At 75.5% G+C, this 52,917-nt stretch carries 50 protein-coding genes and 1 pseudogene; 46 read left to right on the top strand and 5 right to left on the bottom strand.

Annotated features, from left to right (window positions below):
* Positions 1–170: 170 nt before the first annotated feature.
* The 20 genes from dhaK (at position 171) to AC3WUG_RS11815 (ending at position 21,997) form a co-directional block, all read left to right on the top strand.
* Positions 171–1,166, top strand: a complete 996-nt coding sequence (gene dhaK / locus AC3WUG_RS11910) for a dihydroxyacetone kinase subunit DhaK (protein WP_492327843.1) — start codon at positions 171–173, stop codon at positions 1,164–1,166.
* A 61-nt stretch (positions 1,167–1,227) separates the two neighbouring features.
* On the top strand, positions 1,228–1,875 hold the full coding sequence (gene dhaL, locus AC3WUG_RS11905; RefSeq protein ID WP_492327842.1) for a dihydroxyacetone kinase subunit DhaL: 648 nt from the start codon (positions 1,228–1,230) through the stop codon (positions 1,873–1,875).
* A complete protein-coding gene (gene dhaM / locus AC3WUG_RS11900) occupies positions 1,872–2,615 on the top strand; it encodes a dihydroxyacetone kinase phosphoryl donor subunit DhaM (protein WP_492327841.1) in 744 nt (247 codons plus the stop codon). Before dhaL ends, dhaM begins: the two co-directional genes overlap by 4 nt.
* Positions 2,616–2,671: 56 nt before the next feature.
* Positions 2,672–3,280 (top strand): TetR/AcrR family transcriptional regulator, encoded by a 609-nt coding sequence (locus AC3WUG_RS11895; protein WP_492327840.1) that lies wholly within the window; start codon positions 2,672–2,674, stop codon positions 3,278–3,280.
* 139 nt (positions 3,281–3,419) lie between these two features.
* Positions 3,420–5,120 (top strand): MDR family MFS transporter, encoded by a 1,701-nt coding sequence (locus tag AC3WUG_RS11890; RefSeq protein ID WP_492327839.1) that lies wholly within the window; start codon positions 3,420–3,422, stop codon positions 5,118–5,120.
* Between the two features lie 15 nt (positions 5,121–5,135).
* Positions 5,136–5,582 carry a DUF4233 domain-containing protein gene (locus AC3WUG_RS11885; protein WP_492327844.1) on the top strand — a complete coding sequence of 149 codons (447 nt, stop codon included), beginning with the start codon at positions 5,136–5,138 and terminating at the stop codon, positions 5,580–5,582.
* Between the two features lie 10 nt (positions 5,583–5,592).
* Positions 5,593–6,024: a nucleoside-diphosphate kinase gene (gene ndk / locus AC3WUG_RS11880; RefSeq protein WP_492327838.1), complete on the top strand. Its 432-nt coding sequence runs from the start codon at positions 5,593–5,595 to the stop codon at positions 6,022–6,024.
* Between the two features lie 149 nt (positions 6,025–6,173).
* On the top strand, positions 6,174–9,764 hold the full coding sequence (smc, locus tag AC3WUG_RS11875; RefSeq protein ID WP_492327837.1) for a chromosome segregation protein SMC: 3,591 nt from the start codon (positions 6,174–6,176) through the stop codon (positions 9,762–9,764).
* A gap of 83 nt (positions 9,765–9,847) precedes the next feature.
* A complete protein-coding gene (locus tag AC3WUG_RS11870; RefSeq protein ID WP_492327836.1) occupies positions 9,848–10,423 on the top strand; it encodes a hypothetical protein in 576 nt (191 codons plus the stop codon).
* A gap of 70 nt (positions 10,424–10,493) precedes the next feature.
* The gene (gene ftsY, locus AC3WUG_RS11865) at positions 10,494–11,693 is read left to right on the top strand and encodes a signal recognition particle-docking protein FtsY (RefSeq protein WP_492327835.1); all 1,200 of its coding nucleotides are present in this window, start codon (positions 10,494–10,496) and stop codon (positions 11,691–11,693) included.
* A gap of 107 nt (positions 11,694–11,800) precedes the next feature.
* Positions 11,801–12,160 carry a hypothetical protein gene (locus AC3WUG_RS11860; RefSeq protein ID WP_492327834.1) on the top strand — a complete coding sequence of 120 codons (360 nt, stop codon included), beginning with the start codon at positions 11,801–11,803 and terminating at the stop codon, positions 12,158–12,160.
* A 71-nt stretch (positions 12,161–12,231) separates the two neighbouring features.
* Positions 12,232–12,753 carry a hypothetical protein gene (locus tag AC3WUG_RS11855; protein WP_492327833.1) on the top strand — a complete coding sequence of 174 codons (522 nt, stop codon included), beginning with the start codon at positions 12,232–12,234 and terminating at the stop codon, positions 12,751–12,753.
* A 65-nt stretch (positions 12,754–12,818) separates the two neighbouring features.
* Positions 12,819–13,868, top strand: coding sequence for a peptidoglycan-binding domain-containing protein (locus AC3WUG_RS11850; RefSeq protein ID WP_492327832.1), 1,050 nt, complete (start codon positions 12,819–12,821; stop codon positions 13,866–13,868).
* On the top strand, positions 13,865–14,521 hold the full coding sequence (locus AC3WUG_RS11845; RefSeq protein ID WP_492327831.1) for an ABC transporter ATP-binding protein: 657 nt from the start codon (positions 13,865–13,867) through the stop codon (positions 14,519–14,521). The genes AC3WUG_RS11850 and AC3WUG_RS11845 overlap by 4 nt, the downstream gene beginning before the upstream one ends.
* Positions 14,522–14,595: 74 nt before the next feature.
* Positions 14,596–15,603 carry a hypothetical protein gene (locus AC3WUG_RS11840; RefSeq protein ID WP_492327830.1) on the top strand — a complete coding sequence of 336 codons (1,008 nt, stop codon included), beginning with the start codon at positions 14,596–14,598 and terminating at the stop codon, positions 15,601–15,603.
* A 174-nt stretch (positions 15,604–15,777) separates the two neighbouring features.
* Positions 15,778–17,085, top strand: a complete 1,308-nt coding sequence (locus tag AC3WUG_RS11835) for an ammonium transporter (protein ID WP_492327829.1) — start codon at positions 15,778–15,780, stop codon at positions 17,083–17,085.
* The gene (locus AC3WUG_RS11830) at positions 17,082–17,423 is read left to right on the top strand and encodes a P-II family nitrogen regulator (RefSeq protein ID WP_154729705.1); all 342 of its coding nucleotides are present in this window, start codon (positions 17,082–17,084) and stop codon (positions 17,421–17,423) included. The genes AC3WUG_RS11835 and AC3WUG_RS11830 overlap by 4 nt, the downstream gene beginning before the upstream one ends.
* A gap of 19 nt (positions 17,424–17,442) precedes the next feature.
* Positions 17,443–19,239 carry a [protein-PII] uridylyltransferase gene (locus AC3WUG_RS11825; RefSeq protein ID WP_492327828.1) on the top strand — a complete coding sequence of 599 codons (1,797 nt, stop codon included), beginning with the start codon at positions 17,443–17,445 and terminating at the stop codon, positions 19,237–19,239.
* Between the two features lie 27 nt (positions 19,240–19,266).
* Positions 19,267–20,874, top strand: a complete 1,608-nt coding sequence (gene ffh, locus AC3WUG_RS11820) for a signal recognition particle protein (protein ID WP_492327827.1) — start codon at positions 19,267–19,269, stop codon at positions 20,872–20,874.
* A gap of 34 nt (positions 20,875–20,908) precedes the next feature.
* Positions 20,909–21,997 carry an amidohydrolase family protein gene (locus tag AC3WUG_RS11815; protein ID WP_492327826.1) on the top strand — a complete coding sequence of 363 codons (1,089 nt, stop codon included), beginning with the start codon at positions 20,909–20,911 and terminating at the stop codon, positions 21,995–21,997.
* A 68-nt stretch (positions 21,998–22,065) separates the two neighbouring features.
* Here AC3WUG_RS11815 and AC3WUG_RS11810 read toward each other — a convergent pair whose 3' ends face one another.
* On the bottom strand, positions 22,066–22,899 hold the full coding sequence (locus AC3WUG_RS11810) for an alpha/beta fold hydrolase (protein WP_492327825.1): 834 nt from the start codon (positions 22,897–22,899) through the stop codon (positions 22,066–22,068).
* 361 nt (positions 22,900–23,260) lie between these two features.
* Here AC3WUG_RS11810 and rpsP point away from each other — a divergent pair, with 361 nt between their 5' ends.
* The 13 genes from rpsP to whiG all read left to right on the top strand — a co-directional run bounded on the left by rpsP (position 23,261) and on the right by whiG (position 33,955).
* Positions 23,261–23,692, top strand: a complete 432-nt coding sequence (gene rpsP, locus AC3WUG_RS11805) for a 30S ribosomal protein S16 (RefSeq protein WP_324844864.1) — start codon at positions 23,261–23,263, stop codon at positions 23,690–23,692.
* Entirely contained in the window at positions 23,692–23,931 is a 240-nt protein-coding gene (locus AC3WUG_RS11800; protein ID WP_147793876.1) for an RNA-binding protein, read from the top strand. Before rpsP ends, AC3WUG_RS11800 begins: the two co-directional genes overlap by 1 nt.
* 136 nt (positions 23,932–24,067) lie before the next feature.
* A complete protein-coding gene (rimM, locus tag AC3WUG_RS11795) occupies positions 24,068–24,643 on the top strand; it encodes a ribosome maturation factor RimM (RefSeq protein ID WP_492327824.1) in 576 nt (191 codons plus the stop codon).
* Position 24,644: 1 nt separating this feature from the next.
* On the top strand, positions 24,645–25,427 hold the full coding sequence (gene trmD, locus AC3WUG_RS11790; protein WP_492327823.1) for a tRNA (guanosine(37)-N1)-methyltransferase TrmD: 783 nt from the start codon (positions 24,645–24,647) through the stop codon (positions 25,425–25,427).
* 194 nt (positions 25,428–25,621) lie between these two features.
* Positions 25,622–25,990, top strand: coding sequence for a 50S ribosomal protein L19 (rplS, locus tag AC3WUG_RS11785; RefSeq protein ID WP_492327822.1), 369 nt, complete (start codon positions 25,622–25,624; stop codon positions 25,988–25,990).
* A 132-nt stretch (positions 25,991–26,122) separates the two neighbouring features.
* Positions 26,123–26,851 carry a signal peptidase I gene (lepB, locus tag AC3WUG_RS11780; RefSeq protein ID WP_492327821.1) on the top strand — a complete coding sequence of 243 codons (729 nt, stop codon included), beginning with the start codon at positions 26,123–26,125 and terminating at the stop codon, positions 26,849–26,851.
* Complete coding sequence (rnhB, locus tag AC3WUG_RS11775; protein WP_492327820.1) at positions 26,848–27,666, top strand: ribonuclease HII; 819 nt, start codon at positions 26,848–26,850, stop codon at positions 27,664–27,666. The genes lepB and rnhB overlap by 4 nt, the downstream gene beginning before the upstream one ends.
* 62 nt (positions 27,667–27,728) lie before the next feature.
* A complete protein-coding gene (locus AC3WUG_RS11770; RefSeq protein ID WP_147793871.1) occupies positions 27,729–28,052 on the top strand; it encodes a DUF2469 domain-containing protein in 324 nt (107 codons plus the stop codon).
* 161 nt (positions 28,053–28,213) lie between these two features.
* Complete coding sequence (locus AC3WUG_RS11765) at positions 28,214–28,576, top strand: YraN family protein (RefSeq protein WP_492327819.1); 363 nt, start codon at positions 28,214–28,216, stop codon at positions 28,574–28,576.
* The gene (locus tag AC3WUG_RS11760; protein ID WP_492327818.1) at positions 28,576–30,105 is read left to right on the top strand and encodes a YifB family Mg chelatase-like AAA ATPase; all 1,530 of its coding nucleotides are present in this window, start codon (positions 28,576–28,578) and stop codon (positions 30,103–30,105) included. Before AC3WUG_RS11765 ends, AC3WUG_RS11760 begins: the two co-directional genes overlap by 1 nt.
* 16 nt (positions 30,106–30,121) lie before the next feature.
* On the top strand, positions 30,122–31,435 hold the full coding sequence (gene dprA / locus AC3WUG_RS11755; protein WP_492327817.1) for a DNA-processing protein DprA: 1,314 nt from the start codon (positions 30,122–30,124) through the stop codon (positions 31,433–31,435).
* Positions 31,436–32,018: 583 nt separating this feature from the next.
* Positions 32,019–32,906: a tyrosine recombinase XerC gene (locus AC3WUG_RS11750; RefSeq protein WP_492327816.1), complete on the top strand. Its 888-nt coding sequence runs from the start codon at positions 32,019–32,021 to the stop codon at positions 32,904–32,906.
* A 20-nt stretch (positions 32,907–32,926) separates the two neighbouring features.
* Positions 32,927–33,955 carry an RNA polymerase sigma factor WhiG gene (gene whiG, locus AC3WUG_RS11745; RefSeq protein ID WP_492327815.1) on the top strand — a complete coding sequence of 343 codons (1,029 nt, stop codon included), beginning with the start codon at positions 32,927–32,929 and terminating at the stop codon, positions 33,953–33,955.
* A gap of 60 nt (positions 33,956–34,015) precedes the next feature.
* Here whiG and AC3WUG_RS11740 read toward each other — a convergent pair.
* A pseudogene (locus AC3WUG_RS11740) lies at positions 34,016–34,300 on the bottom strand (M23 family metallopeptidase); the annotation flags it as partial.
* A 663-nt stretch (positions 34,301–34,963) separates the two neighbouring features.
* On the opposite strand from AC3WUG_RS11740, the gene rpsB reads away from it, so the two are divergent.
* The 8 genes from rpsB (at position 34,964) to dxr (ending at position 42,077) form a co-directional block, all read left to right on the top strand.
* On the top strand, positions 34,964–35,917 hold the full coding sequence (gene rpsB, locus AC3WUG_RS11735; protein WP_492327814.1) for a 30S ribosomal protein S2: 954 nt from the start codon (positions 34,964–34,966) through the stop codon (positions 35,915–35,917).
* Between the two features lie 44 nt (positions 35,918–35,961).
* The gene (gene tsf / locus AC3WUG_RS11730) at positions 35,962–36,807 is read left to right on the top strand and encodes a translation elongation factor Ts (RefSeq protein ID WP_492327813.1); all 846 of its coding nucleotides are present in this window, start codon (positions 35,962–35,964) and stop codon (positions 36,805–36,807) included.
* Positions 36,808–36,898: 91 nt separating this feature from the next.
* Entirely contained in the window at positions 36,899–37,618 is a 720-nt protein-coding gene (pyrH, locus tag AC3WUG_RS11725) for a UMP kinase (protein ID WP_147793864.1), read from the top strand.
* 66 nt (positions 37,619–37,684) lie between these two features.
* Positions 37,685–38,242 carry a ribosome recycling factor gene (frr, locus tag AC3WUG_RS11720; RefSeq protein ID WP_492327812.1) on the top strand — a complete coding sequence of 186 codons (558 nt, stop codon included), beginning with the start codon at positions 37,685–37,687 and terminating at the stop codon, positions 38,240–38,242.
* Positions 38,242–39,099 carry a phosphatidate cytidylyltransferase gene (locus AC3WUG_RS11715; protein WP_218707464.1) on the top strand — a complete coding sequence of 286 codons (858 nt, stop codon included), beginning with the start codon at positions 38,242–38,244 and terminating at the stop codon, positions 39,097–39,099. Before frr ends, AC3WUG_RS11715 begins: the two co-directional genes overlap by 1 nt.
* Positions 39,100–39,185: 86 nt before the next feature.
* Positions 39,186–40,310: a 23S rRNA (adenine(2503)-C(2))-methyltransferase RlmN gene (gene rlmN, locus AC3WUG_RS11710; RefSeq protein WP_492327811.1), complete on the top strand. Its 1,125-nt coding sequence runs from the start codon at positions 39,186–39,188 to the stop codon at positions 40,308–40,310.
* Positions 40,310–40,867 (top strand): DivIVA domain-containing protein, encoded by a 558-nt coding sequence (locus tag AC3WUG_RS11705; RefSeq protein ID WP_492327810.1) that lies wholly within the window; start codon positions 40,310–40,312, stop codon positions 40,865–40,867. The genes rlmN and AC3WUG_RS11705 overlap by 1 nt, the downstream gene beginning before the upstream one ends.
* A gap of 25 nt (positions 40,868–40,892) precedes the next feature.
* Positions 40,893–42,077: a 1-deoxy-D-xylulose-5-phosphate reductoisomerase gene (gene dxr, locus AC3WUG_RS11700; RefSeq protein ID WP_492327809.1), complete on the top strand. Its 1,185-nt coding sequence runs from the start codon at positions 40,893–40,895 to the stop codon at positions 42,075–42,077.
* Positions 42,078–42,315: 238 nt separating this feature from the next.
* Here the strand turns inward: dxr and AC3WUG_RS11695 are convergent, their stop codons facing one another.
* Complete coding sequence (locus AC3WUG_RS11695; RefSeq protein WP_492327808.1) at positions 42,316–43,845, bottom strand: NAD(P)/FAD-dependent oxidoreductase; 1,530 nt, start codon at positions 43,843–43,845, stop codon at positions 42,316–42,318.
* 159 nt (positions 43,846–44,004) lie between these two features.
* Here AC3WUG_RS11695 and AC3WUG_RS11690 point away from each other — a divergent pair, with 159 nt between their 5' ends.
* The 4 genes from AC3WUG_RS11690 to AC3WUG_RS11675 are packed head-to-tail and all read left to right on the top strand — an operon-like array spanning position 44,005 to position 48,708.
* Positions 44,005–45,243: a GGDEF domain-containing protein gene (locus tag AC3WUG_RS11690; protein WP_492327807.1), complete on the top strand. Its 1,239-nt coding sequence runs from the start codon at positions 44,005–44,007 to the stop codon at positions 45,241–45,243.
* A gap of 14 nt (positions 45,244–45,257) precedes the next feature.
* On the top strand, positions 45,258–46,574 hold the full coding sequence (locus AC3WUG_RS11685; RefSeq protein WP_492327806.1) for a M50 family metallopeptidase: 1,317 nt from the start codon (positions 45,258–45,260) through the stop codon (positions 46,572–46,574).
* A gap of 59 nt (positions 46,575–46,633) precedes the next feature.
* Positions 46,634–47,794, top strand: a complete 1,161-nt coding sequence (gene ispG / locus AC3WUG_RS11680; protein ID WP_492327805.1) for a flavodoxin-dependent (E)-4-hydroxy-3-methylbut-2-enyl-diphosphate synthase — start codon at positions 46,634–46,636, stop codon at positions 47,792–47,794.
* A gap of 5 nt (positions 47,795–47,799) precedes the next feature.
* A complete protein-coding gene (locus AC3WUG_RS11675; protein ID WP_492327804.1) occupies positions 47,800–48,708 on the top strand; it encodes a GNAT family N-acetyltransferase in 909 nt (302 codons plus the stop codon).
* 28 nt (positions 48,709–48,736) lie between these two features.
* On the opposite strand, the gene AC3WUG_RS11670 is transcribed toward AC3WUG_RS11675, so the two are convergent.
* On the bottom strand, positions 48,737–49,909 hold the full coding sequence (locus tag AC3WUG_RS11670; RefSeq protein ID WP_492327803.1) for an LCP family protein: 1,173 nt from the start codon (positions 49,907–49,909) through the stop codon (positions 48,737–48,739).
* A 109-nt stretch (positions 49,910–50,018) separates the two neighbouring features.
* Positions 50,019–50,924, bottom strand: a complete 906-nt coding sequence (locus AC3WUG_RS11665) for an Fpg/Nei family DNA glycosylase (RefSeq protein WP_492327802.1) — start codon at positions 50,922–50,924, stop codon at positions 50,019–50,021.
* Positions 50,925–50,979: 55 nt separating this feature from the next.
* On the opposite strand from AC3WUG_RS11665, the gene AC3WUG_RS11660 reads away from it, so the two are divergent.
* A complete protein-coding gene (locus tag AC3WUG_RS11660) occupies positions 50,980–52,791 on the top strand; it encodes a proline--tRNA ligase (RefSeq protein ID WP_492327801.1) in 1,812 nt (603 codons plus the stop codon).
* Positions 52,792–52,917 lie beyond the last annotated feature (126 nt).

Raw genomic sequence — 52,917 nt, 5'->3', positions numbered from 1 at the left:
CCCCCCCCCCCCCCCCCCCCCCCCCCCCCCCCCCCCCCCCCCCCCCCCCCCCCCCCCCCCCCCCCCCCCCCCCCACACCGTGCCCTTGACGGCCCGCGACCAGCGCGGCGAGTGTGAGCACTGTCGCGGCGAGGGCGCCGCGGCCCGGGTGCCGGGAAGGAAGCATCGCCGTGAAGAAGCTCATCAACGACCCCCAGAACGTCGTCGCCGAGTCGGTCGAGGGCTTCGGCCTGGCGCACGCCGACGTCGTCGAGGTGCACACCGACCCGCTGTTCGTCGCCCGCGCCGGCGGCGCGGTCAGCGGCAAGGTCGGCCTCGTGTCCGGCGGCGGCTCCGGCCACGAGCCGCTGCACGCCGGGTTCGTCGGCGACGGCATGCTCGACGCCGCCGTGCCGGGCGCGATGTTCACCTCGCCCACCCCGGACCAGATCGCGCCCGCGTTCGCGGCGGCCGACGGCGGGGCGGGCGTGCTCGCGATCGTCAAGAACTACACGGGCGACGTGCTCAACTTCGAGACCGCCGCCGAGCTCGCCGACGCCGACGACCTCACGGTCCGCACCGTGGTCGTGAACGACGACGTCGCGGTCGAGGACTCGCTGTACACCGCCGGGCGCCGCGGCGTCGCGGGCACCGTCGCGGTCGAGAAGATCGCCGGCGCCGCCGCCACGCGGGGCGACGACCTGGACGCGGTCGTCGCGGTCGCGGAGAAGGTCGTGGCGAACGTGCGGTCGATGGGCGTGGCGCTGACCGCGTGCACCGTCCCGCACGCCGGCAAGCCGTCCTTCGACCTGCCGGACGACGAGCTCGAGATCGGCATCGGCATCCACGGCGAGCCGGGCCGGCGCCGCATCAAGGCCGCCCCCGCCGACGAGATCACCGAGATGCTGCTGACCCCGGTGGCCGACGACCTCGGCCTGGCGTCGGGGGAGCAGGTGCTGCTGTTCGTCAACGGCATGGGCGGCACGCCGCTGTCGGAGCTCTACGTCGTCTATCGTCAGGCACGCAAGCTGCTCGAGGGCCGCGGGGTCCAGGTGACCCGCTCGCTCGTGGGCAACTACGTGACATCACTGGAGATGCAGGGCGCCTCGGTCACTGTCCTCCGGTTGGACGACGAGCTCACCGCGCTCTGGGACGCGCCGGTGCGCACGGCCGCGCTGCACTGGTAGCCGGCCCGCCGCCCTCCCGGGGGCGGGGTCGCGGGTCCGACGGCGGAGGTGGGAACGGGACATGACGGGCTCTCTGGACGCGGGCTGGGCGGTCGCCTGGGTGCGGCGCACGGCGCAGGTGGTCGCCGAGCACCGGGAGGAGCTCATCGAGCTCGACCGGCAGATCGGCGACGGCGACCACGGGGAGAACCTCAACCGGGGGTTCACCGCCGTGACGGCGAAGCTGGACGCGCTGGAGGCCCCGCCGGGCGACGTCGGCGCCGTGCTCAAGCTCGTGGCCACGACGCTCATGTCCACGGTCGGCGGCGCCGCGGGCCCGCTCTACGGCACGGCCTACCTGCGCGCCGCCAAGGTCACCGGGCTGCCGGAGCTCGACAGCGCGGCGGTCGTGGCGCTGCTGGAGGCCGGCCTGGAGGGCATCGTCGTGCGCGGCAAGGCGACCACGGGCGAGAAGACGATGGTCGACGCCTGGACCCCGGCGGTCGAGGCCGCCGTGGCCGCGGCCGACGCGGGCGCCTCCCCGGCCGCGGTGCTGGCCGCCGCAGCCGAGGCGGCGCGCGCCGGGGCGGAGGCGACGGTCCCCCTGGTCGCGACCAAGGGGCGCGCGTCCTACCTGGGCGAGCGCTCGGCCGGGCACCAGGACCCGGGTGCCACGTCGACCGCCCTGATCCTCGAGGCGGCGGCTGCCACCGCGGAGGCCGCGGCATGACCGCCCCGGTCGCCCTCGTCCTGGTCTCCCACTCGGCGACGCTGGCCGAGGGCGTCCGGGAGCTGGCGGCGCAGATGGCGCCGGAGGTGCTGATCGTCGCGGCCGGCGGCGACGGCGCCGGCGGGCTCGGCACGAGCTTCGACCTGGTCGAGCAGGCGCTCGGCGAGGCGACGGCCGACGGCCGGTCCGCGGTCGTGCTCACCGACCTGGGGTCGGCGGTGCTCACCACCGAGTCCGTCCTGGAGCTCCTCGACGAGGACGTCGCGGCCCGGGTGCACCTGGCGGACGCGCCGTTCGTCGAGGCGGCGGTCGCCGCCGGGGTGACCGCCGCGGGCGGGGCGCCGGTGGGCGAGGTGCTCGGCGCCGCCGTGGCCGCGGGAGCGGGCTTCCCGCACGCCGCGGGCCCGGGGGAGGTGGTGCCCGAGGCGGGTGCGTCCGCCGAGCCCGAGGCACCCGCGCCGCCGCACGCCGGCGGCTCCGCGGTCCCCATCACGGCCCACGTCGTCGTGCGCAACCCGATGGGCCTGCACGCCCGCCCGGCGGCGGTGCTGGCCCGGATGATGGCCGGCTTCGACGCCGCCGTGCAGGTCGACGGTGTGAACGGCGCGAGCGTCCTCGAGCTGATGCAGCTCGCCGCGACCCAGGGCCGGACGCTCGAGGTGAGCGCCACCGGCCCGCAGGCGCGGGTCGCCGTGGACGCGTTCGTCGGCGCGGTCGAGGAGGGCTTCGGCGAGGTGTGACGGGGCTCGCGTCCGTTGCCCTGGACAACTCTGCACGTTCTGCAATAATGCATGACGTGCAAGAAGTCGTGGAGCCCGAGGGGCTGCGGGCGCGCAAGAAGCGCGCCCGCCTGGAGGCGTTCGTGGACGCCACCCACCGCCTCGCCGCGGAGCAGGGCCTGGACCGCGTGACGGTCGAGGCCATCTGCGCCGAGGTCGGCGTCTCCGTCCGCACGTTCTTCAACTACTTCGAGTCGAAGGACGACGCCGTGCTCGGCATGGAGCACTGGCGCCTCGACGAGGCCGCCGCGGAGGCGTTCGCGACCGGCGGCCCCACCGGCGACCTGCTCGCCGACATGCAGGCCCTCACCGCCAGCGCCCTCGACCACCCGCCGCTCGGCAAGGAGCGGATGGAGCGGGCCTTCGAGCTCGCGAAGGGCCACCCCGAGCTCATGCTCCGCGCCTACACCCACGTCCAGGGCCTGCACGACGAGATCGGCGCCCTGGTCCGGCGCCGGCTCGGCGACGCGGCCGACGAGTCGGCGGTCGCCCTCATCGGCACCCTGCTGCTCGGCCTCGCCCACGCGACCTTCGTCCGCTGGGACACCACCGGCGGCACCGGCGACGTGCAGGACCACCTGCCGTCGGTCGTCGCCGACCTCACCGCGATCTTCGCGCCCCGGTAGCACCCGTCGCGGTCCGGCCGCCCCCGCGGCCACCGCACCACCACCCGCCGCACCACCACCGCCGACGACGGCACCGCCGCCGGGCGACCCGTCCCGGGCGGCCCCGCCCCGGCCCCGCCCGCACGAGAACGAGGTATCCATGGCCACCGCCGCCCCCGCCCCCGACAAGCCCCTGGTGGAGCTGAACCAGCGCACCGTGTGGCTGATCTTCGGGGCCCTGCTCGCCAGCATGCTGCTGTCGTCCCTCGACCAGTCGATCGTCGGCACCGCGATGCCCACGATCGTCGGCGAGCTGAACGGCGTCGAGCACCAGGGCTGGGTCGTGACGATCTACATCCTGGCGATCGCGATCGTCATGCCCCTCTACGGCAAGTTTGGCGACCTGTGGGGGCGGCGCTGGCCGTTCCTCATCGCGATCGCGCTGTTCACCATCGCGTCCGCCGGCGCCGGCTTCGCGCAGTCGTTCGGCGAGCTCGTCGCCTGGCGCGGCGTGCAGGGCCTCGGCGGCGGCGGGCTGATCATCCTGTCGCAGGCGATCATCGCCGACATCGTGCCCGCCAAGGAGCGCGGCAAGTACATGGGCCCGATGGGTGCCATGTTCGGCGTCGCGGCCGTCGCCGGCCCGCTGCTCGGCGGCCTGTTCACCGACCACGCCGACTGGCGCTGGTGCTTCTGGATCAACATCCCGGTCGGCGTCGCCGCGTTCGTCACCGCGTGGATCACGCTGAAGCTGCCCAGCCACCGCTCCGGCCGCCGCCTCGATGTCGCGGGCATCGTGCTGCTCACGCTCGCCACCTCGGGCCTGGTGCTCGTCACCTCGTGGAGCTCCGTCAGCGGTGAGGCCGGTTACGACTGGTCCGACGGCCGGCTGATCGGCCTGCTGGTCGGCACCGTCGCCGCCGCCGTCGCGTTCGTCCTCGTCGAGCTGCGCGCCCAGGAGCCGATCCTGCCGCTGCGGCTGTTCAAGAACCCGACGTTCACGCTCGCCACCGGCGTCGGCCTGGTCATCGGCATGGGCATGTTCGCGTCCCTGGCGTTCCTGCCGACCTTCCTGCAGATGTCGACCGGCTCCGGCGTCACCGAGTCCGGCCTGCTCATGCTGCCGATGACCGTCGGCGTCATGCTCACGGCGATCGGCTCCGGCATCGCGATCACGAGGACCGGCCGGTACAAGGCGTTCCCGATCACCGGCATGGGCATCGCCACCCTCGGCCTGGCCTGGCTCACCACCATCACCGGCGACATGTCGATGGTGCTGTTCGGCGCGATGATCTTCGTGCTCGGCGCGGGCCTCGGCCTCGTGATGCAGACCATCGTCCTGGCCGTGCAGAACTCCGTCGACCCGCACGAGCTCGGCACCGCCACCTCCGCGAACAACTTCTTCCGCGAGATCGGCGCCGCGGTGGGCACGGCGCTGTTCAGCACGATCTTCACCACCCGGCTGTCCGAGCGGCTGGAGTCCGTGTTCGCGGGCGCCGGCTCCGCGGGGATCGACACCGGCGGGAACGCCGAGTCGCTCACCCCGGCCCTGGTGTCCCAGCTGCCCGAGCCGCTGCACGACGGCGTCGTCACCGCGTACACCGACGCGCTCGCCCCGGCGTTCTGGTACCTGGTGCCGCTGCTGGCGGTCGGCTTCGTGCTCACGCTGTTCCTGCGCGAGGTCAAGCTCTCCGACGTCGCCGGCATGGTGGCGCGCGGCGAGGCGACCGCGACGGCCCCGGCCGCGCCCGCGACCGTCTCGGCCGGCGTCGGCGCGACGGGCTCGACCCCGAGCGCGACCGCGTCCGCCCCGGGCGGGACCGCGGGGGCCGACCACGGCTCCGCCGACGACCGCAGGTAGCCTGCGCGGGTGAGCATGCACTCCTCCCGGCCCGTGCGCCAGAAGCGCCCCGCCAAGCCCCAGTTCACCTCGATGATCCTGGTCCTCGAGGGCGTGCTGGTGCTGTTCGCGGCGCTGACGGCGTACGGGCTGGCGCAGGCCGGCGTCGTCGCGGCGTCCCCGGCCGTGCTCTGGACCGTCGCGGGCGTGCTGTTCGTCGTCCTCGTGGTGCTGTCCCGGCTGGTGACCGCGCCGGGCGGCTACGTCGCCGGGTCGGTCGCCCAGGTGGTCGTGATCGCCTGCGGGTTCGTGATCCCGCTGATGTTCGCGCTCGGCCTGCTGTTCGCGGTGCTGTGGTTCGTGTCCCTGCGCCTCGGCGCCCGGATCGACCGGGAGCGGGCGGCGTTCGACGCCGAGTACCCCGACCAGACGCCGCAGGGCGGCCTCCCGCCCCGCGCCCAGGACCCGCCGCCCGCCGGTTAGGGTTCGGGGCATGAGCGACATCCAGCGCACCCTCGTCCTGGTCAAGCCCGACGGCGTCAGCCGCGGACTCTCGGGCGAGGTCCTCCGCCGCATCGAGGCCAAGGGCTACACCCTCGTGGCCGTCGAGCTCCGCACCGCCGACGACGCCCTCCTGGAGCAGCACTACGCCGAGCACCAGGGCAAGCCCTTCTTCCAGCCGCTCGTCGACTTCATGAAGTCCGGCCCGGTCCTGGCCGTCGTCGCCGAGGGGCACCGCGTCATCGAGGGCTTCCGGTCCCTGGCGGGCGCCACCGAGCCCACCACCGCCGCCCCGGGCACCATCCGCGGCGACCTCGGCCGCGACTGGGGCCTCAAGGTCACCCAGAACCTCGTGCACGGCTCGGACTCGGAGGAGTCGGCCGCCCGCGAGATCGCCCTCTGGTTCCCGGCCCTGTCGGCCTGACCCCCGGGGTTCACCCGCCCGGCCCGCGAGGTCGTCACATCGCGCCGAGGTCGTCACACACGAGTGACGAGCTCGCGAGCGAGTGACGACCTCGCGGTCCGCCCGGCGGTTCCGAGGCTGCGGGGGACCCGCGCACTAGGCTGCGGCCCGTGCACCTGAAGACGCTCACCCTGCGCGGGTTCAAGTCGTTCGCCTCGGCGACGACGCTGAACCTCGAGCCCGGGGTGACCTGCGTCGTCGGGCCGAACGGCTCGGGCAAGTCCAACGTCGTCGACGCGCTCGCCTGGGTCATGGGCGAGCAGGGCGCCAAGTCCCTGCGCGGCGGCAAGATGGAGGACGTCATCTTCGCCGGCACCTCCGGCCGCCCGCCGCTGGGCCGGGCCGAGGTCGCGCTGACCATCGACAACACCGACGGCGCCCTGCCGATCGAGTACACCGAGGTCACGATCTCGCGGACGCTGTTCCGCAACGGCGGCTCCGAGTACGCGATCAACGGCCGCGCGTGCCGGCTGCTCGACATCCAGGACCTGCTGTCCGACTCCGGCCTCGGTCGCGAGATGCACGTGATCGTCGGGCAGGGGCAGCTCGACGCCGTGCTGCGCGCGACCCCCGAGGAGCGCCGCGGGTTCATCGAGGAGGCCGCGGGCGTCCTCAAGCACCGCAAGCGCAAGGAGAAGGCGCTCCGCAAGCTCGACGCGATGCAGGCGAACCTCACCCGGCTGACCGACCTGACGGCCGAGCTGCGCCGCCAGCTCGGCCCGCTCGGGCGGCAGGCCGAGGTCGCCCGCCGCGCGCAGACCGTGCAGGCCGACCTGCGGGACGCCCGCGCCCGGCTGCTCGCCGACGACCTGGCGCAGCTCACGGCGCAGCTGGAGCAGGAGATCGCCGACGACACGGCCCTGCGGGCCCGCCGGGCGGAGGCCGAGGCGGCGCTGGACGCCGCCCGCACCAGGCTCGCGGCGCTGGAGCGCGAGGCCGCCGAGGCGGCGCCCGCGCTGGGCGAGGCGTCCGACGTCTGGTACCGGCTGTCGTCGCTGCGCGAGCGCCTGCGCGGGACGGCCTCGCTGGCCGCGGACCGCGCGCGGCTGCTGGGCGGGGCCGGTCCCGAGCCGACCCGCGGGCAGGACCCGGACGACCTGGAGCGCCAGGCGGAGCGCGTGCGCGCGGCCGAGGCCGAGCTCACCGCCGAGGTCGACGCCGCCCGCGCCGCGCTGGAGGCGGCGCAGGCCGCGCGCCAGGAGGCCGAGGGCGCCGCTGCGGCGGCCGAGAAGGCGCTCGCCACCGTGCTGCGCGGTGCGGCCGACCGCCGCGAGGGGCTCGCGCGCCTCGCCGGGCAGGTGGGCGCGCGACGCAGCCGGCTGGAGGCCACCGAGGCCGAGATCGGCCGGCTCCGCGAGACGCTGACCGCCGCCGAGCGCCGCGGGCACGAGGCGACCGTCGAGTTCACCGCCCTCGAGACCCGGGTCGCCGGCGTCGAGGAGGGCGAGGAGGACCTGGACGCCGCGCATGAGGCCGCGGCCGAGGCCGTCGAGACCGCGTCCGGACGGGTCGCGGAGCTGACGGCGCAGCTCACCGAGGCCGAGCGCGAGCGCGCCGCCCTGGAGTCCCGGATCGAGACGCTCGAGCTCAGCCTGACCCGCAAGGACGGCGCGGGCGCGCTGCTCGCCGCCGACGACCTGGCCGGCGTGGTCGGGTCGGTCGCCGCGCTCCTCGGGGTCGCGGCCGGGGACGAGGACGCGGTCGTGGCGGCGCTCGGCGCGTCCGCCGACGCGGTGGCGGTCGAGTCGGTCGAGGCGGCGGTGGACGCGATCCGCTGGCTCCGCGAGCAGGACGCCGGGCGGGCCGGGCTCGTGGTGGCGGCGGGGGACGCGGCGGACGCGGGCGACGAGGACCAGGGCGCGGCCCCCGGGGGCGCCGACTGGGCCCTCGACCTCGTCCAGGCGCCCCCGGCCGTCGTCCCCGCCGTGCGCCGGCTGCTGCGCGGCGTGGTCGTCGTCGACGACCTGGTGGCGGCGCGCGTCGTGCTGCGCGACCGCCCGGACCTGGTGGTGGCCACCCGGGCCGGCGACGTGCTCGCCGCGCACCGCGCCTCCGGCGGCTCCGCCACCGCGCCGAGCGCCCTGCACCTGCAGTCCGCCCTGGACGACGCGCGGCAGGGGTCCGAGGCCGCGGCGGCCCGCGCGGAGCAGGCGCGGTTCGCCCTGGTGGGCGCGCGCGAGGCCGAGGAGGCCGCCCGCGCCGAGTACCAGCGCACCCTCGACGAGCTCAACGAGTCCGACGCCGCGCTGGCCGCGGTCGCCGAGCAGCTCGGCCACCTCGGCGCGACCGCCCGGGCGGCGCGGAACGAGGCCGAGCGGGTGCAGGCCTCGCTGGCCACCGCCGAGCAGACCCTCGCCGAGGGCGCCGCGGAGCTGGCCGAGCTGACGGGGCGGCTGGCCGCCGCCGAGGCCGAGCCCGCCGACACCGACGCCGCGATCGAGGAGCGCACGGGGGAGCGGGACGCCGCCAACGCCGCGGCGACGGCGGCGCGCGGCAGGGAGACCGAGGCGCGGCTGAGCCTGCGCACCGCGGAGGAGCGGGCGCGGGCGCTGGCCGGCCGCGCCGAGTCGCTGGACCGCGCCGCCCGCACCGAGCGCGCCGCGCGCGAGCGGGCGGCCGAGCGGGAGCGCGCCCGCGCACGGCAGGCCGCCGTCGCCACCGCCGTCGCCCTCGGCGCGACCCAGGCCCTCGGCGCGATCGAGCACGCCCTCCAGCGGGCCGCCGACGAGCGGGACGCCGCCGAGGCCGCGCGCGCGGAGCGCGAGACCGCGCTGTCGGCGGTGCGGTCGCGGGTGGACGAGACCCAGCGCGAGGTCGCCCGGCTCACCGACGCCGCGCACCGGGACGAGGTGCTGCGCGCCGAGCAGCGGCTGCGCGTCGAGCAGCTGCAGGTCCGCGCCGTCGAGGACCTGGGCATCGACCCGGCGGTGCTGCTCGAGGAGTTCGGGCCGCACCGGTCGGTGCCGGTGCTGACGCCGCCCGCCGGGGCCGCGGGCGGGTCCGACGACGAGGACGACGCGCCCCGCGAGGTGCCCTACGTCCGCGCCGAGCAGGAGAAGCGGCTGCGGGCGGCCGAGCGCGCGCTGTCCCAGCTGGGCCGGGTCAACCCGCTGGCCCTGGAGGAGTTCGCCGCCCTCGAGGAGCGGCACAAGTTCCTGGTCGAGCAGCTCGCGGACCTCAAGAAGTCCCGGGCCGACCTGCTGGAGATCGTCAAGGAGATCGACGAGCGCGTCGAGCGGGTGTTCGCCGACGCCTACCGCGACACCGCCGAGCAGTTCGACCGGGTGTTCCCGCGGCTGTTCCCGGGCGGCGAGGGCCGGCTGGTGCTCACCGACCCGTCGGACATGCTGACGACGGGCATCGAGGTCGAGGCCCGGCCCGCCGGCAAGAAGGTCAAGCGGCTGTCCCTGCTGTCGGGCGGCGAGCGCTCGCTCACCGCGGTCGCGCTGCTGGTGTCGATCTTCAAGGCCCGGCCGAGCCCGTTCTACGTGATGGACGAGGTCGAGGCCGCCCTCGACGACGCCAACCTGGGCCGGCTGCTCGAGATCTTCCGGGAGCTCCAGGAGGACTCGCAGCTGATCGTCGTCACGCACCAGAAGCGGACGATGGAGATCGCCGACGCCCTGTACGGCGTCACGATGCGGGGCGACGGCGTGACCACGGTCATCTCCCAGCGGCTGCGCGACGAGGTCCCCGCCTGACGGTGTGAAGATCACGTGGGGGTTCGCCGCCGATGCGGGCGGCGTCCCGGCCGCGCGGGGGCCGACGGCGGACAATCGTCCCCATGGGCGGCTATCTCGTGGTGATCGGGCTGGCGCTCGTCGCAGCCATCGGCGTGATCGTCCTGGCGAACGCGGCGGGCGACGGCGGGACCGACCTGCGCACGTTCTGGGCGGACCTCCGCAGCGGGCTGCGCCGGCGCCGGGGCGGTGACGAGGAGGCCCCGGTCGCCGACGCGGCGGAGCCTGTGGACGTGCCGTTCGACCAGCTGTTCGCCGAGGCGTCGCAGCCCGACGACGGCTACCTGCAGCTCGACGAGCTGGCCGAGATGCTCGAGCGCACGGGGGAGCGCGCCGTCCGGCTGCGCGGGCACCTGCCCTACCCGCGCGCCGGGGCCGGGGGGCCGGCCGAGCGCCTCGTCGTCCAGGACGGGGTGCACGCGCCCGCCGCGGCCGCCGCGGACCCCGACCGCGCGCCGGTGCCGCCCGCCCACGCGCGCCGCCCGCCCCGCCGCAGCGGCCACGTCCCGGTCCGGCGGGTCGCCGCGACCCCGGCGCCCTCCCGGCCGGCCGCCGCCGCGACGGTCGCCGGTCCCGCGACGCCCCCGCCGTCGGTCCCGCCGCAGCGCGGCGACGCCTGACCCGGGCGCCGGCCCGCGTCGTGCGCCGGCCCGCGCCGCGCCCGGCCCGCCCGCCTGACAGACTGTCCCGGTGGACTCGAACGACCTCCTGAACCTGCTCCTCGTCGGCGTGCCGGCCCTGGCGATCCTCGGCGGCGGCGCCGCCGTCCTCCAGCGGCGCCGGAACGCGGGCGACCGCGACCGGACCGACGAGGGCCCCGCGGGGGGCTCCGGCACGGGCACCTCGACGCTCGAGCGGCCGGCCCCCGAAGCCGCGGCCCCCGAGGCGCCGACCGCGCCCGGCGCCCCGGCGCCCGAGGACGCCGCGGCCGCCCCCGCGCTCGAGGTCCCCGCCCCGACGGCCGGCCGGCTCACCCGGCTCCGGGACCGCCTGGCCCGCTCGGGCTCGCCGCTCGGCGCCCGCATGCTCCAGGTGCTGTCCCGGGACCACCTGACCGAGGACGACTGGGACGAGCTCGAGGAGACGCTGCTCCTCGCCGACGTCGGCGCCGGCCCGTCCGCCGACCTGGTCGAGTCGATCCGCACCCAGGCCCGCGTCCAGGGCCTGAAGGACCCGGCCCAGGTCCGCGCCCTGCTCCGCGAGCAGCTGCTGGCGCTGGTCGACCCGTCGCTCGACCGCACCCTGTCGACCGCCCCGCAGACCGGCGAGGACGGCGTGACCGTCCCGGCGGTCGTGCTCGTCGTCGGCGTCAACGGCACCGGCAAGACCACCACCGTGGGCAAGCTCTCCCGCGTGCTCGTCGCCGACGGCCGCACCGTGCTGCTCGGCGCGGCGGACACGTTCCGCGCCGCGGCGGCCGACCAGCTCGAGACCTGGGGCTCGCGCGTCGGCGTGCGCACGGTCCGCTCCGACCGCGACGGCGCCGACCCGGCGTCGGTGGCGTTCGAGGCCGTCCGCGAGGGCGCGGCCGAGGGCGTCGACGTGGTCCTGGTCGACACCGCCGGCCGCCTGCAGAACAAGGCCGGCCTCATGGACGAGCTCGGCAAGATCACCCGGGTCATCACGCGCACCGCGCCGCTGTCCGAGGTGCTGCTGGTCCTCGACGCCACCACCGGCCAGAACGGCATGAACCAGGCCCGCGTGTTCGCGGAGGTCGCGGGCGTGACCGGCATCGTGCTGACCAAGCTCGACGGCACGGCCAAGGGCGGCATCGTCGTCGCCGTGCAGCGCGAGCTGGGCGTGCCGGTGAAGCTCGTCGGGCTCGGCGAGGGGCCGGACGACCTGGCGCCGTTCGACCCGGAGGAGTTCGTGGACGGCATCCTGGGCTGACGCCCGGGGGCGCCGGTCCTGGTTCGAACTGGCGTTGTGGTCTCCGCGCGGGTATCGCTAGCGTTCAGGACGACATCAGCCGCAGTTCGAACGAACGGAGCGGCAGCATGCCCACCTTCCTCCGGCGACTCGTTGCCATCCTTCCCGTCACGGCCCTGGTCATCGGTGGGTCGGTGCTCGTCCACGCCGACTCGGCGGAGGCGTTCGGCTTCAACAGGGCCGTGAGCAGGTCGTGCGGCGACAACTGGGTCTCGAGCTCGGGCGATCTGACGAACGGCCAGGCGGTCACCAGTCACTACAGCGGCTCGTGCAACGACAAGCTGGTAGCGGGTCTCAACCACGGGGGCGCCGTCAAGTGGACGACGTCGACGAGCGTCCGGGGCACCGCCAGGCACGCGGCCTCGGGGCTCGGAGACACGACCGGACGCCACAAGGGCTGCCCGTCGTGCGCCGTCACGCTCTCCTGATCGGCGTCGCCCTCGGAGGCGGCGGGATGGTGCTCTCCGCGTGCGGACCTGGAGATGCCGAGAGTGAGGTGGTGCGGGAGCTCGTCTACCAATCCGTCGCCGAGGCGGAGGCCGAGGCTCGTGCGAACGGCTGGGACAGCCAGGTCCGGTTGCTGGAGGACGGCGTCGTCACAGCCGCCGAGTACGAGCAGGCGATCGACAACACCCGTGCCTGCGCCGAGCGTGGAGCCAACGGCATCACCGAACCCGTGCTGTCGCCGGTCGACAACTTGACCCTGGAGTTCGGCTTCCCCATCGGCGCGATGGCCGAGGAGGACGTCTGGGCCGTCAGCGACGACTGCTCGCAACAGCACCTGTGGACCGTCCAGGCTGCGTACGTCTCCACCCACGATGCCGTGATGGACGTCGACATCCGGGTCGACACCCTCGCCTGCATGGCTGATCACGGGCATCCGATAGCCGCGGACGTGCGTAACGCCCGGGAGATGGCGGCCCGGATCGGACGCGATGCGGAGAGCCAGCTCGCGGAGTGCATCTCGGACGTCACCCTCAGACTGCGTCCAGAGCTCGAGAGCATCGGAGTCTCGTGGTGAACGCCCCTGGTGTGGTGCGCCTGGCCCTCGCAGGCGTGGTCGTCCTCGTGTGGGTGGGAGCACCCGTGGCCGTCGTCGGAGCCTTGAGCCGCGAGGCGGGTGGTGTCCGGCTCGCGGGCGACGAGCCGGCGTGGGCGACCGTCCGTCCGCTGTCCGGGCAGGTCGAGCAACGGCTCGGTCTGGCCCTGTCATGGACGGCGGGTCCCGTCGTCGTGGCCCCGGCGTGGGACGGCATCGTCGAGGTGCTCCACGTGGGCGCGGGGGATGTCCTGCGCAGTGGTGATCAGGTGGCGGTCGTCGCCGGCGTGACCCGCATCGGGTTCGCTGGTGAACGGCCGTTCTCGCGCCATCTTCAGCGTGGTGACCGAGGGCCGGACGTCGGCGTGCTGCACGCTCTGCTCGAGCAGCGTGGACTCGCGCGCGGCCCGGGCGATCGGTTCGACCGGAAGACCGCCGCCGGCGTCCGTGCGCTCGCGGCTGAGCTGGGCGCGCCGCAGACCGAGGCGCTCGACCCCGCGTGGTTCGTGCACCTGAGCGCACCTGAGCTGGTCGTGACGGCCGTCGACCTCGTCGTCGGCGCACCTGCTCCGGCTGCCGGATCGCAGGTCCTGCGGAGCGCGGCCACCCTCGTTGCAGCCCGGGTCACGTCCGAGGACTGGGTGGCGCGCGCGGTGGTCACCGGCCAAGCCGCGGTGCCGGACGACGGTGACACGTTCATGCTCCCGGAGGGCGTCGACCTCGGAACGGACGAGCGGACTGTGCCCGCCGAGGCCGAGCTCCGGGTTCGCGGCTCCGCCATGGAGCTGACCGAGGACCGGCGCCGTGTCGACGACGCGAGTCTGCCCGTGCTCGCCGCCGCGATCGAACCGGGCGCCGCCGGTGTCGACGCCGTCGCCGTCTCAGAGCCGGTGGTCGGCAGCTGGGCCGTTCCCTCAGCAGCGGTGCGCGTGGATCCAGGAGGGGCGCCGAGCGTCCGGGTGCAACGGACCGGAGCTCAGATCCAGGTCGATGTGGAGATCATCGGGTCCGACGGGGTATCCACGACGGTCGTCGTCGGCGGGCTCGCGTCCTCGGACCTCGTGCAGGTTCCCGGTGGTTCGGCGGCGGAGAGATGAGCGACGCCCTTCGAGGTGTCGAGGGCGAGCACGCCGGAGGTCTCGCAGTGTCGGGCGTCCGGGTCGCGTTCGGTGATCGCCGCGTGCTCGACGGGGTTGAAGCCCGTGTGCCCAAGGCGTGCTCGGTGGCGTTGGTCGGGCCTTCGGGCTCGGGCAAGACGACGCTGCTCGCCGTGATCGGGGGTCTGCTCGTGGCCAGCGCTGGTGTGGTCCGCTACGCCAACTCGCGGGTGGACAGCCGTGACACAGCGTGGGTCATGCAGACCAGCGCGCTGCTCGGAGCTCGCTCGGCCCGGTCGAACGTCGCGCTCGGCCCCTTGCACAAGGGACTCACGAGAGCACGGTCGTGCGCGATCGCGGACGCGGTGCTCGCAGACCTCGGTATGGAGGAGTGGGCGCGGACTCCGGTGCGGCGGTTGTCGGGAGGAGAGCGGCAGAGGGTCGCGGTGGCTCGCGCTCTGGCACAGAGCGCGCCGATGGTCATCGCGGATGAGCCGACCGCGTCGCTCGACGCGCACTCGCGTGACCGTGTCATCGACGCCCTGCTGGCGGTCGAGGACGCCGGCCGGCTCGTCGTCATCGCGACGCACGACTACCGGGTGGCCAAGCGGTGCAGCACGGTGCTGGAGCTGGTCGACGGACGGGTGCGGTGACGCGCTCGCGCGCCCGTCTCCGCCATGTCGTGGGCGAGGCGGTCCGCGATCTCACAGCCCGGTGGATCCTCAGCGTGCTCGTCGCGGTGCTCTCGTGTGCGTGCGGGGCGTCGACTGTCGTGCTGACGTCACGCGACACGTCCCACATCCATGCGACCTGGGACGAGCACGTGCAGTCTGGCCGGTTCGTGCTCTCTCTCACGGGTCCGCGCGGCGCCGGGGTCGACGCGGCGACGTGTGCCGTCGTCGGGTCGTGGACGGGCGTCCGAGCGGCCGGGGGTCGGATCTCGACCGAGCCGGTGCGCCTCGTGTCCGCGCCCGGTGCGCGGTACGAGCTCGACCAGGTCACGTCCGGCTATCTCACGGTGCTCTGGCCGGGGACGGCCGCTCCCATCGCCGGGCAGGTGGTCGTCGGACCCTATCTCGCCGCGAGCGCTGGCGTGAGCACGGGCCACAGCCTCGCCTGGGTGGATTCCTCGGGAGCACAAGGCCGCGCGGAGGTGGCTTCGGTGCCCAGCACGGGGACAGCCCGCGATCCGGTCGCTGACCGGCACATCCTGGCCGTGGCTCCCGCCGTGGGCAGCGTGGACCGGTGCTTGGTCGACGTCGACCCCAGCCATCGAGACGCCGTGCTGGCCGCGCTCGTGACCTGGTCCTCCTCCACCGCGTCGGCACCAGTGCCGCTCGCCGACTTCACCAGAGCCGCCGATCCCGAGTCCCAGCTGGCCGGACGAGCGTCCGGCTGGTGGTGGGCCATCGCCGCAGGGGTGGTGCTGTCAGCGATCCTGGCAATGTGGAGCACCCGGCGGGCCGACTTCGCGCTGCACAGGTTGCTCGGCGCAGACACTGGCACGATCGCGTTGCTCCTGGCGGTCGACACCATGGTCCTCGTGCTCACACCCTTGCTCGTCGGCATCGCAGGGGCGGCGCTCGTGGTTGCGCCGGAACTCGCGCACGAGGTGGTCCGCGATCTCACCCTGCTCGATTGCGCTCGGTTGCTGGTCAGCATCGCGACCTTCCCGGTAGCAGGGCTGCTCGTGGTGGGGCGCGGTTCCGTCTTCCGAGCGTTGAAGGAGCGGTGAACCGCCCACCGTTCGTCCCGCCCGCTGAGACGCGGGCCGTCCCGTAACACGATGTTGACGCGGGCGGACCGCTCGTCACACCGGTGTAACACCGGTGGCGCCGTGGCGAAACGGCCGCGCACGACTCTGGTCCCCGATCCGGCAGACCGGCCGGCGAGGGGAGAGGCGTTCCACATGGATCTGGACACCGGAGCGACAGCCTGGATGCTGACGTCAGCGTCCCTGGTGCTGCTCATGACGCCGGGACTGGCGTTCTTCTACGGCGGCATGGTGCGCGGCAAGTCCGTGCTCAACATGATGATGATGTCGTTCATCAGCATCGCGGTCGTCGCCGTCGTGTACGTGTTCTGGGGCTGGTCGATGAGCTACGGCTCCGACGTCGCCGGGATCTTCGGCAACCCGTTCGACCAGTTCGGCCTGTCGGGCGCGATCTGGGACGAGAACGGCGAGTACCTGATCGACGGCTACGGCGTGCCGGTGATCGTCGGCGTGGCCTTCCAGGTGACGTTCGCGATCATCACCGTCGCGCTGGTCTCCGGCGCCATCGCCGACCGCGTCAAGTTCGGCACCTGGGTGGCGTTCACCGCGCTGTTCGCGACGCTCAGCTACTTCCCGCTGGCGCACATGGTCTGGGGCGGCGGCGCGCTGTCCGGCTCGGAGAACGGCATCGCGGCGATGCTGTTCGGCACCACCGACGGGGCGGCCACGGTCGCGCCGATCGACTTCGCCGGCGGCACGGTCGTGCACATCAACGCCGGTATCGCGGGCCTGGTGCTCGCCCTGGTGATCGGCAAGCGCAAGGGCTTCGGCCGCGAGCCGATGCGCCCGCACAACCTGCCGTTCGTGATGCTCGGCGCCGCCCTGCTGTGGTTCGGCTGGTTCGGCTTCAACGCGGGTTCCGCGTTCACCGCCGACGGCACCGCGGGTCTCGCGTGGGTCAACACCACCGCCGCCACCGCCGCCGCGATGATCGGCTGGCTCATCACGGAGAAGATCCGCGACGGCCACGCCACCTCGCTCGGCGCGGCGTCCGGCGTCGTCGCCGGCCTGGTCGCGATCACCCCGGCCGCGGGTGCCCTGCGCCCCGTGACCTCGATCATCCTGGGCGTCGTCGCCGGTGCGCTGTGCGCCCTGGCGGTCGGGCTGAAGTACCGGTTCGGCTTCGACGACTCGCTCGACGTGGTCGGCGTCCACCTGGTGGGCGGCCTCGTCGGCACCATCGGCATCGGCTTCCTCGCCGCGGACACCGGCCTGTTCTTCGGCGGTGGCGCGCAGCAGCTGGTCGTGCAGACGGTCATCGCGCTCCTCGCGCTGGTCTTCTCCGGCCTGGTGACGCTGGTCATCGCGGTCATCCTCAAGGCCACCATGGGCTGGCGGGTCAGCGAGGAGGCCGAGGTCGGCGGGATCGACCTCGCCGTGCACGGTGAGACGGGTTACGAGACGCTGGGCGGCGCCCGCGTGGTGACGGAGGTGAAGGCATGACGAAGCTCGTGACGGCGGTCATCCAGCCGCATCGGCTCGACGACGTGAAGTCCGCCCTCGAGGCGGCGGGGGTCCGCGGCCTGACGGTGAGCGAGGCGAGCGGCTACGGCCGCCAGCGCGGTCACACCGAGGTGTACCGCGGCGCGGAGTACACGGTGGACCTGGTCCCGAAGGTGAAGATCGACGTCCTGGTGACGGACGAGGACACCCCGGGCGTGGTCGAGGTCATCGTGAAGGCCGCGCAGACCGGCAAGATCGGCGACGGCAAGGTCTGGGTCGTCCCGGTCGAGGACGTGGCCCGGGTCCGCACCGGCGAGCACGGGCCCGAGGCCCTGTGACCGGGCGGTCCGCCCGAGCATGATCGACGACCGGTCGTCTGGGGGCACGGCCGGCCGCGAGACCCCGGAGGTCCCGCACCCCCAGCACGTGGGGGTGCGGGACCTCCGGGTCGAGCGGCTCGACCTCGCGGCGCGGCTGTCCGGCCCGGACAGCGACGGCGCCGCGCGCCGGCAGGCGGTCTCGGACCTCGTGCTCCGGCGCCTCGCCGAGCAGTGGGACGCGGCCACCGAGGGCCGGGAGACGCCGGGCATCGGGCTCGGGGCGGTCGGCAGCGTGGGCCGCGGCGACGCGAGCCCGGGCAGCGACCTCGACCTGCTGCTGGTGCACGACGGCCGGGGGCACTCGGCCGAGGAGCTCGCGGGGCTCGCGGACCGGCTCTGGTACCCGATCTGGGACGCGGGGCTGGACCTCGACCACTCGGTGCGGTCGCTGGCGCAGTGCCGGCAGGTCGCGTCGAAGGACCTGCCGGCCGCGGTCGGGCTGCTCGACCTGCGCCCCGTCGCGGGCGACCCCGGCATCATCCACCGCGCCCGGTCCGCCCTGCTCGCCGACTGGCGGTCCGCCGCCCGGCGCCGCCTGCCCGAGCTGCTGGCGTCCACCCGGCAGCGCGCGGAGCGGCACGGCGAGCTCGCGTACCTGATCGAGCCCGACCTCAAGGAGGCCCGCGGCGGCATCCGGGACGCCGTCGTGCTGTCCGCGCTCGCCGCCACCTGGCTCACCGACCGTCCGCACGGCGCCGTCGACCGCGCGCACGCGCACCTGCTCGACGTCCGCGACGCGGTGCAGACCGTCAGCCGGCGGCACACGAACCGGCTGCTGCTCGCCGACCAGGACGAGGTCGCCGAGCTGCTGGGCGTCGGCGACCGCGACGACCTGCTCGCGGGCCTGGCCGAGGCCGGCCGCGTCGTCTCGTACGCGCTGGACAGCACCGCCCGGAACGCGCGGCAGGCGCTGGCCCGCCCGGCGCGCAGGCCCGTGCTGGTCCGCGGCCGCCGCACGGCGCCGCGGCTGCGCACCGTCGGGGAGGGGCTCGTCGAGCACGACGGCGAGCTGGTGCTCGCCGCCGACGCCCAGCCGGCGGCCGACCCGCTGCTGTCCCTGCGCGCCGCCGCGACCGCGGCCCGCACCGGGCTGACGCTGTCGCCCATCACCGTCACGAGCCTGGAGCGCACGCCCCCGCTGCCGGAGCCGTGGCCGAAGGCCGCGCGGACGCTGCTGGTGCAGCTGCTCGCCACCGGGCCCGCGCAGGTGCCGGTCTGGGAGGCGCTCGACCTCGCCGGCGTGGTCACCACCTGGATCCCCGAATGGGCCGGCGTGCGGAACCGCCCCCAGCGCTCGCCCATCCACCGGCACACGGTCGACCGGCACCTGGTCGAGGCCGCCGCGCGGGCCGCCGGGCTCCGCCGCACCGTCGACCGGCCGGAGGTCCTGCTGGTCGCCGCGCTGCTGCACGACATCGGCAAGCGGGCGGGGGCGGGGGACCACTCGGTCGAGGGCGCCCGGCTCGCGGGTCCGGTCGTCGCCCGGATGGGGTTCGCGCCCGGCGACGCGGCGGACGTCGCGCGGCTCGTCCGGGAGCACCTGACGCTGTCCGAGCTCGCCACGGGCTCCGACCCGGACGACCCCGCGACGGTCGACGCCCTGCTGGCGGCCGTCGACCACCGCGCCGACCTGCTCGCGCTGCTGCGGGCGCTCACCGAGGCCGACGCGTCGTCTGCCGGGCCCACCGCGTGGACAGCGTGGCGCGCCCAGCTCGTCGACGACCTCGTGGCGCGGGCGACGGCCCGGCTGGCGGGTACCCTGGGACGTCCCTGACCGCCGAGAGAGCGTGAGGATCGCGCGGTGTTCGCCACCCTGTCCGACCGACTGACGTCGACCTTCAAGAACCTGCGCTCCAAGGGGCGGCTGTCCGAGGCGGACATCGACGCCACCGTGCGCGAGATCCGCCGCGCCCTGCTGGACGCCGACGTCGCCGTGCCCGTGGTGCGCCAGTTCACGGGTGCCGTGCGGGAGCGCGCGCTCTCCGCCGAGGTCTCCGGCGCGCTGAACCCGGCGCAGCAGGTCGTCAAGATTGTCAACGACGAGCTGGTGTCGATCCTCGGCGGCCAGAACCGGCCGCTGCACCTCGCGAAGAACCCGCCGAGCGTCATCCTGCTCGCGGGCCTCCAGGGCGCCGGCAAGACCACGCTCGCCGGCAAGCTCGCGCTGCACCTGAAGTCGCAGGGCCACACCCCGCTGCTCGTGGCCGCCGACCTGCAGCGCCCCAACGCCGTCACCCAGCTCCAGGTCGTCGGCGAGCGCGCCGGCGTGCCGGTGTTCGCGCCGCACCCGGGCAACCAGGGCTCCGAGCTCGACGTCGTCGCCGGCGCCGACCCGGTCGCCGTCGCCCGCGAGGGCCTCGCCACCGCGCAGGCCCGCCAGCACGACGTCCTCATCGTCGACACCGCCGGCCGCCTCGGCGTGGACGCCGAGCTCATGCGGCAGGCCGCGGACATCCGCGACGCGGTGGACCCGGACGAGATCCTGTTCGTCATCGACGCGATGATCGGCCAGGACGCCGTCGCGACCGCCACGGCCTTCCAGGAGGGCGTCGGCTTCACCGGCGTCGTGCTGTCGAAGCTCGACGGCGACGCCCGCGGCGGCGCCGCCCTGTCGGTCGCGTCCGTGACCGGCCGGCCGATCCTGTTCGCGTCGACCGGCGAGAAGCTCACCGACTTCGAGGTGTTCCACCCCGACCGGATGGCGTCCCGCATCCTCGACATGGGTGACGTGCTCACCCTCATCGAGCAGGCGGAGAAGGCGTTCGACGCCGAGCAGGCCGAGGAGATGGCGGGCAAGCTCGCCTCCGGCCAGGGCTTCACGCTCGCGGACTTCCTGCAGCAGATGCAGCAGCTCAAGAACATGGGCTCGATGAAGAAGATGCTCGGCATGCTCCCCGGCATGGGGCAGATGCGCGACGCCATCGAGAACTTCGACGAGCGCGAGGTCGACCGGGTCGAGGCGATCATCCGGTCGATGACCCCCGGCGAGCGGGACAACCCGAAGATCATCAACGGCTCCCGCCGGGCCCGCATCGCGCGCGGCTCGGGCGTCGAGGTCTCCGACGTCAACGGCCTGCTGGAGCGGTTCGCCGCGGCCCAGAAGATGATGCAGCAGATGGCCAAGGGCGGCGGCATGCCCATCCCCGGCATGGGCAACCTGCCGGGCACGGGCAAGAAGGGCCGCGGCCGCGTCGCCCCGTCCAAGAAGGCCAAGGGCAAGTCCGGCAACCCGGCCAAGCGCGCGCAGCAGGAGAAGGCCGCCGCCGACCGCGCCGCGGGCATCGCCCCGGCGGCCGCGCCGGCCGCGAAGGGCTCGGCGTTCGGCATCGGCGGCGGCGCCCCGCAGCAGCAGCCGGACCAGTTCGACCCGTCGAGCATCGAGGACCTGCAGAAGTTCCTCGGCCGCTGACGGCCGCGGGCCCGGATCGCGCGAGGGGGCGTGGATGGGGGACGTGCTGCACCTGACCGGCCCGGTCGTCCTGGACGACGACCGGGTCGTGGGTGAGGCCTGGGTCGTGGGCGGGCGGCTGACGTTCGACCGGCCCGGCGGCGACGCCACCCGGGTCGACGGCTGGGTCGTGCCCGGCCTGGTCGACGTGCACTGCCACATCGGGCTCGCCGCGGAGGGCGCCGTCGACCGCGCGACCGCGGAGGCGCAGGCCGTCGCCGACCGGGACTCCGGTGTGCTGCTGGTGCGGGACGCGGGCTCGCCCGCCGACACCCGGTGGGTGCACGCCCGCGAGGACCTGCCCCGGCTGATCCGCGCGGGTCGGCACCTCGCGCTGCCGAAGCGGTACGTGCGGCACTACGGGCGGGAGCTCGCGTCCGCCGACGCGCTGCCGGGCGCCGTGGCCGAGGAGGCTGCCCGCGGCGACGGCTGGGTGAAGCTCGTCGCGGACTGGATCGACCGGGACCTCGGGGCCGACGGCGACCTGCGGCCGCTGTGGCCGGACGACGTGCTGGCGTCCGCGGTGCGGGTCGCGCACGACGCGGGGGCCCGGGTCACGGCGCACACCTTCTCCAGCGAGGCGCTGGACGGGCTGCTCGACGCGGGCGTCGACTGCCTCGAGCACGCGACCGGCGCGGAGGACCGGCACATCGCGCGGATCGCCGCCGCGGGGATCCCGGTGACGGCCACGCTGCTGCAGGTGGCGCAGTTCGGGGAGATCGCCGGGCGCGCCGAGAAGTACCCGGTGTACGCGGCCCGGATGCGCCGCATGTACGCGCGCCGGTACGCCCACGTCCGCGACCTGCACGACGCCGGGGTGCCGATCCTGGTCGGGACCGACGCCGGGGGCACGATCGGGCACGGGCGGATCGCGGACGAGGCGGCGGAGCTGGTCGCGGCGGGGCTGCCGGCGCGCGAGGTCGTCGCCGCGGCGTCGTGGCGGACCCGGGCGTGGCTCGGGGTGCCGGGGCTCGCCGAGGGTCAGAGCGCGGACCTCGTGGTGTACGACGTGGACCCGCGTGCGGACGTCCGGGTGCTCGCGGCGCCGCGGGCCGTGGTGCTGCGCGGGGCGCGGGTGGCGTAGGGCGGTCGGCGCGGGCGCGGGGACCCGGTAGGGCACCGGAGGGGCCCGCGGCCCGCACCGGTCGCGGCTCAGGCGGGCGCGTCGCCCTGCGCCACCTGCAGCACCTGGGTCCGTGCGTGCGCCGAGGGGTCGTCCGTGATCGGCCGCCCGTCGAGCCAGCACCGGACGGCGTGCGCCAGCTCGTCGGGGTGGCTGTAGTTCATCGCGTGCGCCGCGCCCAGGATGACCACGACCGTGAGGCGGTCCGGCCCGAGGTGCGCGAGCTCCCGCACCCGGTGGGGCGGCGGCATCAGCGGGTCGCGCGACCCGACCACCGCGAGCGTCGGCACCGGCGTGCGCAGCAGTCGCACCAGGGAGGGGAACCGCACCATCTGCCGGAACGCCGTTAGCGCGGGCACCGCGCCGTAGTGCGCGTAGTCCGGCAGGGAGTACCGGCCCATCCGGACGTCCTCCCGCACCGAGTCCCGGAGCAGCTGGACCACCGCGCGCGCCAGCGGCTGGTTGTGCGCTCCGCCGGCGGGGGAGGCGAGCACGATCCCCGCGACCCGGTCCGGCGCCCGGTGCGCGGCCTCCAGGCTCACTGGCCCGCCCATCGAGTTGCCGACGAGCACCACCCGGTCCAGGCCCAGCGCGTCGAGGGTGCCGAGCAGGGCGTCCGCGAGGTGCGGGATGGACAGCGGCGGCTTCGGCCCCGGGCTCGCGCCGTGGCCGGGCAGGTCGGGGACGTACGTCGTGCCGCGGTCCGCCAGCGCGGCGGCGGTCGGCAGCAGGTACCGGCCCGACACCGCGAACCCGTGCACGTGCACTAGGGGCGTGGGCCCCGGGACCTCCGGGCCGACCCGCACCGTGACGGGGCGCCCGGCGACCTCCACCTCGCGCGTCTCCCAGTCCACGGCGGCCATGCCGCGATCGTGGCAGCGCGCGGCCGACGGCGACGCACCCGGCGAGGGTGACCCGCGGGCCGCGGGCCTCACGCTCGGGCAGCCGGGTCCCGTTCCCCTCCCGATCCTCGCCAGCCTGCCCGATCCGGCGGGTGGTTCCGTGAGAATCCGTGGGGGTCGCGGGGCGGGGAGCCGCGTGACCCGGGGCACGCGCGCGCAGGGTCGCCCGCACCGGCGCCGGTCTGGCACAATGGCCTGCTGTACTCGGCGCGCGCGGCCCCTCTACCCGCTCGATGCCGTGTCCTCCAGGCCGGACCGGACCGCATGCCCCACGTGCGAACCGCGACGGCCGCCTCGCAGACATCCAGGAGAAGACCACACCGTGGCCACCAAGATCCGCCTCAAGCGTCTCGGCAAGATCCGGGCGCCGTACTACCGCGTCGTCGTCGCGGACTCCCGCACCAAGCGTGACGGTCGCGTCATCGAGGAGATCGGCAAGTACCACCCGACCGAGGAGCCGTCGCTCATCGACATCTCCTCGGAGCGCGCGCAGTACTGGCTGTCCGTCGGCGCCCAGCCGACCGAGCAGGTCCTCGCCCTCCTCAAGGTCACCGGCGACTGGCAGAAGTTCAAGGGCCTCCCGGGCGCCGAGGGCACCCTGCGCACCAAGGCCGCCGCGGCCGACGTGAAGGCCGCGGTCGACGCCGTCGCCGCGGACGCCGAGAAGGCCAAGGCCAAGGCGTCCGAGAAGAAGGCGGCCGCCGCCGAGGCCCCGGCCGCCGACGAGGCGCCGGCCGAGGACGAGCAGGCCTGATGCTCGCCGACGCGCTGGAGCACCTGGTCCGGGGCATCGTCGACCACCCGGACGACGTGCGGGTCGACGCCCGCACGCTCCGCCGCGGCGACCTGCTCGAGGTCCGGGTGCACCCGGACGACCTCGGGCGGGTCATCGGCCGCGGCGGCCGGACCGCCCGCGCGCTGCGCACCGTCGTCGGCGCGCTGTCGTCCGAGGGTCCGGTCCGCGTGGACGTCGTGGACGTCGCCCGGCGGTGAGCCGCGCACCCGGTCGGCCTCGCGCCGGCCGGTGAGACACCGGCACAGGCCCGGTCCCTCGCAGGGGCCGGGCCTGCGTCGTGCCTGCACCCGTACGCTGGTCCGGCCCGGAGCCGGACCCCCCGAGAGGAACCCCATGCTGCTGACGGTCGCCCGGATCGGCCGCGCGCACGGCCTGCGCGGCGAGGTCGCGCTCGACGTGCGCACCGACGACCCCGCGGCACGCCTCGCGGCCGGCGCCGTGCTCGCGACCGAGCCCGCCGACCGCGGCCCGCTGACGGTCGCGCGCACCCGCGAGCAGCAGGGGCGCTGGTACGTCACGTTCGCGGAGGCCCCCGACCGCACCTCGGCCGAGTCCCTGCGGGGAGTCGACCTGGTCGTGGAGGTCGCGGACGACGCGAGCACCGCCGACGACGACGAGGACGCCTGGTACCCGCACGAGCTCGCCGGGCTGCGCGCCGAGCACGTCGACGGCCGGCCGCTCGGCGAGGTCGTCGGGCTGGAGCACCTGCCGGCGCAGGACGCCCTGGTGCTGCGGGAGCCCGACGGCACCCGCACGCTCGTGCCCTTCGTGCGCGCGATCGTGCCGGTGGTGGACGTCCCCGGCGGTCGGGTCGTGCTGGACCCGCCCGGCGGGCTGCTGGCGTCGGACGCGGCGAACCTCGTCGTGAGCGACGAGACGCGCGGCGACGCGGCGGGGGACGACGACTGACGTGCGCATCGACATCGTCTCGATCTTCCCCGACTACCTGAGCCCGCTCGGCCTGTCGCTGGTGGGCAAGGCCCGCACCAGCGGCCTCGTCGACCTGCGGGTGCACGACCTGCGCGACTGGACGACCGACCGGCACCGCACCGTCGACGACACCCCGTTCGGCGGCGGCGCCGGCATGGTGATGAAGCCCGACGTCTGGGGCGCGGCCCTGGACGAGCTGGTCGTCGAGGGCAGCCACCTGCTGCTGCCGACCCCGTCCGGCGCCCCGCTCACCCAGCGGCACGCGGAGGAGTGGGCCGCCGACGGGCACCTCGTCATCGCCTGCGGGCGGTACGAGGGCATCGACGCCCGCGTCGCGGCGCACTACGCGTCCCGGCCGGGCGTACGGGTCAGCGAGTACTCCATCGGCGACTACGTGCTCAACGGCGGCGAGGTCGCGGCCATGGTGCTCGTCGAGGCGGTCGTCCGGCTGCTGCCCGGCGTCGTCGGCAACCCGCACTCGCTCGTGGAGGAGTCGCACGGCGCCGCAGGGCTGCTCGAGTACCCCGTGTACACGAAGCCGCCGGCCTGGCGGGACCTCGACGTCCCCGACGTGCTGCTGTCCGGGCACCACGGCCGGGTCGAGCGCTGGCGCCGGGACCAGGCGCTGACCCGCACCGCCGAGCGGCGGCCGGACCTGCTCGCGCGGCTCGCGCCGGGAGACCTCGACAAGGCCGACCGCGCGGTGCTGGCCGACCTCGGGTGGGCCGTGGGGGACGACGGACCGGTGCCGCCGGGGGAGTAGCGGTCCCGGTTTCGACCCCGGCCCCCCGGCTGTGGCACACTTGTCGGTCGGTGCCCGACGGCCCCGCCTCTGCCACAGGGGAGGCGACCACGGCCCGCCGAGCGATCGGCCGCGCACCGCACCTCATGCCATCCGGCGCCCCGGCGCCGACGACGACGCGCGTGACCTGTGGCACGGCGGGAAAGCGACACACGATGTCCCACATCCTCGACTCGATCGACGCGGCTTCGCTCCGCACCGACATCCCGGACTTCCGCCCCGGCGACACGCTGAAGGTGAACGTCAAGGTCGTCGAGGGCAACCGCTCTCGCGTCCAGGTCTTCCAGGGCGTCGTGATCGCCCGCCAGGGCGACGGCGTCCGCGAGACCTTCACGGTCCGCAAGGTCTCGTTCGGCGTCGGCGTCGAGCGCACCTTCCCGGTGCACTCCCCGACCCTGGAGTCCGTCGAGGTCGCCACCCGCGGTGACGTCCGTCGCGCGAAGCTGTACTACCTGCGCAACCTCCGCGGCAAGAAGGCCAAGATCAAGGAGAAGCGCGACGCGGTCCCGGCCAAGCAGGCCTGAGACCCCCCGCGGCACGCCGACGGGCGGTCACCCCTCACGGGGGGTGGCCGCCCGTCGGCCGTGCCGGGGAGGTTCGGTGCGCACCGGCGCGTGGGTGTGGGCGGCGGTCCGACGACGTGGGAGAGTGATCCGGTGACGGACCAGCACGCAGCACCTGCCGGCCACGAGGCGGCTGGCAGGTCCGAGGAGCGACGGCGCGGACCCGTCACCTCCTTCCTGCGGGAGACCGCGATCATCCTCGTCAGCGCGATCGTGCTGTCGTGGCTGGTCAAGACCTTCCTCGCGCAGGCCTTCTTCATCCCGAGCGCGTCGATGCACGACACGCTGCTCGAGGGCGACCGCGTCCTCGTGAGCAAGCTCGCCCCGGGGCCGCTCGACGTCCACCGGGGCGACATCGTGGTGTTCTCGGACCCCGGCGGCTGGCTCGACCAGCAGACGGTGCCGGAGACCAACGTCGTCCAGGACGCGCTCATCGCCATCGGCCTCATGCCGCAGCAGTCCGAGGACCACCTCATCAAGCGCGTCATCGGCCTGCCCGGGGACCGGGTCGCCTCCGCCGGCGACGGGTCCCCGCTCACCGTGAACGGCGAGCCGGTCGACGAGACCGAGTACCTCGCGCCCGGCGCCAGCCCGAGCCAGATCGCGTTCGACGTGGTCGTGCCGTCCGGGTCCGTCTGGGTCATGGGCGACAACCGGTCGTCGTCCGCCGACTCGCGCTACCACCTCGGCGACCCCGGCGGCGGCTCCGTGCCGATCGCCGACGTCGTCGGCACCGCCTTCGTGAAGCTGTGGCCCGTCGACCGGATCGGGCTGCTGCGCAACCCGGGCGACGTGTTCGCCGACGTCCCGGACCCGTCGTGACCGCCGCCGGACGCGCGCGGACCGCCTGGAACCGGGCCGCGCCGACGCTCCGGGTGGAGCGCCAGATCATCCGGGACGGCGTCCCGGCCCTCGCGTGCGCCGACGAGGTCGGCCGCGGCAGCCTCAGCGGTCCCGTGACCGTCGGCGTCGTCGTGGTGACCGCCGAGAGCCGCGCCGTGCCGCAGGGCGTCCGGGACAGCAAGCTGCTGAGCGCCGCCGAGCGCGAGCGGCTCGCCCCGCTCATCCGCCGCTGGGCCGCCTGCTGGTCGGTCGGGCACGCGGAGCCCGCCGAGATCGACGCGTACGGGATCATCGCCGCCCTGCGCCTCGCCGCGCACCGCGCCATCGCCGGTCTCGAGACCGCGCCGGGCGCCCTCCTGCTCGACGGCAACCACGACTACGTGACCACCCCGGCGCAGGACGCGCTGATCGGCCCGCCGGCGGTGCTCGACGTCGTCCCGCCCGTGCGGACCTTCGTCAAGGCCGACCTGCGGTGCGCCGCCGTCGCCGCCGCGAGCATCCTCGCCAAGACCGAGCGCGACGCGATCATGACCCGGCTGCACGACGACCACCCCGAGTACGGGTGGGCCGAGAACAAGGGGTACTCCGCGCCCGAGCACCTGGCGGCGCTGCGCCGGCTCGGGCCCACGCCGCACCACCGGACGTCCTGGCGGCTGCCGGGCGTCGAGGCGGGCGCGACCGCGGCCGGGGTCGGCGCGGGCGTGCCGGGGGTCGGCGCGGGTGTGCGGGGCGACGGCGCGCTGGACGACGCGCTGCTGGCGGGCGAGCCGCTCACGCTCGACGTCGCGGGCTGACGTCGCGGTCCGGCGGGGCGGCTGGTGCGGGCCGATGTGCCCGGATGGGGGATGATGGGTCGGTGAGCGCCGAGGACCTGGAGAACTACGAGACCGAGATGGAGCTCGCGCTGTACCGCGAGTACCGCGATGCCGTCGGCCTCTTCTCGTACGTCGTCGAGACCGAGCGCCGGTTCTACCTGGCGAACCACGTGGACCTGCAGGTCCGCTCCGCCGCGGGCGAGGTCTACTTCGAGCTGACGCTCGCCGACGCGTGGGTGTGGGACGTCTACCGGTCCGCGCGGTTCGTGAAGTCCGTGCGCGTGGTGACGTTCAAGGACGTCAACGTCGAGGAGCTGGTCAAGGCCGACCTGGACCTCGGCTCGGGCGGTGGCTTCGGGCGGTAGCCCGTTCGTCCGGGCGGGCGCCGGGCGGCGTCGCGTCCCGTTCGCGGGGCGGGCGCCGAGTCCTCCACAGGCCGGACTGCGCGTGTCGTCCCCAGCACCGCGAGGGCGGGGCGGCGGGCCGCCTGCCCTCCCCGGCAGCCTCGGTGCCGGAGGTGGTGCCGATGCGCACGCGGAACGAGACCGGCCGGCTGGGTGAGGACCTGGCGGCGCGGCTCCTGGAGAACGAGGGCTGGACGGTCCTCGACCGGAACTGGTTCGGGCCGGGCGGCGAGCTCGACCTCGTCGCCCTCGACCCCGACGAGGACGCCGTCGTCGGCGTCGAGGTGAAGACGCGCCGGACGCGGACCTACGGCACGCCGCACGAGGCCGTGACCCCGCGCAAGCTGCAACGGCTGCGCGCGCTGCTGGCGGCCTGGCTCGCGGAGCACGACGTGCACGCCGCCTCGGTCCGGCTCGACCTCGTGGCCGTCGAGCTGCGCGACGGCCACCCGCCGCGCGCCGAGCACCTCGCGGGGATCGGCTGATGGCGCTCGGGCGCACCCGGGCCGTCGGGCTGGTCGGCCTCACCGGCCACCTCGTCGAGGTCGAGGCGCACCTCGCGCCGTCGCTGCCCGCCTTCGCGCTCGTCGGCCTGCCGGACGCCTCGCTCGCCGAGGCGCGGGACCGCGTGCGGGCGGCCGTCGGGTCGACCGGCCTCACCTGGCCGAACCGCCGCATCACCGTCAACCTCTCGCCCGCCGCCCTGCCCAAGTCGGGGCCGGGGTTCGACCTCGCGGTCGCCGTCGCCGTGCTCGCGGCCGCCGAGCTCCTGGAGGCCCGGCGGGCCGCGGGCGTGGTGCACCTCGGCGAGCTCGGCCTGGACGGGCGGCTCCGACCGGTGCGGGGCGTCCTGCCGGCCGTGGCCGCCGCCGTCGCCGCCGGGCACCCCGACGTCGTCGTCCCCGAGGCGGACGCGCCCGAGGCCGCCCTGGTGCCGGGTGCGCGCGTCGTCGCCTGCCGGAGCCTCGCGGAGGTGGTCCGGCGGCACGGCGGGGCGGTCGACGTCCCGGACGTCGCGGCCGTGCCGCCGGTGCGGGTCGGCGGCGCGCACCGCGCCCCGGTCGGCGACCTCGCGGACGTGCTCGGGCAGGGCGCGGCGCGTGCGGCCGTCGAGGTCGCCGCGGCGGGCGGGCACCACCTGCTGCTCGTGGGGCCGCCCGGGGCGGGCAAGACCATGCTCGCGTCCCGGCTCCCCGGCCTGCTGCCCGACCTGGACGAGGCCGAGGCGGTCGAGGTCACGGCCGTGCACTCGGTGGCCGGCACCTTCGACCCCGACGGCGGCCTGCTGCACCGGCCGCCCTTCGAGGACCCGCACCACACCGCGACGCCCGCCAGCATCGTCGGCGGCGGCTCGGGGATGCCGCGGCCGGGCGCGGCGTCCCGGGCGCACCGCGGCGTGCTCTTCCTCGACGAGGCCCCGGAGTTCCCGACCGCCGTCCTGCAGACCCTGCGGCAGCCGCTCGAGCACGGCGAGGTCGTCGTGCACCGGGCCGCCGGGGCTGCCCGGTACCCCGCGCGGTTCCAGCTCGTCCTCGCGGCCAACCCCTGCCCGTGCGGGCGGGCCGTCGGCACAGGGCTCGCGTGCACCTGCCGCTCGCTCGAGCGGCGCCGGTACTTCGGCAAGATCTCCGGCCCGCTGCTCGACCGGGTCGACGTCCAGGTCGAGGTCCCCGCCGTCCGGCGGGCCGAGCTCGGCGAGCCCGCCGAGAGCACCGCCACCGTCGCCGCGCGCGTCGCCGCCGCCCGGAGCGCCCAGGCCGAGCGGTGGACGGGGACGCCGTGGCGCCTCAACGGCGACGTGCCGGGGCAGGTCCTCCGCGACCGGCTCGGGCCGGGCCGCGCGCTGCTCGGCCTCGTGGACCAGGGGATCGACCGCGGGACGCTGACCCTCCGCGGCGCCGACCGGGTGCTGCGGCTGGCGTGGACCGTCGCGGACCTGGCGGGACGCGCGGCCCCCGCGGCCGACGACGTCGGGCGGGCCGTCGCGCTGCGCACCCGGGGGCAGGGCGCGTGACCGCGGGGGAGGGCGCGTGAGCGCGGCGGAGGGCCGGAGCGCCGAGCGGGGTGGCGAGGTGTGGGCGCGGGCCGCGTGGAGCATCGTCGCCGAGCCCGGCGACACCACGGCGGGCGCGGTCGTGGCAGCCCTGGGGGCGCCCGCGGCGCTCGCCTGGGCGCTGTGGGCGGTGACGGCGACCCCGGCGGACGCCGTGCGCCGGCTGCGCGACCTGGCGCGCGCCGACGCGGGCGTGAGCGAGGGTGCCGGCGACGCCGCCGCCTGGCCGGTGGGCACGCACCGGGTGCTCGCGCGGGCGGTGCCCCGGTGGGCTCCGCGGCTGGCGGACCTGGACCCGCGACCGGCGCTCGACGAGCTCGCGGCGCGCGGCGGCGCCCTCCTGGTCCCCGGCGACCCGGGCTGGCCGCGCGCCCTGGACGACCTCGGGCCTGCGGCGCCGCTCTGCCTCTGGTTGCGCGGGGATCCGGACCTCGCGGGGTCGGCGGCGCGGTCGGTGGCCGTCGTCGGAGCGCGGGCGGCCACGGCGTACGGCGAGCGCGTCGCGGGCGACCTCGGGGCGGGGCTGGCCGACCGGGGCGTCACCGTCGTCTCGGGAGGGGCGTTCGGTGTCGACGTGGCCGCGCACCGCGGCGCCCTGGCGGTCGGCGGGCGGACCGTCGCGCTCCTCGCGGGCGGCGTCGACCGCCCGTCGCCGGCGGGCAACCTCGCCGTGCTGGAGCGGATGGTCGAGGCCGGCGGCGCCCTCGTCGCGGAGAGCCCACCCGGCACACCGCCGAGCCGCGCCCGCTTCCTCCAGCGCAACCGGGTCATCGCGGCCCTGACCCGGGCGACGGTGGTCGTCGAGGCCGCGTGGCGCAGCGGGGCGCTCAGCACCGCCGCCCGAGCAGGCGAGCTCCTGCGTCCCGTCGGGGCCGTACCCGGCCCCGTCACCTCGATGGCGTCGGCCGGGTGCCACCGGCTCCTGCGGGACGGGGCGGCCGTCTGCGTGACGGACGCGGCGGAGGTCGTCGAGCTGCTCGACCCGCCGGACGCGGACGCGGACGCCGGGTCGGACCGGCCCTCGTCATCGGCGTCGGCCGGGGCGCCGCCGTCCGGGGCGCCGCGGCCGCAGGGGGTCGCCGACCGGGCGGACAGCCCGGCGGCCCGCACCCTGGACGCGCTGGACCGCCGGCGGGCGCGCACCGTGTCCGAGATCGCCCGGCGAGCGGGCCTCTCCGAGGGCGAGGTCGTCGCGGCGCTCGGACTGCTGGAGCTCGCCGGGGACGCGTCGACGGAGGCGGGGCGGTGGCGCAGGGCAGGCGAGCCGTCACGCCGTGGCGCGTTCGGTTGATCGGTGGGGAGAGCGGCGGCGTCGCGGCGGCGGTGCCGGAGGCGGGGCGGTGTCGCAGGACCGGCGAGCCGTCACGCCGTGGCGCGCCCGGCCGACGGGTGGGCGTCGCGGCGCCGGGGGTCCTCCCGGCTGCGGCGCCTCCGGCTGCGGTGCCTCGGCGTGTCGTGGCGTCCGTGCGTCGGGAATTCCCCGCTCGACCCCTCAGTCAAAACCACATATCCGGTCGGTGATGGCATCCGGCGACCGGGCGTCCCGTCCCGTCCCGGCCGCACCGTGGTTCACCCGTGCGGCCCCTCGTCAACCGGCCCCGGCTGCGCTCCACCGGTTTCGCGCACGGGAAAACGCATTCACCCGCCCGGCGCACATCCCGCGCCCTCCCGACGTGTCCGACAGGTGGACGCAGACGCCCTGGAACCGCTGCCGAACGGTAGGAAATTGCGCCGTGGAATCGGACATTTGACCGTGATTCGTACAGGGGTGGGTGAAACGCGCCACAGACCGCTTGTCGCCCGGAGGTGTGACAGGTGACCGTAGTCCCGTGCACACGGGGGCTGCAGCGGGACCGGGCCGGGGGGCGACCCCGGTGACCGACGCGTTCGCGCTCCACCTGCGCACCCAGCGGGGCCTCTCCGAGAACACCGTGCGGGCCTACCTGGGCGACCTGGAGCACCTCACGGGGTACGCGCGCCGCCACGGCGTGGCCGACCTCCTCGGCGTCGACCTCACGGTCCTGCGCGGCTGGCTCGCCTCGATGGCGACCGCCGAGCGCAGCCGGGCGACGCTGGCCCGGCGCGGCGCCGCCGCGCGCACGTTCTTCGCCTGGGCGGCGCGCACCGGCCGCGTCGCGCAGGACCCGGCGCTCCGCCTCGCGAGCGCCCGCCCGGCCTCGCACCTGCCGACCGTGCTCGACCAGGGCGCGGCCGCCGCGCTGCTCGACACCGCCCGGGTCCGCGCGGACGACGGCGACCCGGTGCACCTGCGGGACTGGGCGGCGCTCGAGCTGCTCTACGCGACCGGCGCGCGCGTCGGCGAGCTGTGCGCCGCGGACGTGGACGACCTGGACCTGGCGACCCGCACCATCCGGCTCACCGGCAAGGGCGACAAGCAGCGCGTCGTCCCGGTCGGGGAGCTGGCGGTCGAGGCGGTGGAGGCCTGGCTGGGCCGCGGCCGCCCGGCGCTCGCCACGGAGACCTCCGGGCCGGCGCTCCTGCTCGGTCGGCGCGGCGCCCGCGCCGACCAGCGTCAGCTGCGTCGTGCGGTGCACGACGTGTCGGCCGCGGCCGGTGTCAGCGACGTGGCCCCCCACGCGCTCCGGCACTCGGCCGCGACGCACCTGCTGGAGGGCGGCTCCGACCTCCGCAGCGTGCAGGAGGTGCTGGGGCACGCCAGCCTCGCCACCACCCAGCGCTACACCCACGTGACCGCGGACCGCCTCCGCGCGTCCTTCGAGCAGGCCCACCCCCGCGCATGACGTCCGAGATGGAGACGCCCATGTCAGTTCCGGCTGAGGACACCCTCCCGCTGGCTGCCTCGTCGCGCCGTGCGCCCGGTGCGCCGGCCGCGCCCCTCGGCGTCATCCCGCGGCAGCAGACGCTGGACGCCGGCGAGCTCGAGCTGGACGCCGCCGGGGCGATCGCCGTCGCCACCGAGGTGACGGAGGCCGACCTCGAGGACGTCGACCTGGAGGCCGTGGTCACGCTCACCGCGGTCGAGGACCCGGAGCTCGACGAGCTCGAGGCGCTCGCGGGCGCGGCGACGGACCCCGTCGCGCTGGACTGGCAGCTCTTCAAGTCCGGCGGCGACCGCCTGGTGCGCGAGCGGCTGATCCTGCACTACGCCCCGCTGGTCACCGCCGTGGCCGGTCGCGTGGGCATGCGCCTGCCGGCGATGGTCGAGCAGGCCGACCTGGTGTCCTACGGCATGTTCGGCCTCATCGACGCGATCGAGAAGTACGAGCCCGGCCGCTCGGTCAAGTTCGAGACCTACGCGAGCGCCCGCATCCGCGGCGCGATCATCGACGAGCTCCGCGCGATGGACTGGATCCCGCGCTCGGTGCGCACGAAGGCCCGCGCCGTGGACCGCGCGTACGCGGAGCTCGAGAGCAGCCTGCACCGGGTCCCGACGGAGTCCGAGGTGGCCGCCCGGCTGCAGATGGACATCCGCGAGCTCCGGGCGCTGTTCACGCAGCTGTCGACGGTGAACGTCGCGGCGCTGGACGAGCTGCTCGGCGCGGGGGAGGACCGCGGGGACCGGCTGTCGCTGCTCGACACCCTCGGCGACGACCGCACGCCCGACCCCGAGAACTCGTTCGAGGCCCAGGAGACGAAGTTCCTGCTGGCGCGCGCGATCGACCAGCTCGGCGAGCGGGAGAAGCTCGTGCTGGTCCTCTACTACTACGAGGGCATGACGCTCGCCGAGATCGGCCGCGTCCTCGGCGTGACGGAGTCGCGCATCTCGCAGATGCACACCGCCGCCATGCTGCGCCTGCGCGCGCGGCTGACGGAGGCCGACCGCGGCTGACCCGCCGCGGGCGAGCAGGACCACCGGCCCGCCCCGGAGCAGCAGCATCGGGTCGAGGTAGACGTCGCCGTCGCGCACGCCCCAGTGCAGGCAGGCCGGTTCGCAGTGGCTGCGGTCGGCGGTGACGGTCCCGACGACCGACCCCGCCGCGACCCGGTCGCCCACCGCGACGGCGGCGGCGACCGGCTCGACGGAGCTGCGCAGGCCGTCGTCGTGCCGGACGGTCAGCACGGGCCGGTCCACGACGACGCCGGCGAACGTCACCGCCCCGGCGCGCGGGGCCAGCACGGGTGTCCCGACGGGGGCGTCCAGGTCGACGCCGCGGTGGCCCGCGGCCCACGGCACGGCCGGGCCGTCGAACGGCTCGACGACCGCGACCGGCTCGACCGGCGGCCGCCACGCGTCGGCTGCGGGGGCGACGACCGCCCGCGGCGGGGCGGGACCGAGCACGACGCGGGCGAGCGGCAGCGGCACCGCGACGAGTGCGAGCAGCACGACGGCGGCGAGGACGCGGCGGGGGAGCGGGACGACGGGCACGGTCCGAGCGTCCGGGAGCCGGCGTCCCGCCGGCGGGCCCGCGGCGGCCGACCTGGGGACGCCACGCGGCCGCGACCCTGTGGAGGACTCGGCGCCGGCTCCCGGCCCGCCCCCCGTCCCGCCCCCGGACCCGCGCCGCGTCCGACGTCGTGCACGTCACGTCGCCGCCGGCCGGCGCCGGTCCGGGCCCTGGTGCCCGTCCGGTAGACTCCTTCCTGCGACCGGTGCGTGCCGGTCGACATCGCGCGTCATCACCGACGCACACACCCCCACCGCCCCGGCGGGAGAGGTGCGTGCGGAGGGCCGGCGCCGGCAGCGGTCCGGGACCCCGAGGGGACCCGGTGTCGGCAAGGGCGTGGCGCCAGGGGTGCGTCCCGACCGGGAGGCGCCGACAACCGGACGAGCGGGTGCGCCGAGGCGGGCCCGCGATCACTGTGCGCGCCCCCGACGCGGGCGTGCGGAAGGACCACCATGGCCGTCGTGACCATGCGCCAGCTGCTCGAGAGCGGTGTCCACTTCGGGCACCAGACCCGCCGCTGGAACCCCAAGATGAAGCGCTTCATCTTCACCGAGCGCAACGGCATCTACATCGTCGACCTGCAGCAGTCGCTGTCCTACATCGACCGCGCGTACGACTTCGTCAAGGAGACGGTCGCCCACGGCGGCACCATCCTGTTCGTCGGCACGAAGAAGCAGGCCCAGGAGCCGGTGGCCGAGCAGGCCGCCCGCGTCGGGATGCCCTACGTCAACCAGCGCTGGCTGGGCGGCATGCTCACCAACTTCCAGACGGTGAACAAGCGCCTGCAGCGCCTCAAGGAGCTCGAGCTCATCGACTTCGACGACGTCGCGGGGAGCGCGTACACGAAGAAGGAGCTCCTCATCATGCGTCGCGAGAAGGACAAGCTCGCGAAGACGCTGGGCGGCATCCGCGACATGACCCGGACCCCGTCCGCGGTCTGGATCGTGGACACCAACAAGGAGCACCTGGCCGTCGACGAGGCGCGCAAGCTCGGCATCCCGATCGTCGCGATCCTCGACACCAACTGCGACCCGGACGTCGTCGACTACCCGATCCCGGGCAACGACGACGCGATCCGCGCCGTGCAGCTGCTGACCCGCGTGATCGCGGACGCGGCCGCCGAGGGCACGCTGCAGCGCCACTCGGGCCGCCAGGGTGGCGCCGAGGCCGCGTCGGCCGAGTCCGAGCCGCTGGCCGAGTGGGAGCGCGAGCTCCTGGCCGGTGCCGAGGAGTCGCTGGCCGCCACGCAGGCGACCGCCGACGAGGCCCCCGCGGGCGAGCCGACCCCGGCCGAGGGTGCTGCCACCCCGGGTCAGGACGCTGCTCCGGCCGTCGAGGCCGCTGCCGAGGCCGCCGCCACGGAGACCGCCGCCGCCGAGTCCGAGGGCGACGCCGAGTCCAAGTGACCCGGCTCGCCGATCGCACGTACTGACGAGTTAGGACGGAACAGATGGCCAACTACTCCATGGCCGACATCAAGGCGCTCCGCGAGAAGACCGGCGCGGGCATGATGGACGTCAAGAAGGCGCTCGAGGAGGCGGAGGGCGACGCCGACAAGGCGCTCGAGATCATCCGCGTCAAGGGCCTGAAGGGCGTCTCCAAGCGCGAGGGCCGCTCGGCCTCCGACGGCCTGGTCGCGGCCGAGGTCGTCACCGCCGGTGACGGCGAGGACGAGGTCGGCGTGATCGTCGAGGTGAACTCGGAGACGGACTTCGTCGCCAAGAACGCCACGTTCATCACCCTGTCGGAGAAGGTGCTCGCCACGGCGGTCGCCTCCGGCGCCCGGGACGCCGACGCGCTGCTCTCCGCGGACGTCGACGGCAAGTCGCTGCAGGAGGTCGTCGACGAGACGGCCGCCGTGCTCGGCGAGAAGGTCGTCGTGCGCCGCGTGGCCCGCGTCGCCGGCGAGAAGGTCTCGGTCTACCTGCACAAGGTGAACAAGGACCTCCCCCCGCAGGTCGGCGTGCTCGTCGCGACCGACGCCAAGGGCGCCGAGGTGGCCCGCGACATCGCGACGCACATCGCCGCGTTCTCGCCGGCCTACCTGACCCGCGACGAGGTCCCGGCCGAGACGGTCGAGAACGAGCGCCGCATCGCCGAGGAGACCGCCCGCAACGAGGGCAAGCCCGAGGCCGCGCTGCCGAAGATCGTCGAGGGCCGCCTGACGGGCTACTTCAAGGACGTCGTCCTCCTGGACCAGCCGTTCGCGAAGGACTCGAAGAAGTCGGTCGCCCAGGTGCTCGCCGAGGTCGGCGGCACCGTGACCGGCTTCGTGCGGTTCCGCGTCGGCGCCTGACGACGCCACACCCGGTGGCCCCGGCCCTGATGGGCCGGGGCCACCGGCGCGAGATCCCCGCAGCACCCCGCCGACACCCTGGAGGTACCCCATGACCGAGACCGATCCGCGGCGGGTGCTGCTGAAGCTGTCGGGCGAGGCGTTCGGGGGCGGGTCGATCGGCCTGGACGCCGGCGTCGTGCGCCGGGTGGCCGCCGAGATCGCGGCCGCGGTCGCCGACGGGGTGCAGGTCGCCATCGTCTGCGGCGGCGGCAACTTCTTCCGCGGGGCCGAGCTGGCCCAGAACGGCCTGGACCGGGCCCGCGCGGACTACATGGGCATGCTGGGCACGGTCATGAACTGCCTGGCGCTGCAGGACTTCCTGGAGCAGGCCGGCGTGGACACGCGCGTGCAGACCGCCATCACGATGGGCCAGGTCGCCGAGCCGTACATCCCGCTGCGCGCCATCCGGCACATGGAGAAGGGCCGCGTCGTGATCTTCGGCGCCGGCGCCGGCATGCCGTACTTCTCGACCGACACCGTCTGCGTGCAGCGCGCCCTCGAGACGCACTGCGACGAGGTGCTCATGGGCAAGAACGGCGTCGACGGCGTCTACACCGCCGACCCGCGCACGGACCCCACGGCGACGAAGCTCGACCACCTGACCTACACCGAGGCGATCGTGCAGGAGCTCGGCGTCATGGACTCGACGGCCCTGTCGATGTGCCGCGACAACGGTGTGCGCATGCGGGTCTTCGGGCTGGAGGAGCCGGGCAACGTCACCCGGGTGCTCCGGGGTGAGAAGATCGGGACGCTGGTCACCGAGGACTGACCGCGTCGTCGCCGGCGCCCCGACCGGCAGCACGCCACCAGCACGACCATGACTGAAGGAGCAACCGTGATCGACGAGATCCTCCTCGAGGCCGAGGAGAAGATGGACAAGGCCGTCGAGGTCGCCAAGGAGGACTTCGCCGCGATCCGCACGGGTCGTGCCAACGCGGCGATGTTCAACAAGATCACGGTCGACTACTACGGCAGCCCGACGCCGCTGCAGCAGCTGGCGTCGTTCAACGTCACCGAGGCGCGCACGATCCTCATCTCCCCGTTCGACAAGTCGTCGATGCAGGGGATCGAGAAGGCGCTGCGCGACTCGGACCTGGGTGTGAACCCGACCAACGACGGCAACGTGATCCGCGTGACCCTGCCGGCGCTGACCACCGAGCGCCGCAAGGAGTTCGTGAAGCTGGCGAAGACCAAGGCCGAGGACGCGCGCATCTCGGTGCGCAACGTCCGCCGCCGCGCCAAGGACGAGCTGGACCGCCTGGTCAAGGACGGCGAGGCCGGCGAGGACGAGGTCGTGCGCGCGGAGAAGGAGCTGGAGTCCGTCACCAAGAGGCACGTCGACCTGGTCGACCAGCTCCTCTCCTCCAAGGAGAGCGAGCTGCTCGAGGTCTGATGTCGTCCCACCCCGCCGTCGCCCCGGCGCCCGGCACCTCGCGTGCCGGGCGCGACCTGCCCGTCGCCGTCGCCGTCGGCCTCGGGCTCCTGGTCCTCGTCGCGGCGTCGCTGTTCATCCGCCGGGAGGCGTTCGGCCTCATCGCGGTCGCCGCGGTGGGCGCCGGCCTCTGGGAGCTCGCGCAGGCGTTCGCCCGGCGCGGCGTGCACATCCCCGTGCTGCCGCTGCTCGTCGGCGACGTCGGCATCCTCGTCTCCGCGTACGTCGCGGGGATGGAGGCCCTGTTCGTCGCGTTCGTGCTGACCGTCGGGGGCATCGTCGTCTGGCGGGTGCTCGACGGCAGCGGCCCGCGGGCGGTGCGGGACGCGACGTCGGGCGTGTTCGCGGCGGCGTACCTGCCGCTCATGGCCGGCTTCGTCATGCTGATGCTGGCGGCCGAGGACGGCGCGATGCGGGTGGCGCTGTTCATCCTGCTCTGCGTCGCGAACGACACCGGCGGCTACGTCGTCGGCGTGCTGATCGGCCGGCACCCGCTGGCGCCGTCGGTCAGCCCCAAGAAGACCTGGGAGGGCCTGCTCGGCTCGGTCGTGCTGGCCTCGGTGGTCGGCGTCCTGGGCGTGCACCTCATGTTCGACGGGGACCCCGCCGTGGGCGCGCTGCTGGGCGTCGCCACGGTCGTGGTCGCGACGCTGGGCGACCTGGGGGAGTCGCTCATCAAGCGCGACCTCGAGCTCAAGGACATGGGCACCCTGCTGCCGGGCCACGGCGGCATCCTGGACCGGATCGACTCGATGCTGCTGGCCGCCCCCGTGGTCTACCTGCTGCTCGAGGCGCTCCAGCCCGTCGCCGGCGCCTGACGCCGCACGGCCGGGACCCGACCGGCTCCCAGCCCGCACCCAGCACCACCCGACACCCTGACCACGACACCCCCGAGGAGGACCGCGTGAGCGCCACGCCCGTCGCACTCAACCTGTCGGCCCCGACCCGCGGGGCCCGGGGCAAGCCGCCGAAGCACTTCGTCGACCTGACGCCCGAGGAGCGCGTCGAGGCCGTGACCGCGCTCGGCGAGAAGCCGCTGCGCGCGAAGCAGCTCGCGACGCACTACTTCAGCCACCTGACGGTCGACCCCGCCGCGATGACCGACCTGCCCGCGGCGAGCCGCGACAAGCTGGTCGAGGCGCTGTTCCCGCCGCTGCTCACCGCCGCGCGCACGCTGCAGGCCGACGGCGGCACCACGGTCAAGACGCTCTGGCACCTGTTCGACGGCGCCAAGGTCGAGTCCGTGCTCATGCGGTACGCGCACCGGTCGACGCTCTGCGTGTCCAGCCAGGCGGGCTGCGGCATGGCGTGCCCGTTCTGCGCCACCGGCCAGCTCGGCCTGACCCGCAACCTGTCGACGGCGGAGGTCGTCGAGCAGGTGCGCGCCGCGGCCGCCGCGCTGGAGGCGGGCGAGGTCCCCGGCGGGCCCACCCGGCTGTCGAACGTCGTGTTCATGGGCATGGGCGAGCCGCTCGCGAACTACAAGACCGTGATGGAGACGGTGCGCCGCATGGTCGCGCCGGTCCCGGACGGCCTGGGCATGTCGGCCCGCAACATCACCGTCTCGACCGTCGGCCTGGTGCCCGCGATGCGCAAGCTCGCGAAGGAGGGCATCCCGGTGACGCTCGCGCTGTCGCTGCACGCCCCGGACGACGAGCTGCGCAACGAGCTGGTGCCGATCAACACCCGGTGGAGCGTCGCGGAGACCATCGACGCCGCCTACGAGTACTTCCAGGCGACCGGCCGCCGGGTGTCCATCGAGTACGCGCTGATGCGCGACATCAACGACCAGGCGTGGCGCGCCGACCTCCTGGGCACCGAGCTCAACCGGCGCGGCCGCGGCTGGGTGCACTGCAACCCCATCCCGCTGAACCCGACGCCCGGTTCGAAGTGGACGGCGAGCGATCCCGCGGTCGAGCAGGAGTTCGTGGCACGCTTGCGCGCACACGGCATCCCGACCACCGTCCGGGACACCCGTGGGTCCGACATCGACGGTGCGTGCGGCCAGCTGGCGGCTGAGGAGGACTGATGAGCGGCGGCGCCATGTTCCGGCGGGTCACCGGGATGCGGACGGGGTACCACCCCGAGGAGGTCGACGACTTCTTCACCCACGCCCGGACGGTCTACGAGCAGGGCCCCGCCGGCGCGCTGTCCAGCCGGGACGTGCGGACCGTCGCGTTCGACCTCGTCCGGCACGGCTACTCGACCACCGCGGTGGACGCCGCGCTCGACCGCCTCGAGGCCGCGTTCGTCGCCCGGTCCCGCGCCGACTTCATCGCGGACCGCGGGCGCCAGGCGTGGATGGAGACCCTCGCCGAGCAGGCGCGCTCGCTGTACGGCCGGCTGACCCGCCCCGAGGGCGAGCGGTTCGCGCACCCCAAGGGCCGCCAGCCCGGGTACGACGTGGCCGAGGTCGACGCGCTGTGCGACCGCCTCGTCGCGTACTTCGACACCAACGCGCCGCTGACCGCGCAGGAGGTGCGCTCGGCGGTGTTCACCCGCCGCAAGGGCGCCCGCGCGTACGCCGAGGGGCCGGTCGACGCGTTCCTCGAGCGCGCCGTGGACGTGCTGCTCGCCGCGGAGTGAGCCCCGCTCGGGCAGGATGGGGCGGATGAACCCGCGCACCGTCGTCCTGCTCGGCTCCACCGGATCGATCGGCACCCAGGCCGCCGACGTCATCACCCGGAACCCGGAGCGGTTCCGGGTGACCGGCCTCAGCGCGGGGGGCTCGGACCCCGTCGCGCTGGCCCGGCAGGCCGTGGCGCTCGGCGTGCAGACGGTCGCCGTCGCCGACCCCGACGCCGCGGGGACGGTGTTCGCCGAGGTCGTGCGCGCCTCCGCCGAGGCGGGGCTCCGCCAGGTCGGCGTCGAGGTGCTCACCGGCCCCGACGCGGCGTCCCAGCTCGCCGCCCGCGGCGCCGACGTCGTGCTGAACGGCATCACCGGGTCGGTCGGGCTCGGGCCCACCCTCGCCGCGCTCGGCTCCGGCAGCGTGCTGGCCCTCGCGAACAAGGAGTCGCTGGTGGCCGGCGGGCCGCTCGTGCGGGCCGCGGTGCAGCGTCCCGGGCAGGTGGTCCCCGTCGACTCGGAGCACTCCGCGATCGCGCAGTGCCTGCGCGGCGGGCGGCGGTCCGAGGTCCGGCGGCTGGTGCTGACCGCGTCCGGCGGCCCGTTCCGCGGCCGCACCCGGGCGGAGCTCGCCGACGTGACCCCCGAGCAGGCGCTCGCGCACCCCACGTGGTCGATGGGGCCGGTCGTCACGATCAACTCGGCCACCCTGGTCAACAAGGGGCTCGAGCTCATCGAGGCGCACCTGCTCTTCGACGTGCCGGTGGCCGACATCCAGGTGGTCGTGCACCCGCAGTCGGTCGTGCACTCGATGGTCGAGTTCGCCGACGGGTCGACGATCGCCCAGGCGTCCCCGCCGGACATGCGGCTGCCCATCGCCCTCGGCCTCTCCTGGCCGGACCGGCTGCCCGACGCCGCGGCGCCGGTGGACTGGACCCGCGCAGGCCGGTGGGACTTCGAGCCGCTCGACGAGGACACGTTCGGCGCCGTGGCGCTGGCCCGGGCGGCCGTCGCCGCCTCCGCGACGCACCCGGCCGTGTACAACGCGGCCAACGAGGAGGCCGTGGCGGCGTTCCTGGCGGGGCGGCTCGGGTTCCTCGGCATCGTGGAGACCGTCGAGGAGGTGCTCGCCGCGCACGACGGCGGTCCGGTGCGGGACGTCGCGGACGTGCAGGCGGCGGAGGACTGGGCCCGCGCCCGCGCCCGGGAGCGGGTCGCGGCGGCCTGAGGCCGGGTCCGCCGGGCGCGGCGGGTCAGGTGGTGCGCGGCGGGTTCGGTGGTTCTCGCCGAGTGCGGTGCCGGCGACCACCGAACTCGGCTGGGGGTACCGAGCTCGGCGCGGGCGAGCGGGGCGAGCGGCGCGGTCAGGTCGTCGAGATCGGTGGTTCGCGTCGAGATCGGTGGTGGGAAGCACCGATCTCGAGCCGAACCACCGATCTCGGTGGAGCGGCCGGGCGCGCCGCGGGTCAGCGTTCGCCCGTGCGGGCGGTGAGCCTGCTCGGGCGTCCGGTGATGCGCTCCTCCTGGTCGGCCAGGGCAGCCGCGCGGTCCTGGACCGCGGCGCCGAGCCGGTCCGCGAGCCGCCGCGGGGCCGAGGCGCGCGCCGCTCCGGCCCCGCGCGCCGACTGGGCTCCGCGCGCCGACCCGGCCGCGACCGCCGCCCCCGCTCCGCGCATCGCTCCGCGGCCCGCCGCCCCGCCCGCGACCGCCGCCCCGCGCACCACCCACGGGAGCCGCGTCAGCGCCCCGTCGCCCCCGGTCAGCAGCTCCGCCAGGGTCCGCCCCGCGAGGTTCCCCGCCGCGACGCCGTCGTCCCCGCCGCCGTCCGCCCACGCGAGCCCGGCGTCGGCGTCGAACCCGAGCGCGGGGAGCGGGCCGCCGGCGAGCGCGACGCCCCACGCGTGCGTGACCGGGGCCGGCGTCCCAGGCGGCAGCAGCCCGGCCAGCGCCCGGTGCAGGCGCAGCACGGCGGCGAGGTCCTGTCCCGACGGGGCGGGGGGCTGACGGGCGCTGCGCAGGCTGAGCACGAGCCGGTCGTCGGCGGTGCGCAGGGCCCGGACGGGGCGGTGGCCGGCGTCGGCGAGCACGACCCCCCGCCGCAGCCCCAGCGCCGCCCACGCGTCCTCGCCCAGCGGCGCGGTGGCGACGGCGTGCCGGCCGCCCGCGGGGCGCCCGCCGCCCGTGGCCCGCACGACCAGGGGCGCGCGCACGGTGCCCTGGTCGGTGACGACGGCGCCGGGGGAGAGCCGCAGGGCGCGGGTGCCCTCGGCGACGCGGGCGCCGTGCGCGGTCAGCACGTCGACGAGGCCCCGGACGAGCGCCACGGGCTGCAGCCGTCCGACGTCGGGCGCGAGGGTGCCACCGAGCGCCCCGCGCGCGCCGGGCGCCCGCACGAGGCCGGCGACGTCGCCCGGCCCGAGCAGCTCCATCTCGTCGCCCCAGGCCCGCGCGGCCTCGGCCTCCGCGGCGAGGCGCGCGAGCTGGGCCGGGGAGCGGGCGACGGTGAGCAGGCCGCCGACCGCCACGTCGCCGTCGATCTGCTCGGCCGCGGCGACGCCGCCGACCTCGACGACGGCGTCCCGCAGGGCGGCGCGCGCGGTCCGGGCCGCGTCGGGGCCGTGCTCGGCGGCGACCCGGGCGGCCGCGGACGCGGGCCCGGCGCCGAACCAGCCGCCCGTCCGCCCGCTCGCCCCGGCGCCGGCGACGTCCTGCTCGACCACGAGCACGTCGAGGGCGGGGTCCGCCTCGAGGAGGTAGTACGCGGTCCACAGACCGGTGAGTCCCGCGCCCACGACGACGACGTCCGCGGTGGTGTCCCCGTCGAGCGGGTCGCGCGCCGGGCGGGGGTCCGCGGCCTCGGCCTGGTCGAACCACAGGGACCGGGACGACGGGTCGCCCCCGGTGCTCCACCGCAGGACGTAGGCGGAGCCGTCGGAGCCGGGCCCCACCTCGTGCACGTCGTCCACGTCGCCTCCCGGGGTCGTCGGCCGTCGCACCGATCGTCATCGTTCGCCCCGGGCGACGCAAGGCGGTCACCGGACGGGTGATCCCGCGGGTGACCGGGCGCCCGCGCCCCGCCCACCTGCGGCGGTGCGGGGTACCGTGCCACGACCAGTCCCTCCCCGGCAGCACCGGGCCGCCCGGAACGAGGAGCGATGTCCGCACCCGCACCGCCGCCGCGGGACCTGCCGGTCGCCCGGCGGTCCGGCGACCCCACGCTGGGCCTGATCCGGCGGGTGCTGCTGGTCTGCCTGCTGTTCGGCGCGGTGTCGGTGGTCGCGGTGGCGGTCCTGCGCTGGGACGACGTCCTGCTGCGGGCGGCGTCGCCGGTGCTGCTGGTCGTCGTCCTGCTGTTCGCGTGGCTGGTGCTGCGGCGCCCCGCGGCGACGGTGCCGGTCTCGCGGGTCGTGCTGGTCGGCCTGGACGCGCTGTGGCTGGTGACGATGGGCAGCCGGCTCGGCACGGACGGGGGCTGGGACGCGCTGTTCCCGACGACGTTCATGGGCCTCGCGCTGTTCGTGGTGATCGGCTACCTAGTGTTCCCGACCCGGTTCGCGGCGCTGCACGCGGCGGCGGTGGTGGTCGCGACGCTGGCGGTGGGCTGGGCCGGTCTCGCGGTGGGCCCCTCCGACGGCGCCGCGCGCACGCACGCGGTCGACCTGGCGCGGTACGCGGTGTACCTGGGCGTGCTGGCGGCGATGGTCTGGGTGCTGTCCCGCACGAAGGAGCACGCCGCCCGGGCGTTCCAGGTCGCGGAGCACGCGAGCGCGGAGGCGGCCTCGATGCGGGAGATGGCGTACCGCGACCCGCTGACCGGTGCGGCGAACCGCCGGCGGCTCGAGGACGAGCTGGCCTACCAGGCGCGGGTCGTGGGGTCGGGGCTGGACGTGGCGCTGGTCTACCTCGACCTGGACCGGTTCAAGGCGGTGAACGACGGGCACGGCCACGCCGTCGGCGACCGGGTGCTGGTCGCGGTCGCGCGGGCGCTGGAGCAGCACGTGCGGTCCGGTGACCTGGTCGCGCGGCTCGGCGGCGAGGAGTTCCTGGTGGTCGCGCCGGGGACCGGGGCCGACGACGCGCGGGCGCTGGCCGAGCGGCTGCGCGCGGCGGTGCCGGGCGCGGTGCGGGCGCAGGCGCCGGTCGACGTGACGGCGAGCCTCGGGGTCACCGCGCTGCGCGCGGGAGAGGAGCCGGCGGCGGCGATCGGTCGGGTGGACGCGCTGATGTACCGCGCGAAGCGCGCGGGCCGGGACCGGGTGGCCGTCGACGGCGACCCGGAGCGCGACGCGGCGACCGGCACGGCGGACGTCCAGCCCGCCCCCAGGAATCCGGGGCAGGATGGGGGGTCGTCCCACACCCGCCGAGCCGACCCGCTCGGCGGCTCGCCGCACTGAACGGAGACCCCCGCATGGCCTACGCGATCGGCGTCGTGGTGCTCGTGGTGGGCATCCTCGTGTCCATCGCGCTGCACGAGGTCGGGCACATGGTGCCGGCCAAGAAGTTCGGCGTGCGCGTGAGCCAGTACATGGTGGGCTTCGGCCCGACCCTGTGGTCCCGGACGAGGCGTGAGACCGAGTACGGGGTCAAGGCCATCCCGCTCGGCGGCTACGTCCGGCTGATCGGGATGTACCCGACGCCCGAGGCCGTGGGGAACCCGCCGGTGCGGGGGTTCTTCAGCCGGATCGCCGCGGACGCCCGCGAGGCGAGCGCCGAGGAGATCCGGCCGGGGGAGGACCACCGCGCGTTCTACCGGCTGTCGACGCCGAAGAAGCTCGTGGTGATGCTCGGCGGGCCCGTGATGAACCTGCTGATCGCCGTGGTGCTGCTGGCGGTCGTGCTCGTCGGCATCGGGGTGCAGGGCGCGAGCACGACGCTGTCCTCGGTGAGCCAGTGCGTGCTGCCCGCGGGGTCGACCGCGACGGAGTGCTCGGCCGACGACCCGGCCGCCCCGGGCGCGGAGGCCGGCCTGCAGCCCGGCGACACCGTGGTGTCCTACGACGGCGTGGCGATCACCTCCTGGGACCAGCTCAGCGGGCTGATCCGCGGCTCGGGGGACGAGGCGGTGCCGGTCGTCGTCGAGCGGGACGGCGAGCGCGTCGAGCTGACGGTGACCCCGGTGGTCGCCGAGCGTCCCGTCACGGACGACGCCGGGCAGGCGGTCCTCGACGACGACGGCGACCCGGTGACGCGCCCGGTCGGGTTCCTCGGCGTGAGCCCCGGCACGGAGCTGCAGCGGCAGCCGGTGTCCGAGGTGGTCGAGCTGACCGGCGACGCCGTGTGGCAGACCATGCAGGCCGTCGTGACGCTGCCCGCGAACCTGGTGGGCATCGCCGAGAGCGCGTTCGGCGACGGCGAGCGGAGCGCGGAGGGCGTGCTCGGCCCGGTGGGCGTCGCGCGGCTGGCCGGCGAGGTGGCCTCGTCGGACGCGACGGGCGTCGGGGTGGCGGAGCGGGTCTCGGGGATGCTCAGCCTGCTCGCGTCGCTGAACATCGCGCTGTTCGTCTTCAACCTGATCCCGCTCGTGCCGCTCGACGGCGGCCACGTGGCGGCGGCGCTGTGGGAGGGCCTCAAGCGCCAGGTCGCCCGCCTGCGGAAGCTGCCCCGGCCGCGCCCCGCGGACGCCGCCCGGCTGCAGCCCGTGGCGCTCGCGGTGTTCGTCGTCCTCGGCGGGATGGGCCTGCTGCTGGCCTACGCGGACATCGTCGCGCCGATCACGTTCGGCTGAGCGGCGACGGGCCGGTGCCGCTCGGGTGCGGTGCGCCCGCGCGGTGCGATGATGGGCGCGTGAGCACCCCCATCAGCCTGGGCATGCCGGAGGCTCCTCCGCCGGTGCTGGCCCCGCGCCGCCCGACCCGGAAGATCCGCGTGGGTAAGGTCGAGGTCGGGGGCGACGCCCCGGTCAGCGTGCAGTCGATGACGACGACCCTGACCTCCGACGTCAACGCCACCCTGCAGCAGATCGCCGAGCTGACCGCGGCGGGCTGCGACATCGTCCGCGTGGCGGTGCCGACCCAGGACGACGCGGACGCGCTGCCGGCCATCGCGCGCAAGTCGCAGATCCCCGTGGTCGCGGACATCCACTTCCAGCCGCGCTACGTGTTCGCCGCGATCGACGCCGGCTGCGCCGCGGTGCGGGTGAACCCGGGCAACATCCGGAAGTTCGACGACCAGGTCAAGGAGATCGCCCGCGCCGCGCAGGACGCCGGGGTCTCGCTGCGGATCGGCGTCAACGCCGGCTCGCTCGACCCGCGGCTGCTGGCGAAGTACGGGAAGGCCACCCCGGAGGCGCTGGTCGAGTCGGCCGTGTGGGAGGCGTCGCTGTTCGAGGAGCACGACTTCCACGACTTCAAGATCTCGGTGAAGCACAACGACCCGGTCGTGATGGTGCGCGCCTACGAGCTGCTGTCCGAGCGCGGCGACTGGCCGCTGCACCTCGGCGTCACCGAGGCGGGCCCGGCGTTCCAGGGCACGATCAAGTCGGCGACCGCGTTCGGCGCGCTGCTGAGCAAGGGCATCGGCGACACGATCCGGGTGTCCCTGTCGGCCCCGCCGGTCGAGGAGGTCAAGGTCGGCATCCAGATCCTGCAGTCGCTGAACCTCCGGCCGCGCAAGCTCGAGATCGTGTCCTGCCCGTCGTGCGGCCGGGCGCAGGTCGACGTGTACACGCTGGCCGAGCGGGTCACCGCCGGGCTCGAGGGCCTGGAGGTCCCGCTGCGGGTCGCCGTGATGGGCTGCGTGGTGAACGGCCCCGGCGAGGCGCGCGAGGCGGACCTCGGCGTGGCGTCGGGCAACGGCAAGGGCCAGATCTTCGTGCGCGGCGAGGTCGTGCGCACGGTCCCGGAGTCCGCGATCGTCGAGACGCTGATCGACGAGGCGATGCGGATCGCGGCGAGCATGGAGCCGGCCGGTGACGGTCCCGGCGGCCCCGTGGTGACGGTGGGCTGACGCCGGTGCGGGGGCTCTGGGAGGACCTGGCGGCGGGGCGGCCGCCGGCGGGCACCGGCGGTGCGCGGGTGCTGGCCGACGCGGACCTGCCCCGCGCGCTCGCGCTGTGCGCGCAGGACCCGGTGGCGGCGGTGCTCGCGACCACCCGGCTCGAGCAGGCGGCGGTCGTCGGGCTGCGGCGCTCCGGCGGGCAGCTGTGGGGGTACGAGGTCGACGGCGCGCTCGTGGCGCTCGCCTGGGCCGGCGCCAACCTGGTGCCCGTCGTCCCGGACCCGGCGGAGCGCGGCGCGGCGATCGACGCGTTCGCCGCGATGGGCCGGGCGCAGGGGCGGCGGTGCTCGTCGGTGGTGGGCGACGCCGAGGCGGTGCTGCCGCTCTGGGAGCGGCTGGAGCCCGCGTGGGGCGTGGTCCGGGAGGTGCGCGCCGAGCAGCCGTCCATGGTGATCGACGGCGACCCCGTGGTCGCGCCCGACCCGGCCGTGCGGCGCTCGGTGCCGGAGGAGTACGACCTGGTGCTGCCCGCCTGCGTGCGGATGTTCACCGAGGAGGTCGGCTACTCGCCGATCGGCGGCACCGGCGGGGCGTACGAGGCGCGGGTGCGCTCGCTCGTCCGGGAGGGCCGGTCGTTCGTCCGGATCGACACCGGCGACGACGGGTCGCCGCAGGTGGTCTTCAAGGCCGAGCTGGGCGCCGTCGCCGGCGGGGTGGCCCAGGTGCAGGGCGTGTGGGTCGAGCCCACGCGGCGCGGCGAGCGGCTGTCCGAGGCCGGGATGGCGGCCGTGGTGGCCGCGACCCGGCGGGACGTGGCGCCGACGGTGTCGCTGTACGCGAACCACTACAACGAGCGGGCGCTCGCGGCGTACCGCGCGGTGGGCTTCCGCCGCGTGGGCACGTACGCGACGGTGCTGTTCTAGGCGGGTGCGTCGCGCGGCCGGCGCGGGGTCAGGCGCCGGTGGTCGCGGTCGCCCCGGCGGTCGCCGCGTCCGTCAGCGGCTGGTCCGCGGCCAGGCGGTCCCACAGGTCCTGCGCCTGCGAGGTCCACACCACCCGGTCCCGGTCCTGCGGCGCCTCGGCGACCGGCACGGTCACGGGCTCCAGCGTGGCCGGGTCGACGTCGCGCAGGGTCAGCGCCAGGCCCGCGAGGTCGCGGACGTCCGCCAGGCCCTCGCTGATCGACAGCGACCGGGTGACCGAGGTCAGCACGGGCATCAGGGTGCCCGGGTCCGACAGCAGCCCCGCGCCCTGCACCTGGGCGGCGAGCGCGTCCACGAGCTGCTGCTGCCGCTCGATCCGCGCCAGGTCCGAGCCCAGCTCGAGCCCGTTGCCCGTCCCGGTGCGGGCGCGGAGGAACTGCAGCGCGGTGGTGCCGTCGAACGTCTGCGGCCCGGCGGGCACGTGCAGGCCGGCCTTGGGGGAGTCCATCGCCTCCGGCAGGTCCATCGGCACGCCGCCGAGCGCGTCGATGACGTCCCGGACGCCGTCCATCTTCACGACGATGCTCTCGTCGGTCCGCAGCCCGCTGTTCTGCTCGAAGGTGCGCCGGGTGCAGGCCGCCGCGGCCGCGAGGTTCTCGGTCTCGCCGCCGCCGATGTGGAACGCGTCGTTGAACATCGTGTCGGTCTGCGGGGCGGTGGTGCTGCCGTCCTCGAGCGTGCAGGACGGGATGTCGACCAGGGAGTCGCGCGGGATCGAGACGACGTCCACCCGGCTGCGGTCGGCCGACAGGTGCACGAGCATCGTGGTGTCCGAGCGCATGCCGTCGACGTCGCCGGCGATCTCGGCGTTCTCGCCGTCCCGGAGGTCGGTGCCCATCACCAGGATGTTGAGCGGCCGCCCGGCGTAGCCGTCGACGGGGTCCGCCTCCGCGGGGGCCGTCGGCCGGTCGTCGCCGAGGAACTGGTCGACGTCGGCGGCGTCGATGCTGCCCTGCACCTGGGCGTACAGCGCGACGGCGCCGGTGGTGCCGCCGAGCGCGAGCACGCCGGCGGTCGCGGCGGCGACGCGGGCGACGCGGCGGCCGACGCCCCCGCGGGCGCGGCGGACGTGCCGGGCGGGGCGCTGCACGGCGCGGCTGTGCCGGACGGGGCGGTCGCCCCTGGGGGTGGTCTCGGGCATGCCCCCACGCTAGGGAGGGCCGCGCGGGGGCCGCTCGGTGAGCGGGGAGAGCCCTCGGAGGGATCCTGTGCGGGACGTGTGAAGCCCGTCCCGGGCCGAGGACCGGCCGTCAGCGCAGCAGCCGGGACATCCGCCGGTCGGCGAGCGGCTTGCCGCCCGTCTGGCAGGTCGGGCAGTACTGCAGCGACGAGTCGGCGAACGACACCTCGTGCACGGTGTCCCCGCACGGCACGCCGTCCCAGCCGGGGCAGGGCTCGCCGGTGCGGCCGTGCACCCGCATGCCGCGGCGCTTGGCGTCCTTGAGCTCCGCGGCGGGCCGGCCGGCGGCGGTCGCGACGGCCTCCCGCAGCACGCCGACGGTCGCGGCGTGCAGCCGGGCGACCGCGTCGGCGTCGAACGACCGGGTGAGGGCGAACGGGCTGGTGCGGGCGACGAGCAGGATCTCGTCGGAGTAGGCGTTGCCGATGCCGGCGATCGTCCCCTGGTCCCGCAGCAGCCCCTTGACCTGCTGGTTGCGCGCGGCCATGAGCTCCCCGAGCCGCTCGGTGGTGAACTCCTCGGACAGCGGCTCGACGCCGAGCGTGGCGACCTGCGGCACCTCGGCCGGGTCGGCGACGACGTGGACCGCGAGCCGCTTGCGGGTGCCGGCCTCCGTGAGGTCGAAGCCCGAGCCGTCGTCCAGCCGCACCCGCAGCGCGAGCGGCGACTTCCCGGGGCGGACCGGCGTCGCGGGGAGCTGCTCGGACCAGCGCAGCCAGCCCGCGCGCGCGAGGTGGAACACGAGGTGCAGCGGGTCGCCGAGCCCGCCGCCCGCGGCCGGCGGCGCGACGCCGAGGTCGAGCCACTTGCCGTGCCGGCCTGCGGACACGACGGTGCCGCCGGTGAGGTCGGTGGGCGCGGGGCGGAACGTCTTGAGGGCGCTGATCGCCCCGACCTCGACCCCCGCGACGGTGCGCCCCACGGCGCGTTCGCGCAGGAAGGCGGCCAGCGACTCGACCTCGGGCAGCTCGGGCATGGACCCATGGTGGCCCAGGCGTCCGACACCCGGCACTCCCACTAGGCTGCGGCCCATGCTGCTACGCCTGTCCACGCTCTTCGTCCGCACCCTGCGCGAGGACCCGGCCGACGCGGAGGTGGCCAGCCACAAGCTGCTCGTCCGCGCCGGCTACATCCGCCGCGCCGCCCCCGGCATCTACACCTGGCTGCCGCTGGGCCTGCGGGTGCTGGGCAAGGTCGAGCAGGTCGTGCGCGAGGAGATGGCCGCCGCGGGCGCCCAGGAGGTGCACTTCCCGGCGCTGCTGCCGCGCGAGCCCTACGAGGCGACCGGCCGGTGGACCGAGTACGGCCCGAACCTGTTCCGGCTGCAGGACCGCCGCGAGAACGACTACCTGCTCGCGCCGACGCACGAGGAGATGTTCACGCTCCTGGTCAAGGACCTGTACTCGTCGTACAAGGACCTGCCGCTCACGCTGTTCCAGATCCAGACCAAGTACCGCGACGAGGCCCGTCCGCGCGCCGGCCTCATCCGCGGCCGCGAGTTCATCATGAAGGACGCCTACTCCTTCGACGTGGACGACGCGGGGCTGGACGCCTCGTACGCCGCGCAGCGCGCCGCGTACCAGCGGGTGTTCGAGCGCCTCGGCCTGGAGTACGTGATCGTGGCGGCGACCTCCGGCGCGATGGGCGGCTCCCGCTCCGAGGAGTTCCTCAACCCGACGGCGATCGGCGAGGACACGTTCGTGCGCTCGCCGGGCGGCTACGCGGCCAACGTCGAGGCCGTCACGACGCCCGTGCCGCCGGCCGTGCCGTACGACGACGCCCCCGCCGCGCACGTCGAGGACACCCCCGACACCCCGACGATCGACTCGCTGGTCGCGGTCGCCAACGAGCGGTTCGCCCGCCCGGACCGCGCGTGGACCGCCGCCGACACCCTGAAGAACGTCGTGCTGGCGCTGGTGCAGCCGACCGGCGAGCGCGAGCTGCTCGTCGTCGGCCTGCCCGGCGACCGCGAGGTCGACCTCAAGCGCCTCGAGGCCGCCGTGGCCCCGGCCGAGGTCGAGCCCGCCGTCGAGGCCGACTTCGCCGCGCACCCCGAGCTGGTCAAGGGCTACATCGGCCCGCTCGCGCTCGGCCCGAACCGCGAGGGCCTGGCCGCCGACGCCGAGGGCCGCACCGCGGTGCGGTACCTGCTCGACCCGCGCGTCGTCGAGGGCACCCGGTGGATCACCGGCGCGAACGAGCCCGGCAAGCACGTGTTCGACCTCGTGGCCGGCCGCGACTTCACCGCCGACGGCACCGTCGAGGCCGCCGAGGTGCGGGCCGGCGACGAGGCCCCCGACGGCTCCGGCCCGCTGGAGCTCGCGCGCGGCATCGAGATCGGCCACATCTTCCAGCTCGGTCGCAAGTACGCGCAGGCGCTCGGCCTGACCGTGCTCGACCAGAACGGCAAGTCCCAGGTCGTCACGATGGGCTCGTACGGCATCGGCGTCTCCCGCGTGCTCGCGGCGCTGGCCGAGGCGAACCACGACGACCGCGGCCTCGCCTGGCCCGCCGGCGTGGCCCCGGCGCACGTGCAGATCGTCGCGACCGGCAAGGACGCCGCGGTGTTCGAGGCCGCGGAGTCCCTGGCGCAGACCCTGGACGCGCGCGGCATCGAGGTGCTGTACGACGACCGGTTCAAGGTCTCGCCCGGCGTGAAGTTCGCGGACGCGGAGCTGCTGGGCGTGCCGCTGACCGTCGTCGTGGGCCGCGGGCTCGCGGACGGCCTGGTCGAGGTGCGGCCGCGCGTGGTCGTCGAGGGCGGCCCGCAGGCCGAGCAGGTCCCGGTCGCCGAGGCCGCGGACCGCGTGGCGGAGCTGGTGGACGCGCTGCTGGCGCGCTGACCCCCCGCGGCCGCGACGGCCCCGCGCCCTGCCCGACGGCAGGGGCGGGGCATGGCTCTTCTCCACATCTCCGAACCCACAAGAAATGGCGCCTGATCTGGGGGGGGGGGGTTTTGTTTGGGGGAG

It is taken from the genome of Cellulomonas sp. EB106-03-03-XG116 (assembly GCF_058792015.1).
Note: the sequence above shows the minus strand (reverse complement) of the source record. Positions and strands in the feature narration are given on the sequence as shown.

Coding starts and splice junctions, on each gene's coding strand:
- AC3WUG_RS11830 (WP_154729705.1), top strand. CDS start 17,082: ATGACGAAGCTCGTGACGGCGGTCATCCAGCCGCATCGGCTCGACGAC.
- dhaM (WP_492327841.1), top strand. CDS start 1,872: ATGACCGCCCCGGTCGCCCTCGTCCTGGTCTCCCACTCGGCGACGCTG.
- AC3WUG_RS11845 (WP_492327831.1), top strand. CDS start 13,865: ATGAGCGACGCCCTTCGAGGTGTCGAGGGCGAGCACGCCGGAGGTCTC.
- AC3WUG_RS11825 (WP_492327828.1), top strand. CDS start 17,443: ATGATCGACGACCGGTCGTCTGGGGGCACGGCCGGCCGCGAGACCCCG.
- AC3WUG_RS11760 (WP_492327818.1), top strand. CDS start 28,576: ATGGCGCTCGGGCGCACCCGGGCCGTCGGGCTGGTCGGCCTCACCGGC.
- AC3WUG_RS11665 (WP_492327802.1), bottom strand. CDS start 50,924: ATGCCCGAGCTGCCCGAGGTCGAGTCGCTGGCCGCCTTCCTGCGCGAA.
- rplS (WP_492327822.1), top strand. CDS start 25,622: ATGTCCCACATCCTCGACTCGATCGACGCGGCTTCGCTCCGCACCGAC.
- ndk (WP_492327838.1), top strand. CDS start 5,593: ATGAGCGACATCCAGCGCACCCTCGTCCTGGTCAAGCCCGACGGCGTC.
- tsf (WP_492327813.1), top strand. CDS start 35,962: ATGGCCAACTACTCCATGGCCGACATCAAGGCGCTCCGCGAGAAGACC.
- AC3WUG_RS11860 (WP_492327834.1), top strand. CDS start 11,801: ATGCCCACCTTCCTCCGGCGACTCGTTGCCATCCTTCCCGTCACGGCC.
- AC3WUG_RS11705 (WP_492327810.1), top strand. CDS start 40,310: ATGAGCGGCGGCGCCATGTTCCGGCGGGTCACCGGGATGCGGACGGGG.
- AC3WUG_RS11685 (WP_492327806.1), top strand. CDS start 45,258: ATGGCCTACGCGATCGGCGTCGTGGTGCTCGTGGTGGGCATCCTCGTG.
- AC3WUG_RS11810 (WP_492327825.1), bottom strand. CDS start 22,899: ATGGCCGCCGTGGACTGGGAGACGCGCGAGGTGGAGGTCGCCGGGCGC.
- AC3WUG_RS11885 (WP_492327844.1), top strand. CDS start 5,136: ATGCACTCCTCCCGGCCCGTGCGCCAGAAGCGCCCCGCCAAGCCCCAG.
- AC3WUG_RS11660 (WP_492327801.1), top strand. CDS start 50,980: ATGCTGCTACGCCTGTCCACGCTCTTCGTCCGCACCCTGCGCGAGGAC.
- AC3WUG_RS11670 (WP_492327803.1), bottom strand. CDS start 49,909: ATGCCCGAGACCACCCCCAGGGGCGACCGCCCCGTCCGGCACAGCCGC.
- dxr (WP_492327809.1), top strand. CDS start 40,893: ATGAACCCGCGCACCGTCGTCCTGCTCGGCTCCACCGGATCGATCGGC.
- AC3WUG_RS11890 (WP_492327839.1), top strand. CDS start 3,420: ATGGCCACCGCCGCCCCCGCCCCCGACAAGCCCCTGGTGGAGCTGAAC.
- AC3WUG_RS11765 (WP_492327819.1), top strand. CDS start 28,214: ATGCGCACGCGGAACGAGACCGGCCGGCTGGGTGAGGACCTGGCGGCG.
- rpsB (WP_492327814.1), top strand. CDS start 34,964: ATGGCCGTCGTGACCATGCGCCAGCTGCTCGAGAGCGGTGTCCACTTC.
- rimM (WP_492327824.1), top strand. CDS start 24,068: ATGCTGCTGACGGTCGCCCGGATCGGCCGCGCGCACGGCCTGCGCGGC.
- AC3WUG_RS11835 (WP_492327829.1), top strand. CDS start 15,778: ATGGATCTGGACACCGGAGCGACAGCCTGGATGCTGACGTCAGCGTCC.
- whiG (WP_492327815.1), top strand. CDS start 32,927: ATGTCAGTTCCGGCTGAGGACACCCTCCCGCTGGCTGCCTCGTCGCGC.
- pyrH (WP_147793864.1), top strand. CDS start 36,899: ATGACCGAGACCGATCCGCGGCGGGTGCTGCTGAAGCTGTCGGGCGAG.
- dhaL (WP_492327842.1), top strand. CDS start 1,228: ATGACGGGCTCTCTGGACGCGGGCTGGGCGGTCGCCTGGGTGCGGCGC.
- AC3WUG_RS11690 (WP_492327807.1), top strand. CDS start 44,005: ATGTCCGCACCCGCACCGCCGCCGCGGGACCTGCCGGTCGCCCGGCGG.
- AC3WUG_RS11800 (WP_147793876.1), top strand. CDS start 23,692: ATGCTCGCCGACGCGCTGGAGCACCTGGTCCGGGGCATCGTCGACCAC.
- AC3WUG_RS11815 (WP_492327826.1), top strand. CDS start 20,909: ATGGGGGACGTGCTGCACCTGACCGGCCCGGTCGTCCTGGACGACGAC.
- AC3WUG_RS11715 (WP_218707464.1), top strand. CDS start 38,242: ATGTCGTCCCACCCCGCCGTCGCCCCGGCGCCCGGCACCTCGCGTGCC.
- AC3WUG_RS11870 (WP_492327836.1), top strand. CDS start 9,848: ATGGGCGGCTATCTCGTGGTGATCGGGCTGGCGCTCGTCGCAGCCATC.